The sequence below is a fragment of the Gemmatimonadota bacterium genome, from assembly GCA_021295815.1.
Lineage (GTDB): Bacteria > Gemmatimonadota > Gemmatimonadetes > Longimicrobiales > Gaopeijiaceae > JAGWBQ01.
Map to the genome: position 1 here is coordinate 1 of JAGWBQ010000011.1, position 57,671 is coordinate 57,671.

Below are 57,671 nucleotides of genomic sequence, written 5' to 3' on the forward strand. Positions count from 1 at the left end.
CCTGTCGAGGGTGAAGGAGATCATGCCCGAGGCCGGAAGAGCGCTCAGCGTCTCCTACCGCGTCGTATTCTGAGCCCCACCCTTCATATAGGACGGTTGACCCGGAACTTCACGATGGGCGCCTCCGTCGCCCGGTGCCCGAAGCGCGGAGATCCATCAGCGTGGCATACAGGGTCGTCTTCTGGAGCGAGCTCCCGGCAGTTGCGGAGACGCTTCGCGACAGGAACGGCCAGAAAACAACATCAACGAGGTAAAGAAAGATGAGACATTCGAGACTGAGACTACCGTTCGCCCTGCTGACCGCAGGCATCCTGGCTCTCTCGGCATGCGAGAGTGCGACCGAACCCGAAGAAGACCATGGGCGTGATGCTGGTGCTGAGCGGCCAGACCATCGCGTCCTACGATGGGCACGACGGTGAGTGGACCGGAGAGCTGGAGGTCGAGCCGGGCGAGGAAACCGCCCACATCAGCGTACGCTTCGTGGACCACGACGGTGCGGCGGTGGAACTGGACGACGACTTCTACCTGGAAGTGGACGTCGAGGACGAATCCGTCGCGGAATTTGAACAGGACACCCCGGGAGAGTTCGGAGGCCACCTGCACGGGCAGGGCGAGGGCGACACCGAGATCACCTTCAGCCTGATGCACGGCGCGGTCGGGTCCGGACACGCGGACTTCGTGACCGCACCACTCCACATTCACGTACACGAGCACGACGACGGCTAGGCAGACTTAGACCGCCGGAGCGGGTACCGGCGGCGAACCACCGATCCGGGGCGCGGGAGCTCCTTCGGCGCGAAGCCGCTGATATGGTGCTGCTCCCGAGGGACTTGCGACGGGGCGGGATTCGGCCCATCGTGAACTCATGCTTCGACCGCCGCGCCCCGATCCGGTAGCCGCCCTCGCTCTCTGCGTCCTTCTCGCCGGCTGCGGCGAGGGCGCCACCGAACCCGTCGCGACCCGAATAGGCGTCTCGCCGGAAGAAGCCCTCCTCGTACGGGCGGGGGACGCCGTCAAGTTCACGGTGAACGCCAGCGACGCCGAGGGGCGCAGGGTCACCGGGGCGGCCGCCTGGGAAGTGGACGATCCCTCCGTCGCGACCGTCACCCAGAACGGGCGGGCCTCGGCGGTCGGCTCCGGCGTCACCACGGTCTCCGCAACCATCGGCGGGTTGACCGGCCGGGCCCGACTCGAGGTGTACATCCCCGAGGTCGTGGAAGAATATCTGCCGGGAGAGGATTACTGGGGCCGACTCGGCTACACCCAGTACGTTCCGGGCCGTCTGCCCCTCGTGCTGTCGGCGGGGCACGGCGGATCCCTTCGCCCGAGCGAGATCGCCACCCGGACCTACGGCACCACCGGGTCCGATCGCAACACGCTCGAGCTCACGCTCACGGTGAGGGCTGCCTTGGTGGAGCTCACCGGTTACGCCCCGCACGTCGTCCTCTCGCACCTCCACCGTTCACGGCTCGACCCGAATCGCGAGATCGTGGAGGCGGCGCAGGGCAACATCTACGCCGAGCATGCGTGGGGGGAGTATCACGAGATGGTCCGGATCGCGCGCAGGCAGGTCGAATTGACGTCGGGTAGCGGGCTCTATCTCGATATGCACGGCCATGCGCACACGATCCAGCGCGTCGAGCTCGGCTACCTCCTGACCTCGGAAGATCTGAACCTCGCCGACGTGAATCTGAACTCGCTTTCCTATGTCGCGCGCTCGAGCATACGCGACCTGGGGCGAGACTCCCCGATCCCCTTTTCGGCGCTGCTCCGGGGGCCGACCTCGCTGGGCGGCTACCTGGAAGCCGAGGGCGTGCGCGTGGTGCCGAGCCCGTCAGACCCGTCCCCCGGCGCCGATCCCTACTGGCGGGGCGGTTACAGCACGCGCATCCACGGCTCGGTCGAGGACGGCGAGGTCGTGAGCGGGGTTCAGCTCGAGCATCACTGGGACGGCCTGCGCGACACCGAAGAAAGCCACGCCACCTACGCCCCGAAGCTCGCCCGTTCGGTGCGGGCCTTCATGCTGGCGCACTACGGATTCTTCGAGCCGGGCTAGAATCGAATCGAATCCCCCATGGCCGACGACCAGCCCGGGAAACGCCGGTCCGGGACGGCTCGACGGTCCACAAGCTGCATCACCGCGCTGGTGTGCGCGCGAACCTCCCGCATCAGTACCGGGCCAGCACCCTGACCACGTCGTCGATCTTTCTCCGCACCTCGTTCGCGGGCATCCCCGACCCGTTCGAGAGGATGGAGAAGACAACCTCCCGTCCGGAAGCGGTCGTCAGGTAGCCCGAGAGGGAGTTGACGTTCGAAATGGTGCCTGTCTTGGCCGCGAGTCGGCCCTCCAGGTCGAGCAGACGCGACTCCAGGGTCGAGTCCTCCTCTCCCGGCGCGGCGAGCGCGTCGTAGAGTTGGGGACCGTAGCTCTCGGCGCGAGTTCGGTTGAGAAGCCGCACCATCCCCATGGGTGAGACGAGATTGTAGGCGGAGAGCCCGGAGCCGTCGTGCGGCGAGAAGTGGGCGGCATCGATCCGCATCTCGTCCGCCAGAAACTCGCGCATCACGCGAACTCCCTCGCGCCAGCTTCCGTCGTCGCCCTTCTCCGCCCCGAGGGTGCGGATGATCTGCTCGGCGATCCAGTTCTGGCTGGCTTCGAGGACCGCCTTCACGAGCTCGGCCATAGGCGGCGATTCGAACGTGACCAGGTGCGAGGCGTTCGCGCATTCCCGGACCGATCCCGAGAGGCAGCCGCGCCCCACGCGCATGCTGTCGACCCAAGCGACCTGCGCAGTGCCCTCGACCGCTATCCCGCGCTCGCGGATCGACCGAGCCAACGCCGCCGTCGCCTGACGGACAGGATCGCGGATGGCGAAGGCGAGGGTGTCCACCTCCCCCCAGGCGATCTCCCCTTCCAGCCTCAGCTTGCGCGATTCCGGCAGGTAGGAGGGGCTGACCCTGGTCCGCTCCCCGGGCCGGACGGTCTCCACCCGGGCTACCACGAAATCCTCGGTTCCTCGCGGACGCCACGAAATGTTCGCAGGTGAACCGACCGCGGGTCCGGCGCTCGCGACGATCCGGATCAGCCCCTCGTCGATGGAAAACGCTCCCCCGGTGGCGCCGTATCCGTAGCGCAGGTCCTCGACCTCCCAGGTGGGTCCGACGCTGGCGGAATCCCAAGCCGAGACGTCCACGAAGATCGAGCCGGTGACGTGACGCAGGCCGGTCGCGTATAGCGAGTCGGCGATGGCGTAGAGAGCGGCTTCGCCCGAGGCCCGGAAGCGATCGGAGAACGACGGATCTCCGGAAGCGATGAGAACGAGATCGCCGTCGAGCGTCTGGCCGAGGCTGGATCCGGTAGCCCACACTTCCGTCCTGTAGCGATGCTCGGTGCCGAGCAACCCGAGAGCCGCCACGGACACCGACACCTTCTGGTTGGAAGCGGGGATGAAGCGGCGGTCGGCGTTGCGGGCGTAAAGCGTACGTTCGGTGCGAACGTCGATCGCGAGGATGCCGAAGTTGACCCCGTCGAGCGGCGGCGTGTCCACGATGGCCTCGATCTCGCGGGCGACGAGCTCGTTGCGAGTCGCCGTCTCCGTCGGATCGGTCCGACCGCCGGGCCCCGATGCGCACCCGGTCGCCGGCAGGAGCGCGGCCGCCAGGAGCGCGCATGTCCTCAACTTCCCATCCAATCTCAGACCCCCACCGCCTCGACACGCGGATCCTTCACGAACCGCAGCAGGAACCCGCCCACGAGGAAGAACCCGGTCAGCAGGAGGAAGCCCGGACGCTGGTTGCCCGCGAACTGAACGGTCAGCCAGCCGAAGAGGGCCGGCCCGAGAACCGAAGAGGTCTTCCCGCAGAGCGCGTAGAATCCGAACATTTCTGCCTCCTTGCCCTTGGGGATGAGCGAGGCCATGAGAGTCCGGCTTGCCGCCTGGGCGGAACCCAGGCCGAGCCCGCCCGCCACCGCGAGTCCGTAGAAAAGAGCGCTGCTCTGGACGAAGTAGCCCGCTACTCCGATGCCGATCCACCAGATCAGAACGAACCTCAGCACAGGTTTGGGGCCGAAACGGTCGGTCGGACGAGCGAGTGCGAACGATCCGACGAGCGCCGAGAACTGGACGATCAGGAAGAGCTCGATCGTTTGGACCTGATTGAAGCCGAAGGTTTCGACGGCGATCACCCCGGCCATGACGATCAGGGTCAGGATGCCGTCGATGTAGAAGAAGTAGGAGATCAGAAACCGCCGCAGATTGGGAAGCCGGCGCACAAGCGCTATCGTCTTCCGGAGGCGTACGATTCCCCCGACCGCCGCCCGGCCGATGCCGATGCCGCCGGCGCGATCCGCCGGGAGGTTCCTGAAGGTGGGGATGGAGAAGAGCAGGAAAAAGGCAGCGACGATGGGCCACACCAGCTCGGTCCGATCCTGCGCGAAGGGCAGCACGAGGACGAGTCCGAGGGCGGAGCCGAGGTAGCCCACGCCGAAGCCGAGCCCGGAGACGAAACCGCGCCTTTCAACGGGAGCGATCTCGGGCAGGTAGGCGTTGTAGAAGATGAGCGAACCCTCGTAACCCACGTTCGCGATCACGAAGAAGCAGAACCCGGCGACGATCATCCCCGGACTCAGCGTGGTCATGGCCAGCACTCCGACCAGGCAGATGCCCACGAAGATGGCCATGAGCCGCTTTCGCACTCCGGCGCCGTCGGCGACCGCCCCGAGCAGCGGCGCGGAGAGCGCGATCAGGAGAGCCGAGGTGGACACCGCCAGTCCCCACCAGGCGTCGCCTCCTCCCTCCCCCGCCAGGTCCCCGACCACGTACCCGGAGTAGAAGATCGGAAAGACCGCCGTGGTCATGACGGCCGGATAGATGGAGTTCGCGAAGTCGTAGAGCGCCCAGGAGAAGACCGTCCTGCGGTGGTAGACGGGCGAGAACGGGGCGTCGGCGCGGAAGGCGCTCATAGCGGATATGGCGGATCACGTGGAAGGAAGAGGGTCCGGCTGAAAAGGCCAAGCTTGCACGGAGCATCGTCTCATGCAAGCTTGGGAGAGGGCTTTCGTAAAATTTATCGGCCACGGAGCCACTCCCCAGGTTGACGATCGTCGTCCCGCTACCTCCCACCCTCACACCCGAGGCCCATGAACCTCACCCCTTCGTCGCTCCCGGCCCTGCGGCCCACGCCTTCGGGCCCACCTCCGCAAATGTCGGACCCGGTCCGAAGCCGTGTGACGGCTGCGCCGCGCACCCCGAAGACCGAGTCGGCCACGGCGCGGCGGGCCGGCGTCGCGGTACTTCTCCTGCTCGCGTCGGGAGCCTGCGCGGCGCCCGAGACCGCCGACCTCGTGCTCACCGGCGGCAAGGTCGTCACCGTCGACGACGCCCTGCCCGAAGCCGAAGCGGTCGCGGTTCGGGGTGACCGCATCGCGGCGGTAGGTAGCGCGGATGAGATCGCGGCCCTGGTCGGCCCGGAGACCGAGGTGATCGAGCTCGACGGCAGGCTGGTCGTCCCCGGCTTCATCGAGGGCCACGGGCACTACATGGCCCTTGGCCGCGCCCGCATGATCCTCGACCTGACCGCAGTCGAGAGCTGGGAGGAGATCGTGGCGATGGTGGGAGCAGCGGCTGAGAACGCCACGCCCGGAACCTGGATCCACGGTCGGGGCTGGCATCAGGAGAAATGGACCTCCGTGCCGGCGGGATCGGTCGAGGGCGTGCCCACCCATCACACGCTCTCGGCGGTATCGCCCGACAACCCCGTCCTCCTCGGCCACGCCAGCGGTCACGCGGCCTTCGCCAACCTCGCGGCGCTGGAGGCCGCCGGAATAGGGCCCGATACACCCGATCCGGCGGGAGGCACCATCGTGCGCGACGCCGACCGCAACGCGACCGGTCTGCTGCGTGAAAACGCGGACGGTCTGGTGGCGCGGGTCGCCGCGGCTGCCGATGAGGCGCGCTCCGAAGAGGAACGTCGGGCCGAGTTCCGCCGCCAAGTCGAGCTCGCGGGGGAAGAAGCGATTCGCAAGGGCGTGACGACCTTCCAGGACGCCGGCGCCGACTTCTCCACCATCGACGGCTTCCGCTCGCTCGCCGACGAGGGGGCGCTGCCCGTCAGGCTCTACGTCATGGTCAGGGCGAGCACCGAAGAGATGCGCGAACGGCTCGCCGAGTACAGGATGGTGGGCTACGGCGACGACTTCCTCACCGTGCGCTCGATCAAGCGGCAGATCGACGGCGCGCTCGGTTCGCACGGCGCTTGGCTGCTCGAACCCTATTTCGACATGCCTACGACGCTCGGTCTCGCGGTGGAAGAACCGGACGACATCGAGGCCACGGCGGCCCTCGCCCTGGAGCACGACTACCAGCTCAACACGCACGCCATCGGCGACCGCGCCAACCGCGAGGTGCTCGACATCTACGAACGGACCTTCGGCTCCGACGGTTCCGGCCTGCGCTGGCGGATCGAGCACGCCCAGCATCTCCATCCCGACGACGTGGGGCGTTTCGCCTCGCTGGGGGTGATCGCCTCCATGCAAGGAGTGCACGCCACCTCGGACGCCCCCTGGATCCCCATCCGGCTGGGCGCCGAGCGCACACGCTCGGGAGCCTACATCTGGCGCGAGCTCCTGAATGCCGGGGTCACCATAAACAACGGCACCGACGTCCCGGTCGAGGACATCTCGCCGATCGCCTCCTTCGCGGCGTCGGTGCACCGGATCGACCGCAACGGCGAGGTCTTCTTCGCCGATCAGCGCATGACCCGCATGGAGGCGCTCAGGAGCTACACCATCAACAACGCCTACGCCGCCTTCGAGGAAGATCTCAAGGGCTCGATCACCCCGGGCAAGCTTGCCGATCTGGTCGTGCTCGACCGCGACATCATGACCGTCCCCCTGGAGGAGATAGCCCGGACCATGGTGGACTACACGATCATCGGCGGGGAGGTACGCCATGCGCGTTGACGCCCTCCGCAAATTGCCGGCGCCGGCGGCTCTGGTGACGATCACCGCAGCTTGCGCCGTCGAGGCGCGCCCGGACTCTGGAGCCGTCGCCGATGCGACACCCCGCAAAGAGGTCATCCAGCCCGAGGGCGTGACCCGGCTGCCCGTCTTCTCTTCGGGCGTCAGAAGCGGCGACCTCATCTTCCTCTCCGGCGCCATCGGCGCTCTGCCCGGGGTCGAGCCGCCCACCCTGGTCGAGGGCGGAATCGGGCCAGAGGCCCGCCAGGCGATGGACAATCTCGGCGCGGTGCTCGAAGCCGCCGACGCGGGCTGGGACGACGTCGTCAAATGCACGGTGTTCCTCGCCGACATGGCCGACTTCGCGGCCTTCAACGAGGTGTACGCCGGCTACTTCACCGGCGACCCGCCTGCGCGCTCGGCGCTCGCCGCCGCAGGACTCGCATTCGACGCCAGAGTCGAGGTGGAGTGCATCGCAGCCGCACCGACCCGCACCGCGCGGCCCCCCGTCGACCGAAGCGTCCCGACCGTCCAGGAAGCCCAGCAGCACAATGTCCTGACCGCCGAGGAAGAGGCGGCGGGCTGGCGGCTACTCTTCGACGGAGGCACGCTCGAGGGCTGGCGACGCTACGACGGCGGCGAGATGACCGACGGCTGGCGGGTGGAGGACGGCGATCTCGTCCACGTGGGGGGCGGCTTCGACATCATCCACGAAGAGCCCTTCGCGGATTTCGAGCTGTCGCTGGAGTGGATGGTCGAGCCGGGCGGCAACAGCGGCATCTTCTACCGGGCCGCCCTCGGCGAGGACGACATCTTCAACACCGCACCCGAGATGCAGGTGCTCGACAACGCCGGGCACGCCGACGGCAGGAACCCGCTCACCAGCGCGGGCGCGAACTACGCCCTGCACGCGCCGAGCGCCGACTTCACCAATCCCGCCGGAGAGTGGAATTCGGTCGGCATCACGGTGGCGGGCAATTCGGTCGAGCACCGGATGAACGGAGAGCTGATCGTCTCCTACGAGCTCGGATCGCCGGAGTGGCGGGATCTGGTGGAAAACAGCAAGTTTGCCGAGTGGCCCAGGTACGGCAAGGCTGCGAGCGGCCACATCGGGCTCCAGGACCACGGCGACGTCGTCCGCTACCGAAACATCAAGGTGAAGGAACTGAGATGACCTCCTCCGAGATCACCCGCCGCGATTTTCTGGCCCGCGGCTCCGCCGTCGCGGCAGGATTCACCGTGGTGCCGTCCAAGGTGCTCGGCGGAAGGCGCCAGGCCCCCAGCGACACCTTGGGATTCGCCGTCGTCGGGGCCGGCGGCATGGGGCGGGAGAACGCCCGCGAACTGGTCCTCTCCGAGCGCCTGGTAGCGGTCTGCGATGTCGATTTCGGCTTCGTCGACAACAAGATCGCCGAACTCGCCGAACGCGACTGGCAACCTGATCCCGGTGAGCAGCGCACGCCCGAAGAAGAGGAACGGGCGGAGAAGAACCGGGCCAAGGACGCGGCTCTCGTCGCCCAGTACGCAGGCGCCCGCAAATACACGGACTACCGCGAGATGTTCGCCGACGACCCCGGCATCGACGCCGTGGTGATCGCGACCCCCGACCACACTCATGCGGTCATCGCCGCCGAGGCCATGCGAGCCGGCAAGCACGTCTACGTTCAAAAGCCTCTCACCCACACGGTCGAGGAGGCCCGCAAGCTCGGCGAGCTCGCCGAGAGCTCCGGGGTGGTGACCCAGATGGGGAACCAGGGTCACTCGTCGGACGACGCTCGCCTCATAAACGAGTGGGTCCAGGCCGGAGTCATCGGTGCGGTGCGGCAGGTTCACATCTGGACCGACCGTCCCATCTGGATGTCGGGGCTGCTCCGCCCGGCGCCGATGCCCGAGGATTTCGATCCTCTCTCGAAGGATCGCTCCTGGTGGCCGGGGACGGTTCGCGACGCCATCTCCTGGGGGCTCTGGGACGACTTCTCCAAGCCGGAGCAGCTCCACTGGGATCTCTTCGTCGGACCGGTCGCGCACGAGGTTCCCTGGCATCCCATGTACCATCCCTTTCACTGGAGGGGATGGGTCGACTTCGGCACCGGGGCGCTCGGCGACATGGGAGCTCACCTCGTCGACCATCCGTTCTGGGCCCTCGACCTGGGCCTGCCCCAGACCGTCGAAGCCACGTCCACGCCCTGGGGAGGCGACGCGAGCGATCCCGTCTCCTTTCCGGTCGCGACCAAGGTGCACTTCACCTTCGCGAGGCGCGGTCTCATGCCTCCCGTGGAAATGCACTGGTACGACGGCGGCCTCATGCCCAGAAGGCCCGAGGAGCTGCCGCCAGAGGTGGAGCTGCCACGCGCAGGGGGCGTGATGTTCGTCGGAGAGCGGGGCCTGCTCCTGCACGAGACCTACGGCAGGAACCCTCGCCTCTTCCCGGAGGGGCTGACCGAGGAAGCGGTATCCGTGCCCGAGAGCTATCCCAGAGTCCCGGACGGCAATCACGAGATGAACTGGGCCGAGGCCTGCAAGGGGAACGGCGAGGCGGTGTGCCAGTTCCCGTACGCCTCCCGCCTGACCGAGACCATGTTGTTGGCAACGGTCGCGCTGCGAGCGGGACAGGGCTTCCGTATGGAGTACGACGCCGAAAACATGCGCGTCACCAACCACGAGAAGGCCAACGAGTATCTGGTGCGCGAGTACAGACAGGGGTGGGCGCTGTGAGTAGAGCGAGTCGAACGACTCGGGCCCCGCGCGTGCAAGCGAATCGAACGGAGGCAAGATGATCGACAGACGCGACTTCCTCGGGCTTGCGAGCGGGGTGGTTCTGCCCGCCGCAGCCGTGTCGGTGACGACCCTTCGGCTCACCGCCGCGGAGAGGACCGCAGGCGACCCGGGCTTTCGCGACCCGACCGCCCGCAACGCAACTCATGGCGGTCCGGCCGCTCGCGACCCGGCGCTCCCGGCAGCCGTCGGCATCCAGCTCTACACGCTGCGCTCGCTGATGAGCGAAGATCCCGTGCCGGTGCTGGCGGAGCTCTCCGCCATCGGCTACGAGGAGGTGGAGCTCGCGGGCGCCTACGGACGCTCCGCCCGAGAGCTGCGCTTCATGCTCGACGACGTCGGCCTCAGGGCCACTTCGGGCCACCAGAGCCTGGAAACGGTACGCACGGGTTGGGACCAGGCGCTCGAAGACGCCCAGGAGTTGGGGCAGCGCCTGATCGTCGTGCCCTCGCTTCCCGGAGACGAGCGCGACGCCGAGGGGCTGAGACGCGTCTCCGACGACTTCAACCGTGCCGGTGAAGCGGCCTCCCGGGCGGGGATCCGTTTCGGATACCACAACCACGACTGGGAGCTGCGGCGGCAGCCGGACGGCCTCGTGCCCATGGACCTTCTGCTCGCCGGGACCGATCCCGCCCTTGTGGACTGGCAGATGGACATCTACTGGATGTTCCACGGAGGCGCGGATCCGGTCGACTACCTCGCCCGCCATCCCGGACGGGTGACGAGCTTCCACGTCAAGGATCGCGACGCGGACGGGGCGATGGTGGACGTGGGCGCCGGCGTGGTCGACTTCACCGAGATATTCCGCGCAGCCGGCGATGGATTCGCCCACGCCTACGTCGAGCACGACTCTCCCCCCGATCCCATGGAAACCGCCAGAACCAGCTTCAGCTCGCTGCGGGCGACGCTCGACAGTATGGGGATGCGGCCGTGAGCAGCATGAGAGTGCGGCCGTGAGGCAGGCTCAGGACTACGATGCCGTAATAGTCGGGTCAGGCGCCGCAGGCGGGATGTGCGCCTACGTTCTCGCGTGTTCCGGACTCAGGGTGCTCATGCTCGAGGCCGGACGCGACTACGATCCGGTGACCGAAACCCCCATGTTCCAGACGCCCGCCGACGCGCCGCTGAGGGGCGCCGGGACTCCGGAAAAGCCTTTCGGATTTTACGACGCCACGGTCGACGGAGGCTGGCAGGTCCCCGGCGAGCCCTACGCGAGCGCACCCGGCACCGACTTCCGGTGGTGGCGGGCCCGAATGCTGGGCGGACGCACCAACCACTGGGGGCGCATTTCCTTGCGCATGGGCGAGTACGACTTCAAGCCGCGCTCGCGGGACGGTCTGGGAGCCGACTGGCCGATGGAGTACGACGACCTCGCGCCCTATTACGACAAGACCGAGGCCCTCATTGGGGTCTACGGCTCCAACGAAGGACTGGAAAACACTCCGAACTCCTCTCCGGGCGTGCTGCTGCCTCCGCCCGCACCGCGCGCCGAGGAGATGCTCGCTCAAGCCCGATGCCGAGAGCTCGGCATCCCCGTCATACCGGCCCATTTGGCGATCCTTACCAGGAGACTCGACGCCGCTCGGATCTCTCGCGAGCTGTGGCCCAACAACGCAACGGCCCGGCGGGTGACCGAGGAGTCGATGAACCGGAGGGCGGCGTGCTACTACGCGACGCCTTGCGGACGCGGCTGCTCGATCAGGGCGAACTTCCAGTCTCCCACCGTCCTGATTCCACCCGCACTGGCGACCGGCAATCTGGACGTGATCACCGACGCGATGGTGCGCGAGGTCACGGTGGGCCCCGACGGAAGAGCCGACGGCGTTCACTACGTCGACAAGACCACGGGGCTCGACGAGCGCGCGACGGGAAGGACGGTGATCCTGGCTGCGAGCGCGTGCGAGACGGCGCGCATACTCCTCAACTCGAAGAGCGGTCTCTTCCCCGACGGGCTGGCCAACGGCAGCGGTCTGGTCGGCAAATACGTCATGGATACGGTGGGCGCGGGCGTAGGTGGGCAGATTCCCGCGCTTGAGAACATGCCGCCGCACAACGCCGACGGCGCGTCGGCCATGCACGTCTACATGCCGTGGTGGCTCTACGGCGAGCAGGCTGCGGGAAGGCTCGATTTCGCGCGCGGCTACCACATCGAGTTCGGCGGCGGACGCAAGATGCCGGGTTTCGGGTTCATGGGCGGACTCGCGGGCTTCACCGACGGAGCCTACGGCCGCCGTTTCAAGGAGGAGTGCCGGCGCTACTACGGATCCTTCATCCGGTTCGACGGGCGCGGCGAGATGATCCCCAACGAAGATTCCTACTGCGAGATCGACCCCGACGGTGTCGACCAGTGGGGCATCCCGACCCTCCGCTTCCACTGGAAGTGGTCGGACCACGAGCTCAACCAGGCTCGCCACATGCAGCGTACGTTCGCCTCCGTCATCGAAGCGATGGGAGGACGGGTCACCAGTTCCGTACACGACGACGGAGCTCGCGCGATCGCCGCGCCCGGCGTCATCATTCACGAGGTCGGCGGCGCCCGCATGGGTGCGGACCCGTCGGAGTCGGTGGTCAACGAGTTCTGCCAGTCGTGGGAGGTCGACAACCTCTTCGTGACCGACGGCGCCTGCTTCGTCTCCAACGCCGACAAGAACCCGACCCTGTCGATCATGGCGGTCGCCTGGCGAGCGTCCGAGTACATCGCGAGCGAAATGACCGCGAGGAGCATCCGATGACCGAGCTTCCGGTCAGAACGAACCCCGAGGACGCCCCGGGAGGCAAGCGCACCGACGAGGCCGAATCCGCCTGCTCGGCTCCGAACGCGGTGGATCGCCGTCACGCCATCAAGATCATGGCCCTCGCGGCCGCGACCCCAGGTCTTGCGAGCTGCACCGTGGACGGCGGCAACGGAAGCGAAGGCGGAGGCGATCCCGTCACGGACGGAGGAGACGTCGTCGCCGATACCCCGAACCCGGCGTCCAACCCGAAGGCGCGGGGAGACGCCTGGGACCCCGACCTGATCGACCCGGTCATCCCTTGGGATCTCGAGCTCGAGGACGACGAACTCGCCTCGCTCGCGGTTCTCTGCGACCTCATCCTGCCCGCCGATGAACGCTCGCCCTCGGCGAGCTCGCTCGGCGCGCACGACTTCATCAACGAGTGGGTCTCCGCGCCCTACGAGGGGAACGGCGACGATCTCGTCCTGGTCCGCGGCGGGCTGCGCTGGCTCGATCGCGAATCGACGCGCAGATTCGGCGACCCCTCCCGCCCCGGCTCGGGACCGCGCTTCCGCGATCTCCCGATCGAGCGACGGACCGCCATCTGCGACGACATCTGCTACGCGGAGACCGCCCCGCCCGGCTTCGAATTCGCGGCCCGCTTCTTCGACCGGGTCCGCTTCCTCGCCTCGACAGCCTTCTGGACCACTCCGGAAGGGATGGACGATCTCCAATACGTGGGCAACGTGCCCATCCCGACCTGGGATCCGCCCCCGGACGAGGTCCTGCGTCACATCGGACTGCTCCCATGAACCTTTCCTCCCCCGCCTCGCCCGCCCCCGACGCCGCCCGTCTATTTAGAGGAAGCTGCGTAGCCCTCATCTCCACCTCGGTGGCGTTCGTGACTGTCAGCGCGATCATGTTCGAGCTCACCCGGGAATTCGGGCTGTCGGTCGGAACCGTCGGCTGGATAGGCGGCGCGGCGATCTGGGGCTTCGCGCTCTCGCAGGTGGTCTTCGCTCCGCTCGCGGACAAGTGGGGGATGCGCACCCTCCTGCGCATGGCCTTCGTCGGCCACATTCTGGGCACGCTCGTCATGATCTCGGCGGTCTGGTTCGCCGGTGCGCCCACTCTGCCGCTCTTCGTCGGCGCGCTCTTTCTCGCGATGGCGAACGGCCTTGTGGAGGCGGCCTGCAATCCCCTCGTGGCCGCACTCTATCCCGACGACAAGACGGTCAGGCTCAATCGATTCCACGTCTGGTTCCCCGGCGGCATCGTGCTGGGCGGCCTGGCGGCCTACGGCATCGATCAGCTCGGAGCCTTCGACCAGACCTGGCACGTCAAGCTCGCCCTGATCCTCGTCCCGACCTTCGTCTACGGCCACCTGCTCTGGCGAGAGCCCTTCCCCGCCACCGAGGGCGTGCGTTCCGGGATCTCGATGGGAGAGATGTTCAAGGCGACCTTCACCTCCCCGCTAATGTGGGTGCTGCTGGTCGCGATGGCGATGACCGCGTCGGTGGAACTGGGGCCGGGCCGGTGGATTCCGGCGTTCCTGGAGGCGGGCGGCATGGAGGGGATCCTGGTTCTGGTCTGGATCAACGGTCTCATGGCCGTTCTTCGCTCGACCGCGGGCACGTTCGTCCGTCGACTCTCGCCTACCGGGGTGCTGCTCGCGTCGGCGGCGCTCTCCGGTCTGGGTCTGCTCGCGCTCAGCCGGTTCACCGACACCTTCGCCGTCTTCTTCGCGGCGACCGTCTTCGCGTTCGGCGTCTGCTACTTCTGGCCCACCATGCTTGGTGTGGTCTCCGAGCGGGTGCCCCGGAGCGGTGCCCTGGGGCTGGGGCTCATGGGCACCGTGGGGATGGCGGTGGTCGGGCTGGTGACCACGCCTCAGATGGGACGCGTGTCCGACCAGGTGGGCCACGACGAGCTTCCGGTGGTCGAAACGGCGTCGTTGCTCGGTGAGGTCGAGACGGTGTTCGCGGGCCGGGCCAACGCCGATCCGGCGGTCGCGGCGGCTGACGGCGTGCTGGACGAGTACCGGAGTTCGGGCGAACTCCCGCCGGTGGAGACCGCCCAGGCCCTGCGAGTCGTCATCAATGTCGGCGGGACCGCGACCGGCGACGACGCCGGCTCGTTGGTCGAGCTTTCGGATCGGGCCGGAGCGTTGCTCGGGCCGGCCGAGGCTGTGGGAGGTCGGGCCGCATTTCTCTTCCTGCTGCCGCTCTGCGGGGCGCTCGTGCTGATCTTCGGCGGTCTCTACCTGCGCGATCGGGCCGCAGGCGGCTATCGACGAGAAAAGCTCGAGGCCGCATAGAACTAGCCGCACAACCCATGCGCCGCCGATTGCGCTACGGGATGGTGGGAGGCGGTCCCGGAGCTTTCATCGGGAGCGTTCACCGGATGGCGCTCGCCCTCGACGGCGGCTTCGAGCTGGCCGCCGGAGCGTTTTCCGCCTCTTCCGAACGTTCGAGGGCAGCTGGCGCCGAGCTCGGTCTCGCAAGGGAACGGACCTACGCGAGCTTCACCGAGATGGCGGAGGCGGAAGCCGGGTCCGACTCCGAACGGCGCATCGACCTTGCGGTGATCGTAACCCCGAATCACCTCCACACCGCCGCAGCGGCCGCGTTCCTGGAGCGGGGCGTCGCGGTCGCCTGCGACAAGCCGCTCGCCACCCGACTCGAGGACGCGGAGAAGCTCGTGAAGCTGGCGGCGGGCAGGCGACGGTACGGAGATCCCGCACCTGATCCGACCTCACCAGGTGCACGTTCGCTTCCTCTCGGGATGGTCACGTACAACTACTCCGGTTATCCGATGGTGAAGGAGGCTCGCGCGCTCGTCCGCACCGGGCGGATCGGCGAGGTGCGCAAGGTGATCGTCGAGTACGTCCAGGGTTGGCTCGCCAACCTGCTCGAGGCACCCGAAAACGCCGGCGAGCCCGGGTTCAAGCAGGCCGAATGGCGCTCAGACCCCACGCGCGGCGGCCCTTCGCCCGTGCTCGGGGACATCGGCACGCACGCCCATCACCTGCTCCGCTACGTCACCGGCCTCGAACCCGAACGGATCTTCGCCAAGCTGAGCGCGCAGGTGCCCGGCCGGCTGGTGCACGACGACGCCACCGTTCTCCTCGAACTCGCGGGCGGAGCTACCGGCCTGCTCCACGCTTCCCAGGTGGCCACCGGTGAACGCAATCACCTGCGGATCCGCGTCTACGGGAGCGAGGGCGGGATCGACTGGCGCCAGGAGACCCCCGAAGAGCTGCGCCTGCTGAAGCCGGACGGGTCGACGACCGTGCTTCACCGGGCCGCCGGCGCTACCTCCCCGGCAGCGGGACGGGCCTCGCGGCTGCCCGGCGGACATCCCGAGGGTTTCATCGAGGGTTTCGCCAACCTTTACGCGGCGTTCGGCGCAGACCTGCGGCGTGACCGCACGGCACCGGAGAACTCGTCACCAGACGAGCGCCGGTCCGACGAAGAGACCGACTATCCCACCTTCGAGGACGGCGCGGCCGGAGTGCGCTTCGTGGAGCAAGCCGTGGAGAGCGCCGAGAGCGGCAATTGGGTGGACGCGGGGGCCGTTTTCCCGGACGGACCGACGGACAGGTCGCCGGACACCAGCAGGGATTCGCCGTAATGGTCCGCAGCGGAGTACCGGCCGAGACTCCTGAGCGAGCGCGGCGTCCGCCCATCGAGCATGCCTAGGTCGCAACCCCGGCCACCTTCACCTAACAGTCCGCCATGTCCAATCGACCCCGCTCCCGCCGCCCCGTCACCCTTTTCACAGGTCAGTGGGCCGACCTGTCGCTCGCCAAGCTGGCGCCGATGGCCGCATCATGGGGATTCGACGGACTCGAACTCGCCTGCTGGGGAGACCATGTGGATGTCGAGCGCGCCGCTGCGGATTCCGACTACTGCGAGGAGAAGCGCGACCTGCTCCGGTCCTGCGGCCTCGGGCTGTGGGCCATCGGGAATCACCTGGTCGGACAGGCCGTATGCGATCCGTTGGACGACCGCCACCGCAGCATCCTCCCGCCCCGGGTCTGGGGCGGCGGCGATCCTAGCGGCGTGCGCGACCGCGCGATCCGAGAAATGAAGCTCACCGCCCGGGCCGCCGCCAACCTGGGTGTGAAGGTGGTCACCGGATTCACGGGCTCCCCGATCTGGCACCTCCTCTACTCCTTTCCGCCGGTTCCCGGCGCCACGATCGAGGAAGGCTTCCGGGAGTTCGCCCGTCTGTGGCGGCCCATCCTCGACGAGTTCGAGGAGTGCGATGTCGCCTTTGCGCTGGAAGTGCATCCGACCGAGATCGCATTCGACTCGGTCACCGCCGCAAGAGCTCTCGATCACCTCGACCACCACGCGGCCTTCCGTTTCAACTTCGACCCGAGTCATCTCGCCTACCAGGGCGTGGACCCTGCCGATTTCGTCCTCCGCTTCGGCGATCGGATCAGCCACGTGCATGTGAAGGACGTCTGGTGGTCGGACGCTCCCGGCAAGAGCGGGGTCTTCGGCGGCCACCTTCCCTTCGGCCATCGTGATCGCCACTGGGACTTCCGTTCGCCGGGCCGAGGCAAGGTCGACTTCGAGGAGATTTTCCGCGCCCTTCACCGGGTCGGTTACGAGGGACCGCTTTCCGTCGAGTGGGAGGACTCCCTCATGGACAGGGAGCACGGCGCCGCCGAGGCGCTTCGCTTCGTGCGCGACCTCGATTTTCCGGGGTCCGACGTGGCTTTCGACGACGCCTTCAGCGGTTAGCGGTCCGCGGACAAAGCCTCCCGCGGTCTTCGAGCGAGTTTCGCCACGGGCCGTCAGGGTCCGCGCTAACGCTCGACCGTGAACGAGAACATCATGCCGGCGCTCAGGTGTTCGGCGATGTGGCAGTGGGCCATCCACTCACCGGGATTCGACATCTCGACCAGAAAGTCGGCGGTGCTGCCCACAGGCACTATCGCAGTGTCCTTCCAAACCAGATTCTCGCTGCGCGCGCCGTCCATCTCCAGCACCAGAAAGCGTTGTCCGTGAATGTGGATCGGATGATTCATCGGGTGGAACGAGTCCGGCGAGTTGAAGACGCGCACCTTGACGACGTCTCCCACGCGGAAACGCCAGTCGATCTCCTCGTTCTCCGCCCCCGTGCGTCTGTCCCGGAGGATCCACTCGACCTCGTTTCCGCTCGCGAGCCAGTTCATCATCGGCATACCGTCGTTCCATTCGATGGGCGGGAAGTAGATGGTGTCCGCCTCCATGGAAAGGACGATCGACGGGTGGAGCCCCCTGACGCGGACCGTGGCCTCGAGCTCGTGGTCCGGCTCGCGGTCGAAATGTTGGCTGAACTCTTCGATCTCCCGGATCACGTCGGAATGGACGCGCAGAACATCGAAGGCGGCTCCGGCCTGCGTAACGGTTTCCGCCGGGTTCACCTGCACGCGGACGAGGGTGTCGATCCGGGGATAGAACTCCCCCCGAAAGTGGTTGATCGCCTGGATGGTGTTGGCGATCGCGGTCTCGCCGGGAATATCGAAACGCACATCGACCACGTAACGCTCCGCGGGCGCGACGACCACCGAGCCCACCCGCTGCTCGCGCTCGAAGCGTCCGACGTCGGAGGCGACGAGCTTCACGGGATTCCCTCCGAAGGTCACGTTGAACGTGCGTGAATTGGCGACGTTGGTGACGTAGAAGCGCACCACCTCTCCCTGAGTCGCCGTCAACCTGCTCTCGGTCTCACCGTTCACCATGAACACGTTGCCGAAACGTCCCATCAGGGCATGGGTCGGCGCGCCGAGCCCCCACGGAATCGGTCCCTGCGCGTCCATGAGAATGTCGTCGAGTACGAGGAGTTCCTCGCGGTCGGCGGGACCGTAGTGGTCCGGATCAGGGTGGTCGACCAGGAGATTCCCGAAGAGCCCGAGGTCCTGCTGCACGTCTTCCCGGACGTGAGGGTGGTACCAGAAGATGCCCGCATCGGGCACGTGCACCTCGTAGGTGAAGCTCTCGCCGGGGAGAATGGCTTCCTGGGTGGTGCCGGGAACGCCGTCGAAACGGTTCTCCAGGCGGACGCCGTGCCAATGGATGGTGGTGGGAAGCTCGATCTCGTTAGTTACCCGAGCCACGACGGTCGCACCCTTCGGCGCACGGATCAGAGGACCGGGATATTGACCGTTGTAGCCGTACATGATCATCTCATGGCCCGCGAGCGTCCGACGCACGAGCGAGACCGAGATCGCGATCGTGTCTCCGTCGGCGAGCGAGACGAGCTCGGAAGGCCGTGCTTCCGGGAACATCCCCGGCTCCATGCCGCCTCCGGGCATAAAGGCGGCGGTGCTGGGCAGAGCGCTTGCCAAACCGGGAAGCATGGGCATATTGGGGTCCATCGGGACCATGCGCCAGCCGCCACCCATGGGCTGCATGCGAACCATGTCGTGGTGAGCCTGAGGCGCGAGCGGCGCTGCCGCGACTGCCGCCGCGAGGATGGTCGCGAGCAGTCCTACTGCTAGGGTAGTCGAAGGTGCGGAGTTCCGTGGGCAGGCACACGAGAAACGCTCGTTCGCGGCGTTGAGGCAGACCATAGTCAGGAGCTTTCAGGACCCTCGCATGCATGCGGTAGCCGAGCGCTCCGAAATCGGTCGAGCCGGTTGCCGGCGTTATCGAGCGGGAGCTGTCTCTGACCGAGAGCGGAAGCTCGTTCGACGGGGCTTCGGATGGGTTCCCTCCTTCGTCCTTGAATCGACTCGAACCAACATAACCCCTCCCGCTTGCGTCACGCAGCCGGAACGTCAAGTATTCGGCATGGTCCTCTTGTCCTCGGTAAAGCCTGCGACGACGGTGCGGCGGGTCGTCGCCCCGGTCGCAATGCGTATCGGCTGCGCGCTTCTCGCTGCGCTCTCGATCGGTGCCCGGCCCGCTCCGGCAGGAACGCAGGAGTTCGACCTGGTCATCCGCGGCGGAATGGTTCTGGACGGCACCGGCAATCCGGCGTTCCGAGCCGACCTCGGCGTCATCGGGGACGAGATCGCGGCGCTTCGCCTCCTCCCCGGCGCTTCGGCCCTGCGAGTGATCGACGCCTCCGGACTCCACGTCGCGCCCGGCTTCATAGACATGCACTCGCATGCCGACCGGTTCTTCGCCGACACCATCCTTGCCGGCCGCCAGGCCCGCAACCTCGTCATGCAGGGCATCACCACCTCGGTGTTCGGCCCCGACGGCAGGAACCGGGCGTGGCCGATCTCGGCCGAAGCCGAGCTCTTCCGCACTCCCGGCGTCGCCACCAACGTCGTGCCCATGGTCGGCCACGGTCATGTGCGCGGACTGGTCATGGGCGCGGACTACGAACGTCCTGCCACTCCGGGAGAGGTCGAACGCATGGCGGCGCTCGTCAGGTCGGGGATGGAGGACGGCGCATGGGGGCTGGGCGCCGGGCCGGAGTACCGTCCGGGAAGGTTCAGCACGCGGGAGGAGCTCATCGCCCTCGCCAAGGTCGTCGCCGACTACGACGGCTTCTACTACGCCCACCAGCGGAGCCAGTCTCCGCTCCCACTCTGGCAGCTTCCTTCCATCGTGGAGGAGCAGCCGCTCACAGGCACCGACGGCATGCGCGAGACCATTGAAATCGGTCGGGCCACCGGGATCAGGGTGGTGGGCACGCACATCAAGGCCAAGGGCACCGACACCTGGGGACACTCCTCCACCGACATCCTCCTCATCCGGGAGGCTCGCCGGGCCGGAGTCCAAGTCTACCTCGACCAGTACCCCTACGAGACCTTCGGCGGAGGACCGGTCGGGGTGATTCCGGCCTGGGGCTACGCCAAGCCGGGCACCGATCGCACCGGCGGCAACGACTCTCCCCTCTGGCGAGACGACAGCATAATGGCGGACCCTCTCGGCAACCTGCGGGCCAACCTCGCCGACCCCGAGCTCCGTCGCGAGCTGGAGATCGACACCGATTACACGCTTCGACTCCAGGGCGGGGCCGAAAGGCACATCGTGGTCGTCGCCCCCGATTTCCCCGAGGCCGTCGGGCGCACCCTCGTGGAGCTGGCGGAGGAGGCCGGTCGCACACCCTTCGAACAGCTCGTCCACTTCGCGCTCGAGGCCGGTGAGGACGCTCCGAGGGGCGGCGCGCGCTTCCGCCCGGTCGCTGGACACGCCACCGACGTGGCGGCCTACATGCGGCAGGAGTACACCGCTACCTCGACCGACGGCTTCGTCTCGCTCGCGACGAGTCCCGGCCAGCACCCTCGCAGCTACGGCGCCTTCCCGCGCAAGATCGGCCACTACGCTCGCGATCTGGGGGTGATCTCGCTCCCGTTCGCTGTCCGGTCCTCCACCGGGCTTCCCGCCCAGATCATTGGGCTTCGGGACCGCGGCCACGTTCGCGTCGGACAAAAGGCCGATCTCGTCGTCTTCGACTACGAGACGATCTCGGGCCCCGCCACCATTCTCCGGCCCGACCTCCCTCCCACCGGCGTGGAGTACGTGCTGGTGAACGGGGAGTTCACGGTCGACGGAGGAGAGACCACCGGCGCGCTCCCCGGCCGGGTGCTGGATCGACGGGAGCGGTAGCTGGGGAAACAGCGCACGCCCGAGCACCGGGCGTCGAAGCGGATCCGACAGCGTGCAGAAGCTATCTTACAAGGGGCACCGTCCCCTGCGGTCCCCCGACGTCCCGGCAACTTCAGGGGAAGAAAATAGCAACGACAACCCCGGACGCATCATGGTCGCATCCCGTTCCCTCGCCGCCGCGCTTCTCGTCTTCACGGTCGGATGCGGCAGCTCCGGGCCTCGTCCTGCCGCACCCGCAGCTCCCGCCGCGCCGGCAGCCGAGGCCGAACCTGCCGAGCCTGCGGCTCCCACCAAGCCTGCCCCACCGGGCGCGGCTCGACCCCGACCCGAGGCGACCAGACCGTCGCAGGAGACCATAGACAGGCTCGAAGCGATCTACGCCGCCCGCACCGACAGCATTCGCCAGCGGTACCACCCGGCCGATGCCGCGTTCATGAGCGGGATGATCGGCCACCACGCGCAGGCGCTCGTAATGTCGGCCTTGGCGCCCACGAACGGCGCGAGCCGGCCCGTCCAGACCATGAGCGCCCGCATCATCAACGCCCAGAACGACGAAATCACGGTGATGCAGCGCTGGCTGCGCGATCGCGACCTCCCGGTGGTGGAGTTCGAGATACGCGACGGTCACCTCATGCTGAGCGGCGACGAGCACCATCACCACATGCCCGGCATGCTTTCGGACGAGCAACTCGAAGAGCTGCGCAACGCTCGCGGCACCGAATTCGACAGGCTCTTCCTCACGTACATGATTCAACACCACGAGGGGGCCGTCACCATGGTGCACGACCTCTTCGAGACCGACGGAGCCGCCCAGGGCGACTTCGTATTCAAGCTCGCCTCCGACATCCAGGCGGATCAGGGAAGTGAGATCGACCGCATGCAGCGCATGCTGGACGCCATGAACCTCGACCGAATTTAACCTGGCAGTCCGCACGGACTGCTGGACTCCCAGCCGTAGCACCCGAACCGGACCGCAGAACATGACCCTACGTCGACGCGCACTCTCCCTCCTCCTCCCGGGCGTCCTGGCCTTCTCGGCCGCCGACGCGGCCGCCCAGGTACGCCCCAAAGCCCCCCATCCCGACCCCCGGGTGGGACTCTCCGCCGGCATGTTCGACGCCGGCGAGGCCATCTGGAACATGCGTCTGGTCTCGCAGACGCCTCCGCCTGAGCCCTTCATCGGCTCCACGAACTCAGACCTGGCCTTCACCGGAAACTACGCCATCCAGGGCAACTACGACGGCATCCAGGTCTGGGACATCTCCGATCCGGCCAACCCGGTCTCCGTAGTGACCTACGTATGCCCGGCTTCGCAGAGCGACGTGTCCGTTCACAAGCACCTGCTCTTCGTCTCGGGCGAAGGTACGAGCGGTCGGCTCGACTGCAGCGACGAAGGCGTACAGGAAACGGTCAGCCACCACCGTCTGCGCGGCATCCGCATCTTCGACATCTCCGACATCGCCACCCCGGAATACGTCGCCAACGTGCAGACCTGCCGCGGCTCGCACACTCATACGGTCCTCGAGCATCCCGGCGACGAGGAGAACGTCTACATCTACGTGTCGGGATCGTCTTTCGTCCGTCCCGCCGAGGAGCTTCCGGGCTGTTCCGGACTCTCGCCTGACGAGGATCCCAACTCGGCCCTCTTCCGCATCGAGGTCATCAAGGTCCCCGTCGACAACCCGGCGGAGGCGGCGATCGTGAGCTCTCCCAGAATCTTCCAGGACCTGGTGGCGCCCGAACGGCACGGCCTCTCGGCCGCCGACATCGCTCAGAACGCCACCGAGGTCGCCGAAGCGCGGGCTGCGGGCGGCTTCATTCTGGAAACTCCCGACGGGCCCGTGGTCCTTCCCGGCAGGATGGTGGCTGGGGCGCTCGAACAGATGGTCTCCGAGCGCGGCGGAGAAGGAGCGCCCACGGCCGAAGACACCGCCGCTCTACGCGCGATTCTGGATCAGCAGGCGGCGGACTTGGCCATGCGGGCGGAGACGGAGGAAGAGATGGAAGGTCCCAGACCCGGCCCGAGCCAGTGCCACGATATCACCGTTTATCCGGCCATCGGACTCGCCGGCGGCGCCTGCGGCGGCTACGGCCTCCTCCTCGACATCTCGGACCCCGAAAACCCGACTCGAGTGGCGGCGGTCGCCGATTCGAATTTCTCCTACTGGCACTCGGCCACCTTCAACAACGACGGCACCGCCATCCTTTTCACCGACGAGTGGGGCGGCGGCGGCGCACCCAAGTGCCGCTCGGGAGATCCGATGGAATGGGGAGCGGACGCCATCTTCACCATTGACGGCCAGGACCTCGACTTCCAGAGCTACTTCAAGCTGCCGGCTCCCCAGACCAGCCAGGAAAACTGCGTCGCGCACAACGGCTCGCTCATTCCGGTGCCGGGTCGCGACATCATGGTCCAGGGCTGGTACCAGGGCGGCATCTCGGTCGTCGATTGGACCGATCCGACCGACCCGGTCGAGATCGCGTTCCACGACCGCGGCCCGCTGAACGCCGAGGTGATGGAGATGGCGGGAAGCTGGTCCGTCTACTGGTACAACGGCGTGATCGTGAACTCCGAGATCGCCCGCGGCCTCGACATTCTGGAGCTCGAAGCCAGCGACGTCCTGACTCAGAACGAGATCGACGCCGCCAGCTCGGTCCGGCTCGACCAGTTGAACTCGCAGGGCCAGCCCGTGCTCGAGTGGCCGGCGACCTTCGCTCTGGCGCGCGCCTACACCGACCAGTTGGAGAGGTCGCGCGGTCTTTCGCCGACGCAGATCGGCGAGGTGCGCGAGATGCTCGCCGCAGCCGAAGCCGCCGGAGCGGAGCGGAACGACATGTTCGACCGGCTTCTCGAAATGCTTGAAGAAAGCATGGCCGACTCCTGGGACGGTGAAAAGCTCGAGATGCTCCGCGACAGCGTTCGGAGACTCATGGCAGACTGACCCGACATCCTTCTTCGCCGGCCCGACCCTCGAGACGCCCTCGCTCCGGAATCGTCATGCTCGAACGCACAACCGCCATACCCGCCCTGCTTCTCCTCGGCGCGATCCCGACTGCGGACGCCCCGGCGTCCGCCCAGGACGCGGGCACGCGCTTTCTTCGTCAGCCCGACGTAAGCGCCGAGCACATCGTCTTCTCGCACGCCAACGACCTCTGGCGAGTCGGACGCGACGGGGGCGACGCCGTACGCCTGACCAGCTCTGAGGGAGCCGAGACCGATGCCTCCTTCAGCCCCGACGGCCGCTGGATCGCCTTCTCGGGCCAGTACGACGGCAACACGGACGTCTATGTGATCCCGGCAGGCGGGGGAGAACCGGCGCGGGTGACCTGGCACCCGTCGGCCGACATCGCGCAGGGCTGGACGCCCGAGGGCGAGATTCTCTTCCGCTCCGGACGCGACGGAGTGCCTACCCGGCTGTGGAGGTTCTACACGGTGCCACCTTCCGGCGGTCTGCCGAAGCCGCTTCCGCTTCCGCAGGCGTACCTCGGCGGCATGTCCGCGGACGGTTCGCACATAGCCTACCAGGAGATCGGCTACTGGGATCCGGAGTGGCGCAACTATCGCGGCGGCCAGGCTCAGCCCGTCGGCATCGTATCCACCTCCTCCTGGGAGCGGACGACGCCTTCCTGGGAGGGCGAGCGACACATGGGTCCGGTGTGGATGGACGGCACCGTCTACTACATGTCGGAGCGCGACTGGGCGAGCAACGTGTGGTCCTTCGATCCCGCCTCGGGCGAGGAACGCCAGCTGACCCGTCACGCCGATTTCGACGTCAAGTCGCTGGGGGCGGGCGACGGAGTCGTGGTCTACGAACAGGCCGGCTACCTCCACGAGCTCGATCCTGCCACCGGAGCTTCGCACCGGCTCGCGATCAACGTCGCCGGAGACATGAACTGGGCGCGTCCGCGTTGGGAGCAGGCGCCCGCCCCGGCCCTGCGAGACGCCCGGCTCTCGCCCACCGGCAGGCGCGCGCTTTTCGAGTGGCGCGGCGAGATCTTCAGCGTTCCCGCCGAGGAGGGTTCGTGGCGCAACCTCACGGGAAGCCCGGGGGTCGCCGACCGCCATCCGGTGTGGTCGCCGGACGGTTCCCAAGTAGCGTGGTTCAACGACAGCGACGGCGAGTACGGGCTCGTGGTCGCCGATCAGGACGGGACCGACCGGCGACGGATCGAGATCTCCGAGCCCTCGTTCTTCTTCCGCCCCGAGTGGTCCCCCGACGGCAGCAAGCTGGCATTCACCGACACCCACTACCGAGTCCTCGTCCTCGACCTCGAGTCGGAGGCGATCGAGCACGTGGACACCGACCGTTACGCGCATCCCGAACGCTCCATGAATCCGGTTTGGTCGCCGGACTCGCGCTGGATCACATATGCGCGGCGGCTCGACACCCAACTGCGGGCGATCTTCGTGCACGACACCGAGTCGGGAGAGACCCGCCAGCTCACCGACGGCATGTCGGACGCCATCTCGCCGATCTGGGACGAGTCCGGCAAGTACCTGTACTTCCTCGCGTCCACCGACTACGCGCTCAATACCGGCTGGCTCGACATGACCTCGTACGACCGGCCGGTGACCCGCACCCTCTATCTCGCCCTGCTCGACGCCGACGAGCCCTCGCCCTTCCTGCCCAGGAGCGACGAGGAGGAAGGGGCCGACATGGAAAGGGAAGGCGAGGAGGAGGAGGAGGAGGAAGGCGACGAGGAGGGCGACGACATCGGCGCGGACGACTCGCCCGGCGCCATCGACTTCGACGGCATCGACGACCGGATCGTCGACGTGCCCGGCCTCTCCGCGGGCGACTACGCCGGACTGGTGCCAGGACCGGAGGGCACCGTCTTCGTCATGAGCGACGGCGGACTGCTCAAGTACTCGGTCGACGATCGGGACGACGACGACTTCATCGACGACGGCGGCCGGTTCGCGGTCTCGCACGACCGCGAGCGCCTGCTCTACTTCAGCGGGGGATGGCGGATCGTCTCCACCTCCCGCCCACCTTCCGGGAACGACGGCGGTCTCGATCTCGGCGACCTGCGCCTGCGCGTCGAGCCGAAGGCCGAATACGCTCAGATGCTTCGGGACGGCTGGCGCTTCATGCGCGACTTCCTTTACGTGGACAACCAGCACGGCGCTCCTTGGGGCGACGTGTGGGAGTGGTACTCGGCCTGGCTCCCGGACGTGCGCCACCGCGCCGACTTCAACTACCTCCTCGACATCCTCTCCGGCGAGATCGCGGTCGGGCACTCCTACGTGAGCGGGGGCGACTACCCCTCCCTCGACAACAACCCGCGCACCGGCCTGCTCGGAGTGGACCTGGAAGAGGCGGACGGGGCCTACCGCATCACCCGCATCTACGACGGCGAATCCTGGACCCCCGGACTCGCCGGACCTCTCTCGCACCCGGGGATGAACGTGGCCGCCGGCGATTACCTCATGGCGATCGACGGCGCGGAGCTGCGGCCGCCCACCAACCCCTACCGGCTCCTCGAAGGCACCCGCGGGCGCGTCATCACCGTGACCGTGGCCTCCGCCGCGAACGGCGCGGACGCACGCGACATCCTTGTCGAGCCCGTCGCGAACGAAGGCGGCCTGCGCGGCTGGGCCTGGGTGGAGGGCAATCGGCAGCGGGTGGACGAGATGAGCGGCGGGCGGCTCGCCTACGTGTGGCTCCCGAACACCGGCCAGGGCGGCTACACCTACTTCAACCGCATGTACTTCGCCCAGCAGGATCGAGAGGGCGCCGTAATCGACGAGCGCAACAACGGCGGCGGATCGGCCGCCGACTACATCGTCGACATGCTCGACCGTCCACTGACCGGCTATTTCAACTCGCGCGCCGGCGATCGCAAGCCATGGACCCAGCCGATGGCGGGACTCTTCGGCCCGAAGGTCATGGTCATCAACGAACGCGCCGGCTCGGGCGGAGACCTCCTGCCCTACCTCTTCCGCTTCCACGAGGTCGGGCCGCTGGTCGGGACCAAGACCTGGGGCGGACTGGTCGGGACCTGGGACACGCCGCCGCTCATCGACGGCGGTCGGTTCGTCGCGCCGAGGGGCGGCTTCTTCGACGTGAACGGCGAGTGGGCTGTCGAGGCCGAGGGCGTGGCGCCGGACATCGAGGTGCGGAACGATCCCGCCCCGGTGATCGCGGGTGGCGACCCGCAGTTGGAGGCCGCCGTCCTGGAGGCCCTCCGATTGCTGGAGAACGGCGGAAAGGTGACCTTCGCCGAGGAGCCGCCACCGCCGGTAAGGTGGAGAAGGCCGGGGGGACGTTAGGGGGACTCGCTCACCGATACGAGGCGCTTCGCGCGTTCAGATCAACTCCAACTCCTCGAGGACGCTCCGCACCCGCTCCTCGCTCTCCCCCGTGATCGGGACCATGGGCAGACGGTAGACCGCGTCCAGCAGACCCATTTCGGCCATGGCGAACTTCGCCGGCCCGGGATTCGACTCGCAGAAGAGCACTTCCATCAGGGGGAGCCAGCGCTGGTGAACGGCGCGCGCCGCCTGGTATTCACCCACTTGGCAGGTGTTGCAGATCGTCGCCATCGACCTGGGGATCAGGTTGCCGGCGACCGAGATCAGTCCTGCGGCCCCAAGAGCCATGGCGGGAAGCGCACCTGAGTCGTCACCGGCCAGCACGTCGAAGTCGTCCGGAGCCTCCGCGCAAATCCTGCCGATCTGAACTATGTCGCCCGACGCCTCCTTGACGGCCGTCACCTGAGGTATCTCTCGGAGGCGCGCCAAGGTCTCCGGAGTGACGTTGACACCGGTCCGGCCCGGCACATTGTAGACGACGATGGGAAGACCCGCGGCCTCGGCGACCGCGGCGTAGTGCCGGAAGAGCCCCTCGGGAGTCGGCTTGTTGTAGAACGGGGTGACGGTCAGCAGCGCGGCGGCTCCCACCTGCTCCAGCTCCTTCGCCAGCTTCACGACCTCGCCGGTGTCGTTGCCGCCGCAGCCCGCGACCACCGGCACGCGACCCTCCGCCGCTTCCACCACGAGTAGAGTGTTGCCGATCTTTTCCTTGAAGGAGAGGGTGACCCCCTCGCCGGTGGTGCCGCCCGGCACCAGGAAGCTGGCCCCCTCATCGACCTGCCTGCGCGCGAGTTCGGTTACGGCGTGCTCGTCCAGCGATCCGTCGGCGTTGAAGGGTGTGACCAGAGCCGTGCCCAGCCCTGAGAGTCGAAGCGGTTCTGCTGTCATGTCAGTCCGTCGCCCGGTGATTTGTGAACGGCGAGATGGGATCGGTCCGGTGCGCGGCGATCTCCCGCCAGCGCTCCTTGAAATCGTAAACGCCGCCGCGTCCCCGGATCCAGAGCGCGGCTCGAACGGCCCCCTCGGCGAACCCCGCTCGGGAGCGGGCGGTGTGGCGACACGTGATGGTGTCGACCTCGGAGTCCCAGGTCAGTTCGTGGGTCCCGGGAACGTGTCCGAGTCGAGCGGAGGCTATCTGAACCTCGCGAGGCCAACCGGTGGCGCGGACGGTCTCCGCCAGCCGCAATGCCGTGCCCGACGGGACGTCGAGCTTGCGTCGATGGTGGGTCTCGAAAGCCGCGAGGTCGTAAAGCTCTTCGCAGGCCGTCATCACCCGAGTCGCTTCGGCAACCACGCCGAAAAACGCGTTCGCGCCGATGGAGAAGTTCGATCCGTGAACCAGGCCGATGCCCGCCTCTTCCGCCAGCGTGAGCAGCCGTTCCCGTTCGGCGTCCCAGCCGGTCACGCCTACCACGGCCGCCACGCCGGTCTCGCAGTACGCTTCGACGTTGCGCGCGACCGCATCGGGTACCGAGAAGTCGATGACCACGTCGATACCGGCGAGTCTTTCCCGTGTGACTCCGGAGCCGTCGGCGTTGTCGGCGGAGGTCAGCCGATCACGCACGTCGACCCCGAATCGGGGAGCGAGCGCTTCCACCTGACGGCCCATACGGCCGTAACCGACCAGAGCGACCCTCAGAGCCATCGGTCCGTCCGTAACGCCGTCGGTTCGTGAGACGCCCCGGACTGCGGCTCAGGCATCGAGCCATCGCTCCGCGCGCAAGAGCTCCGCGTTGAGCACCGAAGCTCCCGCCGCGCCGCGCACGGTGTTGTGCACCAGGGCGACGAAGCTCGTCGTCAGCACCGGGCAGCGTCTGACTCTGCCGATGCTCACCGCCATGCCGTCGCCCGCCCACGAATCGAGTCGAGGTTGCGGACGGGCGGCGGCATCCGTCACTCGAACCGGATGCGCCGGTGCGCTCGGAAGTCCGAGCTCCTGCGGCAGCCCCCGGAATCCGCAAAGGGCGTCGCACACCTCGTCGGGGGAGGGAGTGGACGTCAGCTTCACGGATACGCACAGCATGTGCCCGTCGACCACGGGCACCCGGTTGCAGTGGGCGCTGACGGCTGCCCGAAGCGGCTGGATCTCGTCACTGCCGAACTCCCCGAGGATCTTGAGCGTCTCGGTCCCGATCTTCTCCTCCTCGCTGCCGATCTTCGGTACGATGTTGCCGATAATGTCGAGAGACGGCACGCCGGGGTGTCCCGCGCCCGAGAGCGCCTGCATCGTGGTCACCACCAGGCTCTCGATGCCGAACGGCCGGAGCGGAGCGAGGGCGAGCGCCAGCCCGATCGTCGAGCAATTCGGGTTGGTGATGATCGCTCCCGTCCAGTCGCGAACCCTGCGCTGCCCCGGAATGAGCTTCAGGTGATCCGGGTTGATCTCGGGGATGAGCAGCGGGACATCGGGCTCCATCCGGTGGTTGCTCGAGTTCGAGACCACGAAACGGCCCGCTTGGGCGAAATTCCGTTCGATCTCCCCGGCGACCTTCGGATCCATGGCGGAAAAGACCAAGGTGGGGCAGTCCGAGCCCGGCAAGGCTTCGGAGACCTCGATCTCGGCCACGCTCTCCGGTATTTCTCCTTCTCCGAGCCAATGCGCCGCCTCACCATAAGGACGGCCCGCGCTCCTTCGGCTCGCTCCCAACCAGACCAGGTCGAACCACGGATGGTGGGCGAGAGCGGCGACGAACTGCTGGCCCACCATGCCCGTGGCACCCAGGAGTCCTACGGGCAGCCTGGCGGCGGGACCGGAAGCGGCAGCGGCGGGACCGATGTCAGAAAAAGAACTTGTGTGAGCCATTTGCGCGGATCACGCGGAAGATGCGCCGAGGTGTGTACGGATGCTGGTCGAGCGGAACGAACGTCCGGGTCTTCTACACCCGGACCGGGGCCAAGGTACGCTTCGGGGCAAGGCGGCTGCGCCGTCCGGTCAAGGGGCGGAATTCGTAGGGGGCGCCGTGGTGGCGGCTTCCCACCCCTACCTCTTCTCGTAGACCGTCCTTCTGCCGTCGGCGCCGTAACCGATCACGTCGTAGGGGTCAGTGCGGCTGCCCACCTCCATGCCGGGCGAACCGATCGGCATGCCCGGGACCGCGAGTCCGTCCAGGTCCGTCGCCTCCGTGAGGAAGCGCACAATGACCTCGGCCGGGATGTGTCCCTCGAAGGTGTGCTCGCCGATGATGGCGGTGTGACACGAGAACAGTTCGTCTGTCATTCCGGCTCCGATCTTGATCGCCACCAGGTCCGCCGGCAGGACGTCCTCGGCCTCGACCGCAAAGCCCGCCGCCCGCATGTGATCCACCCAGAGGCCACAGCAGCCGCAGCTCGCGGTCTTGTAGACCTTGACCGGCGGCAGTGCGGCCTCGGTCGCGTTCGACCGGGTTGTGACCGCGACGCTCGATGCGAGCCTCGGTCCTGGACCTGCCGGAGCCCCGGCCGGGCCCGGAGCTTGCGCCGCGTCCGTAGCGGAAGCGGCCGCCTGGGCGGAGGGGGCGTCGGCCGAGGAGGGAGCGTCTCCGCCGCTCTCGCCCGAGCAAGCCGCAACCAGCGCGAGGCCGAGCAGGGCCATGAGGGGGCTGGTGCGGAATCCCCGCTGACGGGCGTCGAAACGGAGGCCCGGTCTCCTGAAAATCGCCACGAAAACTCTCGGCCTCCCAATCATGTGATCGTCCTCAGAAGTCTTTGCAGCCTCTCCTTGTGCGACTCTAGCTCCGCGACGAGTTCCTCAAGCCTCGCGTACATGTCCGCCGCCGGTCTCTGGTCGGCCCGCTGAGAGTTGGAGTAGAGGTACGAGAGCTGGTCGGCGAGCATGGGCTGGGGGTAGCTGGAAACGGATCGGTCGGTGACGAGCGCGGCCTCGATCTCCCGGAGCGCGCTCTCCACTTCGCTCCCCTCCTGCACGCGTTCCAGCGCGTCGTCCAGCCGGTCGATCGTCCCGTCGACGTCCTCGATGGCGGCGACGATCTCGAGTCCGAGCGCGAACTGGGCCTCGAGGTCCGCCTGCGTCGTGACGCCCTCGGCGGCGACCCGCGGATCCATGACGACCTCCAGCGGTTTCGCCTCGACCGCCGCGCCGTCGACCACGAGCTCGACCGCGTAGCTGCCCGGCGGGACCATGGGGCCTCGCGCCGAGCCGCCCGCTCCGGGAACGGTCATGTTCCATACGAAGCGGTTCATGCCGGCGGCTCCGGAGGGCCTCGCGGTTCCCATAACACGGCTGAAAGGAGCCCTCATGCCTTGGCCTTGCTGAACGCGCATGCCGGCTCCGCCCGACTCGTACGAGCGCAATACGGAATCGTCGCGCAGGATCCGTATCTCGACCGCATCCGCGTCCGCAGGCAGATAGTAGTCGATCACAGCTCCCGCCTGCGAGTACCGCGGCTCGTCCGGACCGCCGCCGCCGAAGCCGCCGCCGCGGACCCTGACGGCCTCGTTGGGCTGCATGAGCGCCGGACCGCCGTCGGCCAGCGCGGCGTCCCAGTTCCGGATCGGGGAGAGGTCGTCCATGACCCAGAACCCGCGCCCCATCGTCGAGAGAGCGAGGTCTCCCATGTGCAGCTTCATGTCGGTGATGGGCGTCGCCGGGAGATTGAACTGGAAGCGGTCCCAGTTCGCCCCGTCGTCGAAAGAGACGAACATGCCGAACTCGGTGCCGGCGTAGAGCAGTCCCTCGCGCTCCGGATCTTCGCGGATCACGCGAGTCGGGAAGTCGCCGGGAATGCCGTTGTCGCCAGGAGTGAGCAGCGTCCAGGTCGCGCCGAAGTCGTCGGTGCGGTAGATGAACGGCGTGAAGTCGCCCAGAAGCGTCCGGTACGCCGCGAAGTAGGCCTTGCCCGCCGCGTGCGGGGACGGGTCGATAGTCTGGATGCGGCCCTCCGGCTCAATGTCGGGAGGCGTCACCTCGGTCCAGGTCGCGCCGCCGTCCCTCGTCACGTGAACCAGCCCGTCGTTGGAACCGGCCCAGATGACTCCCGGCTCCACCGGCGACTCCTCGACGGCATAGAGCACGGAGTAGTGCTCTTCGCCGGTGATGTCGCGCGTGATCGGGCCACCCGACACCATCTGACGTTCGGGACGGAAGGCCGTCAGATCGGGGCTGATCGCCTCCCAGGTCACCCCTCCGTCGGTGGTGCGGTGGACGAACTGCGAGCCGTGGTAGACGACGTCGGGGTCATGCGGCGAGACCTCGATGGGCACCACGCGCTGGAAGCGGTAGTTGAGCTCGGCCGGATTCACCCCGTAGAGGTTCTGGAATCCCACGTAGTACTGCTGCTCCTGGCCGGTCACGGTGGAGTAGCGCCCGAAACGGCCCTTGCAGTTGGCGTACACGATGCCGGGGTCTCCCGGCCTGGGCACGACCGGCCCGGTCTCGCATCCCCCGATCGCCTGCCAGTCGCCCGTGGATCCGCCCACCGAACCGTGGGTCGGCGCATCGCTCGGCACCCTGATGGTGGAATTGTCCTGCTGGCCGGCGTAGAGCCAGTAGGGGAAGGCGTCGTCCACGTCCACCTGGTACAGCTCGGCGGTGGGCTGGTTGTGCTGGGTCGACCAGGTGTCGCCGAAGTCGAGAGTGACGTTCGCGCCGCCGTCGTTCGACTGGACCCAGATGTCGGGGTTGACCGGGTTCACCCACATGTCGTGATTGTCGCCGTGCGGGGTGCCGCGGCGCCGGAAGCTCCGCCCGCCGTCCCGCGACTCGTAGAAGCCCTCGTTGTTCACCCAGACGATGTCGGCGTCGCTGGGATGGGCGTAGACGTTCGTGTAGTAGAAGGGGCGATTCATGATCCCGCGCTGATTGCTCACCATCTCCCAGCGCTCGCCACCGTCGTCCGAGCGGTAGAGCCCTTCGTCGGGATCGGTCGTCTCCACCAGCGCGTAGACGCGGCCGGGCGCCGCCGGAGTCACCGCGAGATCGATCTTGCCGATCAGCCCCTCGGGCAGTCCCGCCGTCACCATGCGCCAGGTGTCGCCACCGTCGGTCGACTTCCAGATGCCGTTCTCCCTCCCCGAGTGCTCCATCCCCGAGATGATCGTCCACGGCCTGCGCTCAGCCCTCCACATTGCGGCGTAGAGCTCGCTCGGGTTCGTCGTGTTGAACACGAGATCGACCGCTCCCACCGAGTCCGAGGTGAAGAGAACCTGCTCCCAGGTAGCCCCTCCGTCCCGGGTCCGGTACACGCCTCGGTCCGGACTCGGGGCCCACGGATTGCCGAGAGCCGCCGCGAACGCGGTCTCGGGGTCGTCGGGATGGACCTCGACGGCTCCTATCTGCCCCATGTCGTGGAGTCCGATCTTCCGCCAGCTCCCACCGCCATCGTCCGAACGGTACGCGCCCCGGCCGACGATCACGTTCGAGCGGATGCCGTCCGACCCGGTGCCGACGTATACGACGTCCGGGTCCGAGGGCGCCACGCGGATCGAGCCGATCGAGCCGGTCTCGAGCACGCCGTCCATGATCGGGAACCAGCTCGTGCCGTAGTTCTCGGTCTTCCAGACCCCGCCACCGGTCGCACCCATATAGAAGGTGTAGGGATGAGCGGGGTGGCCGGCCACGGCGGTGACCCGACCGCCGCGAGACGGACCCACCATACGGTAGTCGAGCCCGTTCATCGTGCGCTCCACCTGGGATATTTCCGCCCAGGGGCGTTCGGCCTCCTGGGGAAGGGGAGCTGCCCCGACAGGTGCGAAGGCGAGGACGAGGAGCAGGACGAGTGCGCCGGGGGTGCGCGAAGCGGATCGAAGAAGAGGACGTGCGGTCTTCATGGACAGCCGGGACGGAAGTGAACGGAGACCCGAGGAAGATACAGAAAATACCCTTCACCTGACAGGCGCACCCGAGGAGTGGCCGACCCTGACCAGGTTACGGGCGGGTCGGAGCCTCGCCCAGCGCCTTACCGGGCAGCCAGCGCTTCGGCTCCATCGTGTTTTCGACCTCTTCGGGCTTCAGCCGGAACCAACGTGCCACCAGGAGGATCTCGGCCGCCTCCTCCGGCTTGAGCGCCTGGAGTCCGTGCTCCACCCCTTCGAAGACTTCGCAAACCGCCCGATGCAGACGGTCCCGGCCCTCGCGTCCCTTCTCTTCGCGCAAGCATCCCCGGACACGCCCACCTCGGATCAGGTAACGTCGGGCTTCGCCGTCGTAGCCGACCACCCTGTAAACGAAAGAGAGCTCCTCGACCTGTCCGCGGAACGCGGTGAGCTCGGCAGCGAAGTCTTGGAGACGGTCGTACCTGTCACGCAGGATGGCGGCGTACTCGTACTCCTGCCTTTCCGAAGCCTCGTTCATCGACCTATAGAGGTTGCGCAGCGGCTCCTCGGAGCGTCCCGAGAGAAAGAGCGCGAGCCTCTCCAGCGCCTCGCGGTAGCGGGCCTCGCTCGATCTCCCGGCACACGGCGCCAGACAGTTGCCCAGCTCGGCGCGGATGCAGCGGGCTGTCGGTTCCCAGCCGAAAAAATCGGGCTGGTCGCTGAAATGCATGAGCGTGCCTGCGGCGCAGTCGCGGATACCCAGCGTGTGGACAAGCTCGCGCACCGACCGGCGCAGCGCCTTCACCCTTGGGAACGGTCCGAAGTAGGTCGATCCGTCAGCGACCACCCGTGAAACCGCGAGCACCCGAGGGGCCCGTTCGCGCGTGATCTTCAGGAAGGCGTATGCCCGCTTGCGTTTGTGCTGTACGTTGAAGCGTGGACGATGGCTTTGGATCAGCTTCATCTCCCTGATGAGAGCCGAGAACTCGTCCGGAGTGTAGTCCCACTCCACACCCTCGGCGTCCCGTATGACCCGGTGCGCCTTTTCCTCCTCCGAGGCCCGAAAATAGGAGAGCAGCCTGGTTCGGACTTGGACGGACTTACCCACATACCTGAGCTCGGAACCCTTTCCGTAAATGCGATATACTCCCGGCCTGTTTTCCGCGCGGGCGCGCACCTCGTCCCGCAGCTCGACGCTCCCCGCTCTGGGAGGGGCGCGACGGACCGGACGACCGTGACCCCCGCCCTCTCTCTCCAAGGATTCTGACATATGTTCGGTATCTATTCGGTAACGGGAGATGAAGATGCACGAGCCTGACCGCTGTGTCAAGCCTGCCCGCCGCGTCAAGTCGGTCCGCGACCCGCTCTGGAACACGATCCGGCTCGATCCGGTCGCGGTTCGCATCATCGACACGCCCGAGTTTCAGCGTCTGCGCTACATCCGCCAGCTCGGCCTCGTCCATCTCATCTATCCCGGGGCCACTCACACCCGGTTCGACCACGCCCTCGGAGTCTACCACCTCACCCGCCGAGCGCTATCTCATCTTCGCGAGACCCACCGCGGCGGGAACGAGGTCTGGGAAGGCGCGGAGCTCGTCCCTTACGCCGCGCTTCTCCACGACATCGGTCATTACCCGCTCTCGCACGCGCTGGAGGAACTTCCTGCGGAGCTCGTCCCCGAAGGTCATGAGGCGACGGGAATGCACTTCCTGAGCTCCCCCGAACTGGAGGCGGCGGTGGCGGAGCTGGGCGAGGGAAGTTCGACCCGGATCCATGATCTTGTCACCGGAAAGAGCGAGCTGCCGCTGGCGGGGCTGGTGAGCGGAGGCCTCGACATGGACAAGATGGAGTATCTGCGCAGGGACGCCTTCTTCTGCGGGGTGCCCTACGGGGAGATCGACGTCGCGAGACTTCTTTCGGGGATCGCTCTCCTGGCCGATCCGGTGAGCGGGCGTTTCGAGCTCGGCATCAGGGAGAAGGGGGCGTCGGCCATCGAATCGCTTCTATTCGCGAAGTACCAGATGTTTCGGAACGTCTACTGGCATCACGCCGTCCGTGGCGCGACCTGTCTCTACAAGCGTATAGTCGAGGAGGCTCTGGCCGCGGGCATCGTCGAATCGGCGGAACTTGTCGGACCCACCGACGAGGTGCTGCTCCACGAGCTGGCCCGAAGGACGGAAGACGATGGTCGGCCGATCGCCAGAAAGCTCGCCGGCAGGTGGCTGCCCGCACTACGCAACCGCCGTCTTCCCCGCCGGGCGCTCGAACTCTCCGTCTACGACTTCGAAGGCGTGGAACCGTCGTGGCTTTCCGCACCCACCGAGCGCAAGCGGCGTTTCGAGGACGCCCTCGCGGCCGAGCTAGGTCTGGAGAGCGGCGAGGTGATGATCGACTTCCCTCGCAAGCCCGGCATGTTTCAGCTCGACTTCCTTGTGGAACGGAGGAGCGGTGCCGTCGAACGGCTGGACGAGGCCGGCATGCCCGGGATCGTGGATCTTCCGAAGCTGGGCCGGGAGCTGCACACCACGGCGAGCGTACTCCGCATCTTCACCCTTGACCGACGTTCGCTCCGGGCCGAGGATGTGGCGAGGCGGATAGGGTTCGAGACACCGACGGACTAGCCGGCGGCGTTGTCCGCGATGGTGGCGAACTGGCGGTTCCGGTACCTGCAGGGAACCACGACCTGTGATCGGGTTATCGCCTGTGTACGCCCGCCGCAGGGAAACTCCTCGGGAGGCGCTTTCCCCCGGGGCCGGTATCCGCCTGTTAACGTTTTCGGGTTTCCGGCGTAAGAAGGGTTGACACCATCTGCGTTTGTGTGCAGTTTGAATGGCTATACCCCAAATCGGGGGCACCCACGGAGCACGAGGACGATGCCAGCCCGCCACGGTAACCACGCCCGTAAGAGGGATCGGACAACTCAGCAACTGCTCGCCGGCTTCGACGCCGGTGTCGAGGAGCAGAGTGCGCTCGACCAGTACCTGCAGGACGTGAGCCGCCACGAACTCATCACGGTCGAGCAGGAAAAGGCGCTCGGCGCCCTGGCTCAGCAGGGTGACGAGAAGGCCGTCAAGGCGCTCGCCGAGGCGAACCTCCGCTTCGTCATCAGCGTGGCGAAGAAGTACCAGAACCGCGGCGTCGCGCTCACCGACCTCATCCAGGAAGGCAACGTCGGCCTAATCACGGCTGCGAGGAAGTTCGATCCCAACCAAGGGGTCAAGTTTATCAGCTACGCCGTGTGGTGGATACGCCAGGCGATTCTGGCCGCCCTCGCCAATCAGGGCCGGCCCGTGCGCGTCCCCCTCAATCGCGCAAGCGATCTGGCGCGCATCTTCAGGGAGAAGGAGCGCTACAAGCAGAAGCACGGCAAGGAGCCGGAGTCGGCCAAGCTGGGCGAGCTCACCAACCTGACGCCCGACCTCGTCGAGTCTCTCCAGACGCTCAACGCGGCCGAAATCAGGCTCGACGCACCGATCGGCGACTCCGAGGACTCGCAGTTGGTCGAGCGCTTCATTTCGGAAGAGGCGGCGGAGCCGGAGATCGAGGTCGAGAACCGGGTGCTGCAGGAGACGATCTCGCAGGCGCTCTCCGGCCTCGATGACCGCGACGCTCAGGTGCTGCGTCTCTACTTCGGACTCGACGGCGGCCGCCAACATACTCTCGAGGAGATCGGCAAGGAGCTCGGCGTCACCCGCGAACGCATTCGTCAACTCCGCGACCGCGCCCTCCGAAGGCTGCGCACCGGAGATCTCGGATCCAAGCTGGCATCGTTCGCGGCGTAGTCCACCAGGCCGGGGGAGGCAGATACCTTGTCTGCCTCGGACTCGGCCGGTACGTCGAGGCCACCGTGCGCGGCAGGCTCAAGCACAGGGAGAGCGAGCTCGAGAAGATAGTCGTCGGCGACTCAGTCGAGCTCTCCGGCGGGAACTCGTCCTGGACGATAGAGTCGGTGGCCGGACGCCGCACTCTCCTGGCGCGCCGCGGGCGGGGCGGCACCACCGGCAAGTTGATTGCCGCGAACGTCGATACGGCTTTCGCGGTGATCTCCGTTCGCGAACCCAGGGCCAAGCTCGAGCTTGCCGACCGCCTCCTCGTCCTCGCCGAGGCCGGTAGGCTGAGGCCGGTGCTTGTGGTCAACAAGATCGATCTGCCGGACGGCGACCTGATCGCCGACAGCTTGCTTTCCCTTTACCGCACCGTCGGATACCGGGCTCTAAAGGTCAGTGCGACGACCGGCACGGGGTTGAGCGAACTCGTTCAGGAGATGTCCGGATCGCTCTCCACCCTCATCGGGCCTTCCGGGGTCGGCAAGTCCTCGTTGCTGAACGCCATCAAGCCGAGCCTCGGCCGTCGGACGGCTCCGGTCTCCGGTCTCGGCACGGGCAGGCACACGACCGTCAGTTCCAGAATCGTCTCGCTCGTCGGAGGCGCGTCGGTGGCCGACACACCGGGATTCGCCAACGTAAAGGTCTGGGGTCTCGGTCCGGCGGAACTCGTCCGCTGCTTTCCCGAGTTGAGGAGGCTCTCTCCGTCCTGCCGCTTCCGGGACTGCGCCCACATCGCCGAGCCCGATTGCGCGGTGCGGGAGGCGGTCGGTCGAGGCGCCATCGAAGGATCCAGGTATCGGAGCTACCTGGACGCCCGGACCGAGGCGGCCGAAGCCCTGCCCGAATGGAGCGCCGCGAGGACATAGCGGCCGTGCCGAAACTCGCACGAGCACCGAGAGCGAGCTGAGCAGCCGCGCACGGTACGATGAGGGACGAACAGCACCGCTATTCGCCCGGAGAGCGGCACCGTGAGCAGGGTCCAGCGCGGATGCGGTGTCGCACTGCCGTGGAGGCGTTGTCCACGCGCTGTCAGTCCGACCCGTCCACCGGCTCCGCCTGCCGGTCGTCGCAGGCCGGGTCACCTTCGAGCGCCGTCACCCGCAGCATCCCCGATTCCGGCTCCCTCGAGACCGCCACCGGCCAGTCGTAGAGGTCGGAGAGGCGGTCGGTCCGCATCACCTCGGCGGGCGGGCCGTCGGCGACCACCTTTCCCGCCTTCAGCAAGAGCGCCTCGTCGGCGAAGCGGGCCGCGAGTTCCAGGTCGTGGACGACCACGATCACCGTCCGGCCTTCGTCGGCCTTTCGGCGCAAGAGTCGGAAAATCCTCATCCGGTGGTGGAGATCGAGGCTGGCTGACGGCTCGTCGAGGGCGAGCGCCTTCGGTCGCTGAGCCAGCGCTCTCGCGATGCGGGCGAGCTGGAGCTCTCCTCCTGAGAGAGTGGCCACGTCGCGGTCGGCGAATCCGGTCAGACCGCACTCCGCCATGGCCGCCTCCACCTCCTTCCGGTCGGTGGGTCGCTCCGCTTGGAGCGGTCCCAGGTGCGGGTAGCGCCCCATGCCGACGAGCCCTCGCACTGTCAGCGGGAACGGGAAGGCCTCGCGCTGGGTCACGACGCCTACCGCCTGGGCCCGCCTGCGGGGCTCCCACTCCTCGATCCTCCGACCGTCCAGAAGCGCTTCTCCCTTGGCGGGCGTGAGCAGACCGAGCATGACCCGCAGCAAAGTGGTCTTGCCGCACCCGTTAGGCCCCGCGACGGCCTTGAAGCCACCGCCTTCCGCCGAGGTCGAGACTCCGGCGAGTGCGGGAACCGGGCTGCCGGGATAGGTCAGGTGAACTCCGGCGGTTTCGAACTTCACACCGACTCCCATGGCGTCACCCCGACCGCCTGAGCAATATGAGGAAGACCGGCACTCCGACGACGGCGGTCACCACCCCGATCGGAAGCTCCGTCGGCGAGATCACCGTACGGGCAAGCAGGTCGGCGAAAACGAGGAAGTTGGCGCCGGCGAGAAACACGATCGGCAGCAGGACGCGGTTGTCGGCCACCACCACCATGCGCACGACGTGCGGCATGACGAGACCCACGAAGCCGATGATGCCGACGAAGGCGACTCCGGACGCGGCTATGAGAGCCGAGAGCAGAAGCACGATCCGCTTCATTCTCTCCACCGAAGCTCCGAGGTGGTGAGCGGTCTCTTCGCCGATCGCGAGAAGATTCAGGGCCCGGGCGCAGCCGAGCAGGCCGAGAGTGGCCGGAATAGTGTAGGTCGCGACAATCAGGACTTCGTTCCACGAGCTGTTCGCCACGCTCCCCATCATCCACAGCAAAGCCCTCTGAGCGGCGCTCCCCTCGGCCAGGGTCATCATCAGAGCGATGACGGAACCGAAGAACGCGGATACCGCCACACCTGCGAGAAGCAGGACTTTCACATCCATGACGGCTCGCGACGCGGAAGCGAACCCGAATATGAGTAAGAGGGCGAAGATCGAGCCCGCGAAAGCCACTACCGGAAGACCCCACGACGCTGCGGCGACCCAGCCGAACGTGATCACCGCCACCGCACCCAGAGCCGCACCGCTGGAAATGCCGAGGATGTAGGGCTCGGCGAGCGGGTTGCGCAGCAGCGACTGGAATCCGGCCCCCGAGACCGCGAGCCCTCCTCCCACCAGGAGTGCCATTATCACTCTCGGAAGCCTCAGTCCGACGGTTATCCCCCGATCCGCGCTTTCGAGTCCCACCAACGCTCGAAACACGTCGACAACCGAAACCTCCGCGCCGCCGACCCCGACACCTAACGCCACAGCGAGGGCGAGAGAGACCGTTAGCCCGACCGCGACGGACGACGAGCGCTTCATCGGCCCGGCGAGTCGTTCCTAATCGTGCGGAAAGAACAGACCGTGGAGGTACTCCGCGTCTTCCGCAATCCCCGGTCCGGGAACCTGCAAACGTCCGCCCAGCTCTATCACCCGGGCGTCCGGCGCCAGACGGGGATCCCAGTCGCTCGCCGTGTTCACCAGCACTATGTCCGGTGCGGCGAACCTGAGGACCTCGGGGCTGATCGGGACGAATCCTCCGTCCTCGTCAAGCGGGTTCTTACCTCCGGCCGTCTCGACGATCTCGTTGACCCAGCTGCCGCGAGTCGCCACGAACGGTGGCGTTCCGCCCAGCACATAGACCACACTCGGCCCCTTTCGGTCTTCCGAGAGCGCACGCAAGCTCCCCAGCCTGTTGCGCAAATCGGCCACAAGCGCGGCGGCCCTGTCCTCAGACCCGGTGACCGCGCCGACTATCTCGACCTGCCGAAACACGTCTTCCATCAGACCGGTTTTCACGGACACCGTCGGGATGCCGAATTCACCCAGTCGGTCCGCGATCCCTCGGCTGTCGTCGCCCTGATAGAATATCACGAGGTCCGGGTCGCGCTCGATGACGTGTTCGAGGCTCGGGTCGATGCCCCTTCCGACCGACGCGATTTTCGCCGCCCACTCCGCCGTGTCGAACTGGGTGCGACCCACCAGCCGGTCCTCCTCGCCGAGAGCGCGCAGAACGGCGGTGGCGGAAGGTACCAGCGACACGATACGTCGAGCCGGCTCGACGAGGCTCCGTTCGACACCGGAGGCGTCCACCACCAGAACGCCGCCGTCCGGCGGGGGCTCCGCACATCCTGCCGCCGCAGCGAGAATCGCGACCGGCAGCCAATGCGGCACAGTCCGGCGGCGCCGGTACCTCATCCTCCCGTCGCGGCCCGGCAGGGTTCGTCTTCGAAGAGGGATCTCCAGAATCTTCCCCGTCCCCTGATCACCTGCCATCCGGCGTCCTGCTCCCCGTGAATCCGGAGCAACACCTCGTCGGCGCCGTCGCCATCGATATCCACGCGGTCGAAGAAGCTCGGCACCGCCTTCCCGGCACCGGCCTTCCTAAAGTCGGAATAAGCGGTGAAAATCCGGCCCTCCTCGTCTCCGCCGCCCATCACGAAAATGGAGTAGGCGGTCTCGAGCGCAGTCGGACTCACCGGACCCACCGCGACCTCGTCGCCCAAGGTGAATGTGGCGGCGAAGAAGCGGTCCTCGGGACCTCCGCCGACTGCGAACGCGGTGATCTCACGGCGAATCGAGAGAAAGCCCTCCGAAGGCCAGGCGGCCCCCTCCGTCGCGACGATGCCCGACGCCATGCTCAGCGAGCCGACCCGTTGAGCGTAGTTGTGCCTGAGCGGTCTGTAGCTGCCGAAGTCACGGCGCCCGGCGTAATCTCGGGGAAGCGCGACCAGCGCCTCGGCCGAAACCGCCTGCGGGATCACTCGCACCTCGCCTTCGACCTGGGGGAGTCCGGTTTCGCAAGCCTCGCCTTCGTCGACCACGGAATCGACCACGAGCTCGCCCACACGAGCACCGTCGGCGAAGAGTATCCACTCGGTGCCGACGGCCAGCGGTCCGGCTGCCAGCGCCTCGCCGATACGCGGCAAGTCGTGCTCCGTGGGTACGGCCCTCAGGGAATCGCCGTTCCACAGACCCACGATCTCCAGACGGACGCGGTCGGCGTCTCGTTCGCCGGCCAGCAGAAAGACCCCTTCCGGAACATCGGGGAGCGTTACCTCGCTCACCTCCACCGTTTCCTCGACGGTCCCGGAGCGATCCGGGGGACCGCGCAGCGCAATGGAAGCCCCTTCCATTTCCACGCAACCGGTCGTTCCTGCGAGGAGGCAGACCGGGATTACTCTATTGGGGAAGCAGGCCATGGCGCTCGGGGACGGAGTGTGGGATGAGCTTCAATCGAAGGGCGCAAGGGCATGCACGGCAAGCATGCGAGAGTCGGAGAGGTCGGGCACCGGCCGGGACCGGTCCTCATAAAGCTAGCAGTCGGCAGCGAAACTCGCACGAGCGGCGAAGCGCCGTGCGGGACGCCGTGCTCCTCGGTGTCGATCTTCGGGCGAATAGCGGTGCCGCTCGTCCCTCAATCGCGCCTTGCCCGCGCGGATGCGGCAGCGTTCCGCCGCAGGTGGTCCTGTCCGCGGACTGCTACAGTGACAACACGGTCCCCAACCCGGCCTCCTCCGCCTGCACCAAGGCCAAATGTGCTACCGCGACATCCTGAACGGCGTTCCCGACGGACTTGAAGAACGTAATCTCGTCGGGCCTCGTGCGCCCCGGAACCCGGCCCGCGACCACGTCTCCCAACTCGCCGACAACGGCTGACTCGTCGATCACCCCGGCGGCGAGCGGCTGCAGGATGTCCCCCGCCTCGGCCATAGCGCCAGCCCGCTGGTCCACAACGATGCGCGCCCTGGCGACGAGGGTCGCGTCGACCTCGGCCATCTCGGGAGTGAAGGAGCCGATGCCGGTCACATGGGCTCCGTCCTCGACGAGCGAGCCGTCGAAGACCGGTGTGGGGCTGGTGGTGGCGGCGATCACCAGGTCGGCTCCCGCGAGGGCCTCCTCGGGTGTCCGCGCCGCTCTCGCCTCGAGGCCGGAATCCGACGCCTCGATCTCTCTTGCCAGGGTTCGTCCGGTATCGTCCAACGTGAAGACGCGGACCTCTCGCACCTCCCGCACGCAGCGTACCGCATCGAGCTGGGTGCGCGCCTGAACGCCGGCCCCGAAAAGGGCGACCGTTCCGGCCTGCGGACACGCCATCAGGTCGGCGGCGAGCCCTCCTCCCGCCCCCGTGCGCAGCGCGGTCAGCCACTCCCCCTCCAGCAAGGCTTTCAGAGCGCCGGTTCTAGGGTCGAAGACCGCTATGGCGGCGTGAATCGCCGGAAGGCCGTAACGCTCGGGATTGTCCAGGTTGACGCTCACCAGCTTGGCCGCCACTCTTTCGTTCCCCACCCGTCCCGGCATGAAGAGGGCGACACCTCCGGGTGTGTCCATGGAGAGGCGGGTCGGCGCGTGGGCTGTCCCGTCGGAGAGGGAACGGAAGGCCTCGCGCATGGCGGCGATGGCCGTCGGCATGTCGAGGGCCGCCGCGATCTCCTTCCGGGAAAGAACTCTGATCTTCATATTCCGGGTTCGGTCAGGAGCTGCCGGCCGCCCGCGCCCTTGCGGGGGACCGTGTCGCTTTCGTAACTATTCATGATCTGACGATAGCTTGACCGATGCATCCGGCGAAGCTGACGACGAGAGACGCGCGGCCTGCGCGGTCCCCAAAGATCCTTCAACAGGTGATGACCCAACATGATACCAGCCGGAAGAACCATGCGAAGGGCGTTGATCGTTGGGGGCGGGATTTTCGGCATCACCGCCGCCGTCGAGCTGAGGCGGCGGTCCTGGGCGGTTACAGTCGTCGACAGGGCGCGCGTTCCGAACCCCGACGCGTCCTCTACCGACACGAGCAAGCTCGTGCGCATGGACTACGGGAACGATCGCTTCTATCACGAGCTCGCCGAAGCAGCCCTCGAAGGCTGGGATCGCTGGAATCGGGACCTGCCTACGCCCCTCTACCACGAGACCGGCTTTCTGGTTCTGGCGGCGGAAGAAATGGCGCCGGGGGGATTCGAGCACGACAGCTTCCAGATTCTTGACGAACGCGGCTTCGGCCCCGTGCGCCTCGCCGACCACGCCGAGGTTCTTGCCCGGGGGCCCTGGATGCTCGACGCATATCCCGACGGCTACCTGAGTCGAAGGGCGGGTTGGGTGGAATGCGACCGAGTCGTCGAGGTGCTGATCGAGAAGGCGAAGAGCATCGGCGTAGTCTTCCGGGAGGGCATGGCGCGAAAACTGTCGGCCCACGGCTCGAAGATCACGGGAGTGACTCTTGACAACGGGTCCAGGCTGGGAGCCGATTGCGTAGTGGTCTCCGCAGGCGCCTGGACGCCTCAGCTGGTGCCGGAGCTCGCAGGGCTGCTCACTTCGGTGGCGCAACCCGTTCTCTATTTCAAGCCCCCGGACCCCTCGCCCTATCACGGCGAGAACTTCCCCACTTGGGCGGCCGACACCTCGCGTGAAGGCTGGTACGGTTTCCCGAGCCTGCCCGACGGCAGAGTCAAAGTGGGACATCACGGCAAGGGCATCCCCGTCGAGCCCGACCGGCGCCTGCCGGTGGGGCACCGGCACGAGCAGCGCACTCGCGCCTTCCTGAAGAACTTCCTCCCCGAGCTCGCCAAGGCCCGCGTCGACCATCGCAGGACCTGCATGTACTGCGACTCCCTCGACGGCGATTTCGTGATCGCGCGCCATCCGTGGCACGACGGCCTCGTAGTCGCTTCCGGCGGCAGCGGTCACGGCTTCAAGTTCGCCCCGCTTCTGGGCGAGATCGTAGCGAACGTAGTGGAAGGGCACGACGAACCCAGGGCCGAACGATTCCAGTGGCGAACGGAGATCACCGAGAAGCTGGAAGCGTCGAGATCGCGGGCTTGAGGCGCTCGAAACCCGGTCTCCTGGCGCTCCCGGAGGCCAAGCCTTATCTCGCGATGCGCACGAGGCGACCCTCCCCTTGAAACCGAGGGAACTTTCGCTTATCTTGGTATCCAAGCGAGGGTTCTGGGTCATTCAAAACGGAGGTCCATCATGGCGGAGGCAAGCTTGGGGGCGATCGGCGAGTTCCTGACCTCCGCACCGCTGTCGGAGCTCTCCGACGAGCAACTGGTGAGTGCGCACCTGGTAGGCAGGCACGGTGCGTTCGACGTCCTCTACAACCGCTATCGCGACCGGCTCGTGCACTTCATCACGAGGAAGACCGGCGATCCGGATCGGGCGCAGGATCTCGTGCAGGAGGCCTTCATCCGGGTCACTCGCCACCTCAGGCGCTTCGACACGACCAAGAAGTTCTCCACTTGGATCTACACCATCGCGAGCAATCTCTCCAAGAACGAGCTCCGCAACCGTTCGCGCAGCCCGCTGGTTCTCTTCCAGAAGCTGGTGAGCAGTTGGGACGACGATCACCGTCCGCTCCAGTTCGAGGATTCCTCGATGCGCCCGGACGACATGTATCGGAAGCGCTTTCTGGAGGAGCTGGTCAAAGACACGGTGAGGACGCTGCCCGAGCATCACCAGGACGTCTTCCGCTTGCGCGAGCTGGAGGGCAAGAGCTACGAAGAGATCTCGCAGATCACTGGAGTCAATCTCGGTACGGTGAAGAGCCGGCTCCACCGGGCGAGGCATTCGTTCGCCCGGAGCATCCAGCCTCATCTGAATTGACGGGTGACGCAGGTCTTACAGGCTCGCTGAACGACGCTCACTGAACCGCCGCAATGTTCGAGGATCTGCGCGCCGCCTTCCGGGAAGCGGTCGACAACTTCAACCGGGAGCTCGGAAAGACGCGGGTCGTCGACGGCGTCGACAGCCACGTCCGGGGCATGGCCGACGAGATCACGCAGGTGCGGGCCGGGCTCAAGAGGCTCGAAGCCGACATCGAGAGCACGAAGTCGAAGCTGACGAAGGAGCGTGCGGCCGCCGCCACCTGTCGCCGCAGGGAAAAGCTGGCCCGGAAGGCCCTCGACCCCGAGACGGCGGAGATCGCTGCCGTTCATGCTCAACGCCACGAAGAGCGCGTCGTTCTGCTCACGAAGAAGCTGGAAGTGGTTGAGGAGGAGCTGGCTCTCGGACGCGCGGAAGCCCGGAGCATGCTAGAGCAGTTGAAGGAGGCCCGGTCGCGCCGCGACTCCCTGGCGGCGGCCGTGGGACGTACGCAGGCCCGCAACACCTTCTCCGGCAGCGACGACCTCTTCGAGGATTTCGACCGCTTCGCCGCCTCCCTCGACGAGAACGCCGCAACCTCTTCCGCTCACATGGATTTCGACCCGCCGCCCAGGCCGGAGCCTGACATCGACGCTCGACTCGCCGAAATGAAACGTAAGATGGGCAAGCAGGGATGACTCCCGAATAGGAAACGACGTAATGGAGAACTGGATCGGAATCGCGCTCTGGCTGATCATCGGTGCGGGGATCGGCCTCGTGGTCAAATCTCTCAGGCGCGAGCCCAGAGAACAGCCCGGCCACGCCGCGGTGATCGCCGTGCTGGGAGCCTTCGGAGCGCTCATCGGCGGAATGCTGGGGGTGGGCACCTTCCATCTCGACGAACCCCTCTCGCTCTCGATCGGGGGCATGGCGGGAGCGGTGCTCCTGGCTACCGTCAGCGCCGTCCTCTACCGCTGGGGCGTCCGCGGAATGACGTGATGGATCCCGGGGAGTTCGCCGTCGAACACCTGCCGCGCTTTCGCCGGGAGCTGACCGATCTGCTTCGCATCCCCTCGGTCAGCGCCAAATCCGAACACGCCCACGACATGCGTCGCGCCGCCGACTGGATGGCCGCGCGCATGCGGGCGACCGGGCTGACCGCGGAGATCATGCCCACACCCGGACATCCCGTCGTACTGGGAAGCTGGCGGGAGGCGGGCGAGGGTGCCCCCTCCGTGCTCATCTACGGCCACTACGACGTTCAGCCGCCCGAACCTCTCGAGCTCTGGGACTCGCCGCCTTTCGATCCGACGGAACGCGACGGACGCATCTACGCGCGCGGCGCGGCCGACGACAAGGGCCAGCTCTTCATGCATCTCGCCGCCCTGGAAGCGCATCTTCACACCAGAGGCGAACTGCCGTTCAACGTAACGGTCCTCGCGGAAGGCGAAGAGGAGGTAGGCTCGGCCAACCTGGCGCCCTTCGTGCGGGAGCACGCCGAGCGGCTCGCCTGCGACTGCGTGATCATCTCGGACTCGAACATGTTCGCCGAGGGGTTGCCTTCGATCCTCTTCTCGCTGCGCGGGCTGGCCTACTTCGAGATCGAGGTGTCGGGAGCGCGCTCCGACCTCCATTCGGGTCAGTTCGGCGGTACCGTGGCGAACCCTGCCAACGAGCTCGCGCGACTGATCGCCACCCTCCACGACGCCGACGGCAGGGTCGCGGTCCCGGGCTTCTACGACGACGTGATCGAGTGGGACGACGAGACTCTCGCCAGGGTACGTTCGCTACCCTTCGATCCCGAGAAGTTCAGGAGCGAACTGGAGGTCCCTGCGCTGGCAGGCGAAGAGGGATGGAGCACGCTCGAACGCCTCTGGCTCCGCCCGTCCTGCGACGTCAACGGCCTGCTCGGCGGCTACACCGGCGAAGGTGCCAAGACCGTCCTTCCCAATCACGCCATGGCGAAGGTTTCGTTCCGGCTCGTGCCCGACCAGAGTCCGGAGCGCGTGGGCGAGCTGCTCAGGATCCACATCGACCGGGTCAAGGCGCCGGGCGTGGCGGTCGAAGTCCGCGAGCTCCACGGCGGACGGCCCTGGAGAGCCAATCTCGACCCCGGGTTGGTGCAGATCGCCTCGGATGCGCTCGAGACGGCGTTCGGGGTCCGGCCCGTGCTTCAGGGCGAGGGCGGTTCGATACCGATCGTCACGGATTTCGAGGAGCTGCTGGGCGCCTCGGCCCTGCTTCTGGGGTTCGGTCTGCCCGGCTGCAATCTCCACGCACCCAACGAGTGGTTCGGGATCAACGAGTTCGAGAAGGGGATTCAGGCCCTGGTCGAATTTTACTCGTCGGTCGGATCCAGCTCGGGCCGAGCGAGTCGCGCCCAGGAGTTGTAGAGGGCGATCTGCAGCCCCGCGTCCTCCTGGTCTCCCGACTCGATCGCCGCCTCCGCGAGTGCCAGGCGCACCGAGGAGTAGTAGCCGGGCATCCCCAACGTCGAGGGTCCCGGCCAGAACGGCCAGTCCGGCAGCCCGGAGCGATGGATGTAGACCTCCTCGGCCAGAAGACGGGTTCGCGTGCGATCCACCCAGTCGCCGATGATCCGAGAGTAGTCTCGGCCGGCGGTCGAGACCCAGTCCGGCCCTGATGCGGCCGACATGGGCTCGGGGCTCACCCTGAAAGCCAGCCCCTGCCTGCCGATGTGGTCGCGCAGGTGGAGTGCCAAGGGCGGACCCGTGCCCGACGCGAAGTAGATGGGACGGTCGTCAATGGCGTTGACGATGAGATGGATGGCATACTGCTTCCACGGTTCGAGGAAAGTGCCCTCCGCTTCGCTCTCGGCCCGGGGAAAATCGAAGACGAGCACGCTGTCCGCCGTGAGCGGACCCATGGCAACCTCGCCGCGGCTGGACCGGGCGACGATCTCGTCGTCGGACATCGCGATGATGGACCTCGTAGGCCGGCGAACGCCGCCCGGCACCGTGATGGGCACCTTGCCTTGGGCCCGCGCGACCTCCTCTTCGCCGGGCGAGACATAGGCTGCAGCGGTGTTCTCGTAGGTGTATTCTCGCTGACACACGATCCGGGTGGGGGTGGCGGAGGGGTCCGTGTCCGTCGGGCAAGGCTCGGTGATCCGCTTCAGTTGAAGCACGTACCAGTCGATGTTGAAGTACGAGGTGACGACCACGGTCACGTCCCGGCGGATGCCTTCGACCTCCTGGAGGTACCAGAGCGGGAAGGTGTCGTTGTCGCCGTTCGTGAAGATGACCCCGTACGGCTCCACGGTCATGAGCAGGTTGTGAGCCCAGTCCCTCGCGGAGTAGTCCCTGCTGCGGTCGGCCCACTGCCAGTTCAGAGCGAGGGGGATGAGCGCGACGAGAAGCACCGGACTCGTCCGCAGCAAGGTCAGACTCCGCTCGCGGGCCAGCTTTCGCCAGAGCGTCGCGATCCCCATCCCCGCCCATAGCCCCCAGACCGAGAACGAGCCGATAAAGAAGTAGTCGCGCTCGCGCACTTCCTGCGGCCCATCGGCGGGGTACGAGTATCCGTACTTGAAGTTCATGTACCAGATCAGCCCGACCGAGAGCGTGACGAAAAGAGTCGCCAGATAGTAGAAGGAGGGCCGATCCTTTCGGAAGTGGCTGATCGCCCCCCAGGCGCCCAACACGGTAAAGAGTGCGGTGAACGGAGCCCTCAGCGAGCCCAGAAAGGTGTCGGTTCCGTTGACGCTGCGCGCCCACTGCCAGTCGAAGTACTGAATGTAGTTGCCCACTTGCGCGACGATATCGGCCTGTCTCGGGACCAGGGGCGGCTTCTGATACTGGTTTCGGGCCAGAGACTCGGAGAGGGCTTCGCATCCCACGCTTCCGTAGGACGCGATCGAGGCGAGCGCCGAGCCGATGTTCTCGCAGACCGGCGCACCTTCGTTGATGACAGGCTCCAGAGCGGCGCGAATCGGTAGAAAGAGATGGATCGACATCCCGGCGAACGCCGCCGCCAGCACGCCCACGTAGAGCCTCCGGTCGAGGAGCGCGCGGGGATGCACGAGGAGCACGAAGATGACGATGGCCGGAACCGCGAGAGCCGCCATCAGGTGGTTGCCCACGCTGAGCCCGAGGATGAAGGCCATGAGGACTAGGAGGTTGCCGTTTCTCTCCCTGCCCAGCCGTTCCTGCCAGAGGAATGTGAGCCAGGAGAGGAGGGCGATGGTGAGAAGCGTGACCGTGTAGACCTTTTCGTTGACGTTCGACTGGCTCCAGACGGTGAAGGCGGTGGCGCTTACCGCGACAGCCGCAGTCGCCCCGACGACCCTGAAGACTCGGCTATCCGAGAAATGGCGGAGCACGTGGTGGATCACGAGGAACCAGAGCGCGTGGGCGCTCGCGCTCATCAGGGCGCTGAAGAGGTTGACCCGGGTAGCCACCGGTAGGCCGAACGGCTCGAGCAGGACCGACCACGCCTTCGCGAAGACCACGAACAACGGGTTGCCGGGCGGGTGAGGAATGCCGAGGATGTGCGCGGTGGCGATGTATTCGCTCGTGTCCCAGTACGCCGTCGAAGGTGCCAGAGTGATCGCGTAGAGGATCAGGACGCCGAGCCCGACCAGGGCGGCCTCCTTGTACGGCGCGGCGTCGTCGGGGGTGAGGCCGAAGAGCGAGCGGAGGACTGCGGGTTCGTTTGTTGCGTTCATGGCTTGGGGCGGCCTGTGCGGCCTTGCGGCTGTTCGCCGGAAGTGGGATCCGGCCCGAAACCACAATATGACCAGTTTTTGGGGCCTGCGGCTACCTTTCCGCCATGCGAATCTCCCACTCCCTCGACGAATTCCGGGCCCTGGTGCGCGAATTCGAGCAGGATTCCCGCGCCGGCGGGACCTCCGGATCGCTTCCGGACCCCGCCGAGTCCCCTTCGAATGACGATGCCGCCGCGACCGCCGGCACCTTGCTCGTGCCGATCTGGCGCGAGTTCCTCTTCGACACCGAGACCGCCGTCACCGCATACGCCAAGCTCACCGAGCCCCCCTTCGGCTTCCTGCTGGAATCGGTGGAGGGCGGCGAGCAGTGGGCGCGTTACACCTTCGTGGGCAGCCGCCCGGCAGCGGCTTGGCGGCTCGCCGACGGAGAAGTGTCGTGGTGGACCCCGGAATCCGGCTGGCAGCCCAGACAGGTGGACGATCCGCTCGCCGATCTCGACCGACGTCTCCGCGCCCGAGCGCCGGTACCTGTGGAGGGGCTGCCACGCTTCTGGGGCGGAGCGGTAGGATACCTGAGCTACGACGTCGTACGCCTTATCGAACGTCTCCCCGACCCCGCCGCCGATGACCAGGGCTTGCCGGACGCCCTCCTCATCTTCACCGACGTAGTTCTCGCGCTCGACAACCTGCGCGGGACCGCGATGGCCATCGCCCCGGCCGAGATCGCGCCAGGCGCCGCCGACGCCGTGCTCGAGGCCGCCTACGCCGAAGCCGTCGCCAAGGCCGACGCGGTTGTCGCGAAGCTCCAGGAGGGAGAGGGCCCGACTCCGCTCTCCCTCTCCACCGGGCGAGAGGTCGCCTACCGCTCCTCGATGAGCAGGCGGGAGTTCGAGGCCGGGGTGGAGAAAATCCGCGAGTACATCCTGGCCGGAGACGCCTTCCAGGTCGTGCTGTCGCAGCGGCTGAGCCTCCCTCTGCAGTCGTCGCCCTTCGACCTCTACCGAACGCTGCGCTCCCTGAATCCCTCCCCCTATCTCTACTTCCTCGAACTCGACGGCGCATGGATCGCGGGGTCGTCCCCCGAGATGCTGGTGCGTCTGGAGGACGGCACGGTCACGGTGCGCCCGATCGCCGGCACCCGGCCCAGAGGCAAGGACGCCGCAGAGGACCAGGCGCTGGCCCTCGATCTCGAGGCCGACGAGAAGGAGCTGGCCGAACACCGCATGCTCGTGGACCTGGGGAGGAACGATGTGGGACGCGTCTCCGAGTACGGCACGGTGAGCGTACCCGAACTGATGGTGATCGAGCGTTACTCTCACGTGATGCATCTGGTCAGCAGAGTTGAAGGTACGGCGCGCGAGGGGCTGGGAGCGATCGACGTGCTGAAGGCGTCATTTCCCGCCGGGACGGTCTCCGGGGCTCCGAAGGTCAGGGCGATGGAGATCGTCGACGAGCTCGAGCCGGTGCGGCGAGGCCCCTACGCCGGGGCCGTCGGTCACTTCTCGTACGGAGGCGAGAGGATGGACACCGCCATCGCCATCCGCACGCTCGTCGTCAAGGACGGGGAGGCGTGGGTTCAGGCGGGGGCGGGCATCGTGGCGGACTCGGTACCGGCTCGCGAGTTCGAGGAGACTCTGCACAAGGCGGGGGCCCTGCTGCGGTCGGTCGCCGCCGTCGAGGGCGGCTCGGGTTAGCCGGGCGCGCCGGTCCGCACCGGTGCGACGAGGCGAACGGCCTGAGGTCGAGGGCCGAGAAAGGCCGGGGTCAGGAAGGCCGCAGATCGAGGCCGTGCAGCACGCCCCCTTCGGTTATCCCTTCGTACCAGGCCCGCCGGGGGTCGTGTTCCAGCTCCCTGGAGGTCAGCGCCTCCGCCGCCGCGGCTTCGATATCTCCTTCCGCCTGCTCTTCCGTCGCTTTCAGCTCGTCGGCGGTCAGCCCCAGCCCCTTCAGGTGCTCCTCGTAGAGCCCGATCGGGTCGCGCTTCCCCCACGCGGTGAAGAGCGCGTCGTCGAAGGTCGCTCTGGCTTCGGCTTCGTCGTGGGTGGCGTGTCCGCCCATGCGGAAGGTGTCGGCGACGAGCACCGCCGGTCCTTCGCCCGCCCGGCAGAGATCCACCGCCTGCTTCGCCGCCGCATAGACGTCCAGAACGTTGTTGCCGTCGCATGTCCGTCTCGGCAGACCGTAGACCTCGGGCAGTGCGTTCAGGTCGCCGGCGGTGTGCTGGTCGAGACGGGTCCCGAGGGCCACCTGGTTGTTCTGGATCACGAAGACGGCGGGGACTCCGAGCGCGGCGGCCACGACGAGTCCCTCGTGAGCGGCGGCCGTACGCGCAGCCCCGTCGCCGATCCAGGTCAGCGCGACCCTGCCCCGTTTCCTGAAGGCGATGGCGGCTCCGGCCGCGACGGTGGCACTGGTGCCCATGTGGCTGATGGGCTGGAGTACGCCCGCACCTTCCGCGCTCGTCCGGCCGATGTGGAGGTCGCGTCCGCCGGTGGGCGAGTCGGGAGTGGCGAGGTAGCCCCTGAACATGTCGGCCAGGGGCATCCCCATCATGTGCAGCGCCCCGGCGTTGCGGATCATGGGAAGGGCGAGGTCGCGCCCGGGATCGAGAGCGGCGGAGCATCCCACCGTCACAGCTTCTTCGCCCGTTCCCAGCCACGCCTTCGAAATCACACCGGTGCGCACCCAGCGCTTGAGGGCGATGTCGTGGAGGCGGGTGAGCAGCAGATCGCGGTAGAGGCGGAGCAGATCGTCCCGGCCCAGCGCGGCGACCGTTCGGCCACGTTCCGGGTCGGCCTCGATCCTTCGGGCGTATTCGGCGACGAGAGCGGGATCGGGCCGCCACTCGAGGTATTCACGTGGATCGAAGAGACGGCTGCGCTTCATGGCCGAAAGATAGCGCAGGGCCGTCGGCAGGCTATCTTTGGGGCCGGGCAGTCACCTACTCCGTCACCGAATCCATGGTCAACGAAATCATAATCGCCGTCGCCGCACTCCTTGCCGGAGCCCTCGCCGGCCGTCTCTTCGGAAAACGCTCCGCATTGGCCAGAGGACGGGAAGAAGGCCGGACCGCCGGACATGCCGACGGACTCCTGGAAGAGCGAAACCGGAGGGAGGCGACTCTGAGGGAACTGGCGGGGTGTCTATCTCGCGGCGAACTCCCCGCCGATGGCGGAGACGACTCGGCCCTGGCGGCGATCGCCGACGCTCTCCGCGACCGTTGGACGCTTCGCGACGAGGAGCGCAGGGCCGCCTTCAAGGAAGCCGTCGCCCGGGTGAGCGGGTATCTCGATTCGCAGGTGAAGGGCGAGCTCGCGAAGGCGAACGCCGGTTCAGGCGTGAAGGAGCTGCGCGAGGTCATCAGGAAGGCCCTGGGAAATCTGGCCGATGTCAGATCCTTCCTCGAGGAGCCGAAGCCCGCCAGCGGCAGCCACGAGCTCGTCCCGATCCTGCAGGCCGTGGCGAGGGAGTTCGGGGCCGACCAGGGAGTCAGGGTGATGATATATCGTCCTCAGGGGACCTTGCGGGTCGCGGTCAACCCAGACACCCTAAAGGACGCCCTCTACCTGATCTTCCACAACGCCGCCCGTTTCGGCAGGACACCTCCCATCAAGGTCGTGGCTACCTCCGAGGGCGGCAGATCGAAGATCACCGTATCCGACCGGGGCGAGGGCTTTTCGGCCGAGGCGAAGCGACGCGCCTTCGATCCCTTCTACTCGACCGCACCCGACGGGCTGGGGTTGGGCCTACCGCACGCGCGGGGCCTCGTGGAGGCCATGGGAGGCACCGTCGAGCTCGGTAACGCCCCCGAAGGCGGAGGCGTCGTGACTCTGAGCTTCGACGGCGCCTGATCGCCGGCGGACCGGCTGGGCGATAGCTACGCGCTTTCGCAGAGCTCCACGGCGGCGGCCAGCGACGCCAACGGATCGTCGCTCCGCGGAATGAACTCGTGCGCCATGAATCCGGTGAAGCCGGTCTCCCTGATGGCGCGGACTATGGCCGGATAATGCAGCTCCTGGGTCTCGTCGATCTCGGCGCGCCCGGGCACGCCGCCGGTGTGGTAGTGGCCGATCCACTCGCGGGCGTCCGTCAGCGTGCGGATGATGTCGCCTTCCATGATCTGCATGTGGTAGATGTCGTAAAGAATGCGCACCCGCGGCGAGGCGACCGCTCGCATGACCTCGAGGGCGTAGGCCATGTGGTCGCCGATGTAGTCCACGTGGCCTCCCGGCTTCGAATTGAGAACCTCGACCAGTATGGTCACCCCTTCGGCCTCGGCGATGGGCGCACACTCCCGGAGGCAGCGGATGGAGTTCTCGATCCCGATCCGGTCCTCCATGCCCCGTCGGTTGCCGAAGAAGCAGATGACGTTCGGCACGCCTTCCGCCGCAGCCCGGGGCACGTGGGTCTCGAAGGCCTCAACGATGGTCCGGTGATTGGCTGGATCGTTCAACCCGTCCTCGATGGTGCCCGCTCCCACGTCGCCGCACGACACCGTGAGACCGTGGTCCCGAGCCGCGGCCCACTCGTCCACGGTCAAAAGATCGACGGCGGTGAGGCCGATCTCACCTATCCTGCGGAGGAAGGGCACGAGGGGTATCTCGTCGAAGCACCAGCGCGCGACCGACTGGACAGGCGTGGCGGCTGGCTCATCTCCCGGCCGGCCCGACTCGCTCGCCGAGTCCGCTTGCTCCGGCGGCAGGGGACCGCCCGGTCCGGTGGCCGGCAATGCTCCCGGTATCGCCAACCCCAGCGATGCGGCCCCGGTTGCCATGAGCGCTTCCCGTCTGGTATAGTTGTTCATGTCGCCTCGGCGTGAAGATCGAGAGTGAGCGGGATTCATTGACCCGGGAGTAAACTATGGAGAGAAGAAGAGCTGTCCAGCTCCTGGGCGGGGCGCTGAGCGCTCCCCTGGCGACATCCTCCGAGGCGCTGGCCGAACTCTTGACCTTCGGAGCGCGCGTTCGAGCCTCCGTGCCCGCCGACCAAGCCCCTTCCGATCTCCTTACGCCGACACGAGCGCGGGCCCTGGAGGCGATGGCCGAGATCGTGATCCCGCGGACCGACACCCCGGGTGCGGAGGCGGCCGGCGTAACCGAGTTCGTGACCGCTCTGGTCGACGGATGGCTCGACGACGCGGAACGCGAGCCCTTCCTCGCCGGCCTCGACGACGTGGACGTCCAGGCCGTCGATCGCTTCGGCGCCGTCTTCGCGGAGTGCTCCGATGAAGAGCGCTCGATCATGATCGCCGAATTCGACGACGACCTCACGCGGCGACGCTCCGAGGGTCGCGCCTCCGGCCACTTCTTCCACGGCGTGAAGCGCTTCACCCTGACCGCGTACTTCACCTCCGAGGCGGGGCTCGCCGCCTTGGGCCACCGCATCGCGGTACGCAGGTTCGAGGGGTGCGCCCCCCTCTCCAATCCGGAGGGCTGCCCGTGAACATCCGCCCGAAGAGAGACGAATACGACGTGATCGTCGTGGGCTCCGGCATGTCGGGAGGCTGGGCCGCCAAGGAGCTCTGCGAGCTCGGCGCCAGCGTGCTCGTGCTTGAAGCCGGCCCCATGATCGTTCCGGAACGCGACTACGGCGAACACCTGCCGCCCCACGAGATGACCTACCGGGGCTGGAACGATCGCAAGGCTCTGGCGGCGGAACAGCCGGTCCAGCGCGACTGCTACGCCTGCGACGAGGTCGCTCGCAAATTCTTCGTCAACGACATCGAAAATCCCTACACCACCGATCCGGACAAGCCCTTCAGCTGGATTCGCGGAAGACAGGTGGGCGGTCGCTCGATCATGTGGGCGCGGCAGAGCTACCGGCTGAGCGATCTCGATTTCGAGGCGAACCTCAAGGACGGCAACGGAGTCGACTGGCCGCTGCGCTACGCGGAGCTCGCACCCTGGTACGACCATGTGGAGGCCTTCGCCGGGATCAGCGGGCGGGCCGAGGGGCTGCCGCAGTTGCCCGACGGGGTCTTCCTTCCGCCCATGGAGATGTCGTGCGTCGAGGCGCAGGTGCGGGACGGCATCGCGCGCGCCTACGGGGACGACCGACGCATGACCATCGGTCGCACGGCGGTGCTCACCGTCGATCACGAAGGGAGACGCGCCTGCCACTACTGCGGCCCGTGTCACCGGGGCTGCATCACCCGAAGCTACTTCAGCTCGATCAACGCCACCCTGCCGGCGGCCGAAGCCACCGGTCGTCTCGTTCTGCGCCCCAACAGCGTGGTGGCCGAAGTGCTCTGGGACCCGCGTTCGAGCCGGGTGTCGGGCGTGCGGGTCGTGGACGCCGAGTCTCACGACGAGCTCGAATTCACGGGACGGACGGTCTTCCTGGCGGCATCGGCGCTCGAGTCCACTCGCCTTCTCCTCAACTCGAAGTCGTCCGACTTCCCGGACGGCCTCGCCAACTCCAGCGGCGTGCTCGGCAAGTACCTTATGGATCACACCATGGGGGTCGGCGCGCACGCGAGCTTCGACGGGTACGAAGATCGAGTCATCCGTGGTCGTCGCCCGAACGGCATCTACATCGCCCGCTTCGCCAACGTGACCGAGCCGCGGTCGGACTTTCTGCGCGGCTACGGCTACCAGGGATCGGCATCACGCGCCGGATGGTGGCGGGGCGAGTCCATGGCCGGGTTCGGAGCGGACTTCAAGAACGAACTGCTGAGCCCGGGGCCGTGGAGCTTCGGCATCGAGGGATTCGGCGAGTGCCTTCCCCGCGAGGAGAACCACGTGCGTCTGGATCCCGAGCAGGTGGACAAGTGGGGCATACCGACCCTGCGCATCAGTTGCGCCTGGGGCGACAACGAGCGAGCCATGATGCGGCAGGCGGCGGAAGACGCGGCCGAGATGCTGGAAGCCGGCGGCGGTCGGGACATCTCCATCGACTACCAGCTGCTTCCGCCCGGCCTCACCATCCACGAGATGGGGACGGCGCGCATGGGGCGAGACCCGGCGACTTCGGT

45 protein-coding genes (1 of these 45 running past the window's edge) are annotated in these 57,671 nt (G+C 67.1%); 27 read left to right on the top strand and 18 right to left on the bottom strand.

Annotation, left to right across the window (positions count from 1 at the left end; translation table 11 throughout):
- Positions 1-357 precede the first annotated feature (357 nt).
- Together J4G12_05920 and J4G12_05925 are read left to right on the top strand one after the other, a co-directional pair.
- Positions 358-726 carry a hypothetical protein gene (locus J4G12_05920; protein ID MCE2455344.1) on the top strand — a complete coding sequence of 123 codons (369 nt, stop codon included), beginning with the start codon at positions 358-360 and terminating at the stop codon, positions 724-726.
- 139 nt (positions 727-865) lie between these two features.
- Complete coding sequence (locus J4G12_05925) at positions 866-2,056, top strand: Ig-like domain-containing protein (protein MCE2455345.1); 1,191 nt, start codon at positions 866-868, stop codon at positions 2,054-2,056.
- A 112-nt stretch (positions 2,057-2,168) separates the two neighbouring features.
- Here the strand turns inward: J4G12_05925 and dacB are convergent, their stop codons facing one another.
- Entirely contained in the window at positions 2,169-3,680 is a 1,512-nt protein-coding gene (gene dacB / locus J4G12_05930) for a D-alanyl-D-alanine carboxypeptidase/D-alanyl-D-alanine-endopeptidase (GenBank protein MCE2455346.1), read from the bottom strand.
- Between the two features lie 14 nt (positions 3,681-3,694).
- Positions 3,695-4,963, bottom strand: coding sequence for an MFS transporter (locus J4G12_05935; protein ID MCE2455347.1), 1,269 nt, complete (start codon positions 4,961-4,963; stop codon positions 3,695-3,697).
- Between the two features lie 240 nt (positions 4,964-5,203).
- On the opposite strand from J4G12_05935, the gene J4G12_05940 reads away from it, so the two are divergent.
- The 9 genes from J4G12_05940 (at position 5,204) to J4G12_05980 (ending at position 17,201) form a co-directional block, all read left to right on the top strand.
- Complete coding sequence (locus J4G12_05940; GenBank protein MCE2455348.1) at positions 5,204-6,961, top strand: amidohydrolase; 1,758 nt, start codon at positions 5,204-5,206, stop codon at positions 6,959-6,961.
- On the top strand, positions 6,951-8,132 hold the full coding sequence (locus J4G12_05945; GenBank protein ID MCE2455349.1) for a DUF1080 domain-containing protein: 1,182 nt from the start codon (positions 6,951-6,953) through the stop codon (positions 8,130-8,132). Before J4G12_05940 ends, J4G12_05945 begins: the two co-directional genes overlap by 11 nt.
- A complete protein-coding gene (locus J4G12_05950) occupies positions 8,129-9,673 on the top strand; it encodes a Gfo/Idh/MocA family oxidoreductase (protein ID MCE2455350.1) in 1,545 nt (514 codons plus the stop codon). The genes J4G12_05945 and J4G12_05950 overlap by 4 nt, the downstream gene beginning before the upstream one ends.
- A 58-nt stretch (positions 9,674-9,731) precedes the next feature.
- Positions 9,732-10,667, top strand: a complete 936-nt coding sequence (locus tag J4G12_05955) for a sugar phosphate isomerase/epimerase (GenBank protein ID MCE2455351.1) — start codon at positions 9,732-9,734, stop codon at positions 10,665-10,667.
- Positions 10,552-12,465, top strand: coding sequence for a GMC family oxidoreductase (locus tag J4G12_05960; protein MCE2455352.1), 1,914 nt, complete (start codon positions 10,552-10,554; stop codon positions 12,463-12,465). The genes J4G12_05955 and J4G12_05960 overlap by 116 nt, the downstream gene beginning before the upstream one ends.
- Entirely contained in the window at positions 12,462-13,259 is a 798-nt protein-coding gene (locus tag J4G12_05965) for a gluconate 2-dehydrogenase subunit 3 family protein (protein MCE2455353.1), read from the top strand. Before J4G12_05960 ends, J4G12_05965 begins: the two co-directional genes overlap by 4 nt.
- On the top strand, positions 13,256-14,764 hold the full coding sequence (locus J4G12_05970; GenBank protein MCE2455354.1) for an MFS transporter: 1,509 nt from the start codon (positions 13,256-13,258) through the stop codon (positions 14,762-14,764). Before J4G12_05965 ends, J4G12_05970 begins: the two co-directional genes overlap by 4 nt.
- 41 nt (positions 14,765-14,805) lie before the next feature.
- The gene (locus J4G12_05975; protein ID MCE2455355.1) at positions 14,806-16,080 is read left to right on the top strand and encodes a Gfo/Idh/MocA family oxidoreductase; all 1,275 of its coding nucleotides are present in this window, start codon (positions 14,806-14,808) and stop codon (positions 16,078-16,080) included.
- A gap of 104 nt (positions 16,081-16,184) precedes the next feature.
- The gene (locus J4G12_05980; protein ID MCE2455356.1) at positions 16,185-17,201 is read left to right on the top strand and encodes a sugar phosphate isomerase/epimerase; all 1,017 of its coding nucleotides are present in this window, start codon (positions 16,185-16,187) and stop codon (positions 17,199-17,201) included.
- Positions 17,202-17,266: 65 nt separating this feature from the next.
- Here J4G12_05980 and J4G12_05985 read toward each other — a convergent pair whose 3' ends face one another.
- Both J4G12_05985 and J4G12_05990 read right to left on the bottom strand, forming a co-directional pair.
- A complete protein-coding gene (locus tag J4G12_05985) occupies positions 17,267-18,730 on the bottom strand; it encodes a multicopper oxidase family protein (GenBank protein ID MCE2455357.1) in 1,464 nt (487 codons plus the stop codon).
- A complete protein-coding gene (locus J4G12_05990) occupies positions 18,630-19,556 on the bottom strand; it encodes a DNA cytosine methyltransferase (protein MCE2455358.1) in 927 nt (308 codons plus the stop codon). The genes J4G12_05985 and J4G12_05990 overlap by 101 nt, the downstream gene beginning before the upstream one ends.
- Here J4G12_05990 and J4G12_05995 point away from each other — a divergent pair.
- The 4 genes from J4G12_05995 to J4G12_06010 all read left to right on the top strand — a co-directional run bounded on the left by J4G12_05995 (position 19,500) and on the right by J4G12_06010 (position 27,282).
- A complete protein-coding gene (locus J4G12_05995; GenBank protein MCE2455359.1) occupies positions 19,500-21,008 on the top strand; it encodes an amidohydrolase family protein in 1,509 nt (502 codons plus the stop codon). The genes J4G12_05990 and J4G12_05995 overlap by 57 nt on opposite strands.
- Before the next feature lie 151 nt (positions 21,009-21,159).
- Positions 21,160-21,927, top strand: coding sequence for a DUF305 domain-containing protein (locus J4G12_06000; protein MCE2455360.1), 768 nt, complete (start codon positions 21,160-21,162; stop codon positions 21,925-21,927).
- A 61-nt stretch (positions 21,928-21,988) separates the two neighbouring features.
- The gene (locus tag J4G12_06005) at positions 21,989-23,950 is read left to right on the top strand and encodes a hypothetical protein (GenBank protein MCE2455361.1); all 1,962 of its coding nucleotides are present in this window, start codon (positions 21,989-21,991) and stop codon (positions 23,948-23,950) included.
- 56 nt (positions 23,951-24,006) lie between these two features.
- Positions 24,007-27,282, top strand: coding sequence for a PDZ domain-containing protein (locus tag J4G12_06010; GenBank protein ID MCE2455362.1), 3,276 nt, complete (start codon positions 24,007-24,009; stop codon positions 27,280-27,282).
- A 36-nt stretch (positions 27,283-27,318) separates the two neighbouring features.
- Here J4G12_06010 and J4G12_06015 read toward each other — a convergent pair whose 3' ends face one another.
- The 6 genes from J4G12_06015 to J4G12_06040 all read right to left on the bottom strand — a co-directional run bounded on the left by J4G12_06015 (position 27,319) and on the right by J4G12_06040 (position 35,344).
- Positions 27,319-28,212 carry a 4-hydroxy-tetrahydrodipicolinate synthase gene (locus J4G12_06015; protein MCE2455363.1) on the bottom strand — a complete coding sequence of 298 codons (894 nt, stop codon included), beginning with the start codon at positions 28,210-28,212 and terminating at the stop codon, positions 27,319-27,321.
- A 1-nt stretch (position 28,213) separates the two neighbouring features.
- Positions 28,214-28,969, bottom strand: coding sequence for a 4-hydroxy-tetrahydrodipicolinate reductase (gene dapB, locus J4G12_06020; GenBank protein ID MCE2455364.1), 756 nt, complete (start codon positions 28,967-28,969; stop codon positions 28,214-28,216).
- Between the two features lie 48 nt (positions 28,970-29,017).
- Positions 29,018-30,127 carry an aspartate-semialdehyde dehydrogenase gene (gene asd, locus J4G12_06025; GenBank protein MCE2455365.1) on the bottom strand — a complete coding sequence of 370 codons (1,110 nt, stop codon included), beginning with the start codon at positions 30,125-30,127 and terminating at the stop codon, positions 29,018-29,020.
- Positions 30,128-30,304: 177 nt separating this feature from the next.
- Complete coding sequence (locus tag J4G12_06030) at positions 30,305-30,895, bottom strand: DUF411 domain-containing protein (GenBank protein ID MCE2455366.1); 591 nt, start codon at positions 30,893-30,895, stop codon at positions 30,305-30,307.
- Between the two features lie 89 nt (positions 30,896-30,984).
- Complete coding sequence (locus J4G12_06035) at positions 30,985-33,936, bottom strand: hypothetical protein (GenBank protein MCE2455367.1); 2,952 nt, start codon at positions 33,934-33,936, stop codon at positions 30,985-30,987.
- Positions 33,937-34,186: 250 nt separating this feature from the next.
- Positions 34,187-35,344 (bottom strand): GIY-YIG nuclease family protein, encoded by a 1,158-nt coding sequence (locus J4G12_06040; protein MCE2455368.1) that lies wholly within the window; start codon positions 35,342-35,344, stop codon positions 34,187-34,189.
- 28 nt (positions 35,345-35,372) lie between these two features.
- On the opposite strand from J4G12_06040, the gene J4G12_06045 reads away from it, so the two are divergent.
- From J4G12_06045 to rsgA, 3 genes are all read left to right on the top strand, one after another.
- Positions 35,373-36,695, top strand: a complete 1,323-nt coding sequence (locus J4G12_06045) for an HD domain-containing protein (GenBank protein ID MCE2455369.1) — start codon at positions 35,373-35,375, stop codon at positions 36,693-36,695.
- 252 nt (positions 36,696-36,947) lie between these two features.
- On the top strand, positions 36,948-37,856 hold the full coding sequence (locus J4G12_06050) for an RNA polymerase sigma factor RpoD/SigA (protein MCE2455370.1): 909 nt from the start codon (positions 36,948-36,950) through the stop codon (positions 37,854-37,856).
- A 65-nt stretch (positions 37,857-37,921) separates the two neighbouring features.
- Complete coding sequence (gene rsgA, locus J4G12_06055; protein MCE2455371.1) at positions 37,922-38,767, top strand: ribosome small subunit-dependent GTPase A; 846 nt, start codon at positions 37,922-37,924, stop codon at positions 38,765-38,767.
- 163 nt (positions 38,768-38,930) lie between these two features.
- Here rsgA and J4G12_06060 read toward each other — a convergent pair whose 3' ends face one another.
- The 5 genes from J4G12_06060 to J4G12_06080 form a co-directional block, all read right to left on the bottom strand.
- On the bottom strand, positions 38,931-39,758 hold the full coding sequence (locus J4G12_06060) for an ABC transporter ATP-binding protein (protein ID MCE2455372.1): 828 nt from the start codon (positions 39,756-39,758) through the stop codon (positions 38,931-38,933).
- Between the two features lie 16 nt (positions 39,759-39,774).
- Complete coding sequence (locus J4G12_06065) at positions 39,775-40,758, bottom strand: iron ABC transporter permease (GenBank protein ID MCE2455373.1); 984 nt, start codon at positions 40,756-40,758, stop codon at positions 39,775-39,777.
- Positions 40,759-40,776: 18 nt separating this feature from the next.
- Entirely contained in the window at positions 40,777-41,610 is an 834-nt protein-coding gene (locus tag J4G12_06070) for an ABC transporter substrate-binding protein (protein MCE2455374.1), read from the bottom strand.
- Positions 41,611-41,630: 20 nt separating this feature from the next.
- A complete protein-coding gene (locus J4G12_06075; GenBank protein MCE2455375.1) occupies positions 41,631-42,503 on the bottom strand; it encodes a hypothetical protein in 873 nt (290 codons plus the stop codon).
- 415 nt (positions 42,504-42,918) lie between these two features.
- A complete protein-coding gene (locus J4G12_06080) occupies positions 42,919-43,896 on the bottom strand; it encodes an ornithine cyclodeaminase family protein (protein MCE2455376.1) in 978 nt (325 codons plus the stop codon).
- Positions 43,897-44,091: 195 nt separating this feature from the next.
- Here J4G12_06080 and J4G12_06085 point away from each other — a divergent pair, with 195 nt between their 5' ends.
- The 5 genes from J4G12_06085 (at position 44,092) to J4G12_06105 (ending at position 48,404) form a co-directional block, all read left to right on the top strand.
- Positions 44,092-45,252 carry an FAD-dependent oxidoreductase gene (locus J4G12_06085; protein MCE2455377.1) on the top strand — a complete coding sequence of 387 codons (1,161 nt, stop codon included), beginning with the start codon at positions 44,092-44,094 and terminating at the stop codon, positions 45,250-45,252.
- 150 nt (positions 45,253-45,402) lie between these two features.
- Positions 45,403-46,032, top strand: a complete 630-nt coding sequence (locus J4G12_06090) for a sigma-70 family RNA polymerase sigma factor (GenBank protein MCE2455378.1) — start codon at positions 45,403-45,405, stop codon at positions 46,030-46,032.
- A gap of 53 nt (positions 46,033-46,085) precedes the next feature.
- Positions 46,086-46,709 carry a hypothetical protein gene (locus J4G12_06095; GenBank protein MCE2455379.1) on the top strand — a complete coding sequence of 208 codons (624 nt, stop codon included), beginning with the start codon at positions 46,086-46,088 and terminating at the stop codon, positions 46,707-46,709.
- Positions 46,710-46,731: 22 nt separating this feature from the next.
- Complete coding sequence (locus J4G12_06100; GenBank protein ID MCE2455380.1) at positions 46,732-47,010, top strand: hypothetical protein; 279 nt, start codon at positions 46,732-46,734, stop codon at positions 47,008-47,010.
- Complete coding sequence (locus J4G12_06105; GenBank protein ID MCE2455381.1) at positions 47,010-48,404, top strand: dipeptidase; 1,395 nt, start codon at positions 47,010-47,012, stop codon at positions 48,402-48,404. The genes J4G12_06100 and J4G12_06105 overlap by 1 nt, the downstream gene beginning before the upstream one ends.
- Here the strand turns inward: J4G12_06105 and J4G12_06110 are convergent.
- The gene (locus tag J4G12_06110; protein ID MCE2455382.1) at positions 48,350-50,698 is read right to left on the bottom strand and encodes a DUF2723 domain-containing protein; all 2,349 of its coding nucleotides are present in this window, start codon (positions 50,696-50,698) and stop codon (positions 48,350-48,352) included. The genes J4G12_06105 and J4G12_06110 overlap by 55 nt on opposite strands.
- Before the next feature lie 104 nt (positions 50,699-50,802).
- On the opposite strand from J4G12_06110, the gene trpE reads away from it, so the two are divergent.
- Positions 50,803-52,392: an anthranilate synthase component I gene (gene trpE, locus J4G12_06115; protein ID MCE2455383.1), complete on the top strand. Its 1,590-nt coding sequence runs from the start codon at positions 50,803-50,805 to the stop codon at positions 52,390-52,392.
- A 70-nt stretch (positions 52,393-52,462) separates the two neighbouring features.
- Here the strand turns inward: trpE and J4G12_06120 are convergent, their stop codons facing one another.
- Positions 52,463-53,584, bottom strand: a complete 1,122-nt coding sequence (locus J4G12_06120; GenBank protein ID MCE2455384.1) for a hypothetical protein — start codon at positions 53,582-53,584, stop codon at positions 52,463-52,465.
- 74 nt (positions 53,585-53,658) lie between these two features.
- On the opposite strand from J4G12_06120, the gene J4G12_06125 reads away from it, so the two are divergent.
- A complete protein-coding gene (locus tag J4G12_06125) occupies positions 53,659-54,549 on the top strand; it encodes a HAMP domain-containing histidine kinase (GenBank protein ID MCE2455385.1) in 891 nt (296 codons plus the stop codon).
- 26 nt (positions 54,550-54,575) lie between these two features.
- Here the strand turns inward: J4G12_06125 and J4G12_06130 are convergent, their stop codons facing one another.
- Entirely contained in the window at positions 54,576-55,502 is a 927-nt protein-coding gene (locus J4G12_06130) for a TIM barrel protein (protein MCE2455386.1), read from the bottom strand.
- A 56-nt stretch (positions 55,503-55,558) separates the two neighbouring features.
- Between J4G12_06130 and J4G12_06135 the strand changes: the two genes are divergently transcribed.
- Together J4G12_06135 and J4G12_06140 are read left to right on the top strand one after the other, a co-directional pair.
- Positions 55,559-56,140, top strand: coding sequence for a gluconate 2-dehydrogenase subunit 3 family protein (locus J4G12_06135; GenBank protein ID MCE2455387.1), 582 nt, complete (start codon positions 55,559-55,561; stop codon positions 56,138-56,140).
- A 50-nt stretch (positions 56,141-56,190) separates the two neighbouring features.
- Positions 56,191-57,671 carry the 5' portion of a GMC family oxidoreductase gene (locus J4G12_06140; GenBank protein MCE2455388.1) on the top strand. 163 nt of this gene lie beyond the right edge of the window, so 1,481 of the gene's 1,644 nt are visible here — the first part of the coding sequence; its start codon is at positions 56,191-56,193; the stop codon falls past the right edge of the window.

Bases quoted from the DNA above. Each gene is read 5' to 3' on its own strand.
- J4G12_05920 (MCE2455344.1), top strand. From the start codon at position 358: ATGGGCGTGATGCTGGTGCTGAGCGGCCAGACCATCGCGTCCTACGAT.
- J4G12_05925 (MCE2455345.1), top strand. From the start codon at position 866: ATGCTTCGACCGCCGCGCCCCGATCCGGTAGCCGCCCTCGCTCTCTGC.
- J4G12_05935 (MCE2455347.1), bottom strand. From the start codon at position 4,963: ATGAGCGCCTTCCGCGCCGACGCCCCGTTCTCGCCCGTCTACCACCGC.
- J4G12_05940 (MCE2455348.1), top strand. From the start codon at position 5,204: ATGTCGGACCCGGTCCGAAGCCGTGTGACGGCTGCGCCGCGCACCCCG.
- J4G12_05945 (MCE2455349.1), top strand. From the start codon at position 6,951: ATGCGCGTTGACGCCCTCCGCAAATTGCCGGCGCCGGCGGCTCTGGTG.
- J4G12_05950 (MCE2455350.1), top strand. From the start codon at position 8,129: ATGACCTCCTCCGAGATCACCCGCCGCGATTTTCTGGCCCGCGGCTCC.
- J4G12_05955 (MCE2455351.1), top strand. From the start codon at position 9,732: ATGATCGACAGACGCGACTTCCTCGGGCTTGCGAGCGGGGTGGTTCTG.
- J4G12_05960 (MCE2455352.1), top strand. From the start codon at position 10,552: ATGGATTCGCCCACGCCTACGTCGAGCACGACTCTCCCCCCGATCCCA.
- J4G12_05965 (MCE2455353.1), top strand. From the start codon at position 12,462: ATGACCGAGCTTCCGGTCAGAACGAACCCCGAGGACGCCCCGGGAGGC.
- J4G12_05970 (MCE2455354.1), top strand. From the start codon at position 13,256: ATGAACCTTTCCTCCCCCGCCTCGCCCGCCCCCGACGCCGCCCGTCTA.
- J4G12_05975 (MCE2455355.1), top strand. From the start codon at position 14,806: ATGGTGGGAGGCGGTCCCGGAGCTTTCATCGGGAGCGTTCACCGGATG.
- J4G12_05980 (MCE2455356.1), top strand. From the start codon at position 16,185: ATGTCCAATCGACCCCGCTCCCGCCGCCCCGTCACCCTTTTCACAGGT.
- J4G12_05985 (MCE2455357.1), bottom strand. From the start codon at position 18,730: ATGTTCCCGGAAGCACGGCCTTCCGAGCTCGTCTCGCTCGCCGACGGA.
- J4G12_05990 (MCE2455358.1), bottom strand. From the start codon at position 19,556: ATGCGAGTGCATGTCTATGAAGCCGGGCGCGACGTGGAGTCCGGAGGC.
- J4G12_06000 (MCE2455360.1), top strand. From the start codon at position 21,160: ATGGTCGCATCCCGTTCCCTCGCCGCCGCGCTTCTCGTCTTCACGGTC.
- J4G12_06005 (MCE2455361.1), top strand. From the start codon at position 21,989: ATGACCCTACGTCGACGCGCACTCTCCCTCCTCCTCCCGGGCGTCCTG.
- J4G12_06010 (MCE2455362.1), top strand. From the start codon at position 24,007: ATGCTCGAACGCACAACCGCCATACCCGCCCTGCTTCTCCTCGGCGCG.
- J4G12_06015 (MCE2455363.1), bottom strand. From the start codon at position 28,212: ATGACAGCAGAACCGCTTCGACTCTCAGGGCTGGGCACGGCTCTGGTC.
- dapB (MCE2455364.1), bottom strand. From the start codon at position 28,969: ATGGCTCTGAGGGTCGCTCTGGTCGGTTACGGCCGTATGGGCCGTCAG.
- asd (MCE2455365.1), bottom strand. From the start codon at position 30,127: ATGGCTCACACAAGTTCTTTTTCTGACATCGGTCCCGCCGCTGCCGCT.
- J4G12_06030 (MCE2455366.1), bottom strand. From the start codon at position 30,895: ATGGCCCTGCTCGGCCTCGCGCTGGTTGCGGCTTGCTCGGGCGAGAGC.
- J4G12_06035 (MCE2455367.1), bottom strand. From the start codon at position 33,936: ATGAACGGGCTCGACTACCGTATGGTGGGTCCGTCTCGCGGCGGTCGG.
- J4G12_06040 (MCE2455368.1), bottom strand. From the start codon at position 35,344: ATGTCAGAATCCTTGGAGAGAGAGGGCGGGGGTCACGGTCGTCCGGTC.
- J4G12_06045 (MCE2455369.1), top strand. From the start codon at position 35,373: ATGAAGATGCACGAGCCTGACCGCTGTGTCAAGCCTGCCCGCCGCGTC.
- J4G12_06050 (MCE2455370.1), top strand. From the start codon at position 36,948: ATGCCAGCCCGCCACGGTAACCACGCCCGTAAGAGGGATCGGACAACT.
- J4G12_06065 (MCE2455373.1), bottom strand. From the start codon at position 40,758: ATGAAGCGCTCGTCGTCCGTCGCGGTCGGGCTAACGGTCTCTCTCGCC.
- J4G12_06080 (MCE2455376.1), bottom strand. From the start codon at position 43,896: ATGAAGATCAGAGTTCTTTCCCGGAAGGAGATCGCGGCGGCCCTCGAC.
- J4G12_06085 (MCE2455377.1), top strand. From the start codon at position 44,092: ATGCGAAGGGCGTTGATCGTTGGGGGCGGGATTTTCGGCATCACCGCC.
- J4G12_06090 (MCE2455378.1), top strand. From the start codon at position 45,403: ATGGCGGAGGCAAGCTTGGGGGCGATCGGCGAGTTCCTGACCTCCGCA.
- J4G12_06095 (MCE2455379.1), top strand. From the start codon at position 46,086: ATGTTCGAGGATCTGCGCGCCGCCTTCCGGGAAGCGGTCGACAACTTC.
- J4G12_06100 (MCE2455380.1), top strand. From the start codon at position 46,732: ATGGAGAACTGGATCGGAATCGCGCTCTGGCTGATCATCGGTGCGGGG.
- J4G12_06105 (MCE2455381.1), top strand. From the start codon at position 47,010: ATGGATCCCGGGGAGTTCGCCGTCGAACACCTGCCGCGCTTTCGCCGG.
- J4G12_06110 (MCE2455382.1), bottom strand. From the start codon at position 50,698: ATGAACGCAACAAACGAACCCGCAGTCCTCCGCTCGCTCTTCGGCCTC.
- trpE (MCE2455383.1), top strand. From the start codon at position 50,803: ATGCGAATCTCCCACTCCCTCGACGAATTCCGGGCCCTGGTGCGCGAA.
- J4G12_06120 (MCE2455384.1), bottom strand. From the start codon at position 53,584: ATGAAGCGCAGCCGTCTCTTCGATCCACGTGAATACCTCGAGTGGCGG.
- J4G12_06125 (MCE2455385.1), top strand. From the start codon at position 53,659: ATGGTCAACGAAATCATAATCGCCGTCGCCGCACTCCTTGCCGGAGCC.
- J4G12_06130 (MCE2455386.1), bottom strand. From the start codon at position 55,502: ATGAACAACTATACCAGACGGGAAGCGCTCATGGCAACCGGGGCCGCA.
- J4G12_06135 (MCE2455387.1), top strand. From the start codon at position 55,559: ATGGAGAGAAGAAGAGCTGTCCAGCTCCTGGGCGGGGCGCTGAGCGCT.